Source organism: Pseudomonas helleri (genome assembly GCF_001043025.1).
Lineage (GTDB): Bacteria > Pseudomonadota > Gammaproteobacteria > Pseudomonadales > Pseudomonadaceae > Aquipseudomonas > Aquipseudomonas helleri.
Genome location: NZ_JYLD01000008.1, coordinates 115,343 through 171,085, shown reverse-complemented (window position 1 = coordinate 171,085; position 55,743 = coordinate 115,343). Strand labels below are relative to the sequence as shown.

General features: G+C 57.6%; 59 protein-coding genes, 1 tRNA gene and 2 pseudogenes (2 of these 62 only partly in view). 31 read left to right on the top strand and 31 right to left on the bottom strand.

Going from position 1 to position 55,743, the window contains the following annotated elements; all coding sequences use genetic code 11:
• Positions 1-455, top strand: partial view of an ABC-F family ATPase gene (locus TU84_RS14780; RefSeq protein ID WP_082148731.1) — the final stretch only. The gene continues 1,132 nt to the left of window position 1, outside the view; 455 of the gene's 1,587 nt are visible here — the last part of the coding sequence; its start codon lies off the left edge, out of view; the stop codon is at positions 453-455.
• Positions 456-513: 58 nt separating this feature from the next.
• On the opposite strand, the gene TU84_RS14775 is transcribed toward TU84_RS14780, so the two are convergent.
• Positions 514-1,491 carry a LysR substrate-binding domain-containing protein gene (locus TU84_RS14775; protein WP_048370119.1) on the bottom strand — a complete coding sequence of 326 codons (978 nt, stop codon included), beginning with the start codon at positions 1,489-1,491 and terminating at the stop codon, positions 514-516.
• Between the two features lie 168 nt (positions 1,492-1,659).
• Here TU84_RS14775 and TU84_RS14770 point away from each other — a divergent pair, with 168 nt between their 5' ends.
• The 7 genes from TU84_RS14770 (at position 1,660) to TU84_RS14745 (ending at position 8,395) form a co-directional block, all read left to right on the top strand.
• Positions 1,660-3,201, top strand: coding sequence for an HAL/PAL/TAL family ammonia-lyase (locus tag TU84_RS14770; RefSeq protein WP_048370117.1), 1,542 nt, complete (start codon positions 1,660-1,662; stop codon positions 3,199-3,201).
• A 355-nt stretch (positions 3,202-3,556) separates the two neighbouring features.
• A complete protein-coding gene (locus TU84_RS25600) occupies positions 3,557-3,742 on the top strand; it encodes a hypothetical protein (RefSeq protein ID WP_082148730.1) in 186 nt (61 codons plus the stop codon).
• Between the two features lie 19 nt (positions 3,743-3,761).
• The gene (locus TU84_RS14765) at positions 3,762-4,619 is read left to right on the top strand and encodes a transporter substrate-binding domain-containing protein (RefSeq protein WP_048370115.1); all 858 of its coding nucleotides are present in this window, start codon (positions 3,762-3,764) and stop codon (positions 4,617-4,619) included.
• A 65-nt stretch (positions 4,620-4,684) separates the two neighbouring features.
• Positions 4,685-5,401, top strand: coding sequence for an ABC transporter permease (locus TU84_RS14760; RefSeq protein ID WP_048370113.1), 717 nt, complete (start codon positions 4,685-4,687; stop codon positions 5,399-5,401).
• A gap of 21 nt (positions 5,402-5,422) precedes the next feature.
• Positions 5,423-6,160: an ABC transporter permease gene (locus tag TU84_RS14755; RefSeq protein WP_048370112.1), complete on the top strand. Its 738-nt coding sequence runs from the start codon at positions 5,423-5,425 to the stop codon at positions 6,158-6,160.
• Between the two features lie 18 nt (positions 6,161-6,178).
• Positions 6,179-6,970 carry an ABC transporter ATP-binding protein gene (locus TU84_RS14750; protein ID WP_048370109.1) on the top strand — a complete coding sequence of 264 codons (792 nt, stop codon included), beginning with the start codon at positions 6,179-6,181 and terminating at the stop codon, positions 6,968-6,970.
• A 240-nt stretch (positions 6,971-7,210) separates the two neighbouring features.
• Positions 7,211-8,395: an MFS transporter gene (locus TU84_RS14745; RefSeq protein ID WP_048370107.1), complete on the top strand. Its 1,185-nt coding sequence runs from the start codon at positions 7,211-7,213 to the stop codon at positions 8,393-8,395.
• Here the strand turns inward: TU84_RS14745 and TU84_RS14740 are convergent.
• Positions 8,392-9,423: an alpha/beta hydrolase family protein gene (locus TU84_RS14740; RefSeq protein WP_048370105.1), complete on the bottom strand. Its 1,032-nt coding sequence runs from the start codon at positions 9,421-9,423 to the stop codon at positions 8,392-8,394. The genes TU84_RS14745 and TU84_RS14740 overlap by 4 nt on opposite strands.
• A gap of 169 nt (positions 9,424-9,592) precedes the next feature.
• Complete coding sequence (locus TU84_RS14735; RefSeq protein WP_048370103.1) at positions 9,593-10,204, bottom strand: FMN-dependent NADH-azoreductase; 612 nt, start codon at positions 10,202-10,204, stop codon at positions 9,593-9,595.
• 125 nt (positions 10,205-10,329) lie between these two features.
• On the opposite strand from TU84_RS14735, the gene TU84_RS14730 reads away from it, so the two are divergent.
• Positions 10,330-11,238 (top strand): LysR substrate-binding domain-containing protein, encoded by a 909-nt coding sequence (locus TU84_RS14730; protein WP_048370102.1) that lies wholly within the window; start codon positions 10,330-10,332, stop codon positions 11,236-11,238.
• Between the two features lie 26 nt (positions 11,239-11,264).
• Positions 11,265-11,609, top strand: a complete 345-nt coding sequence (locus TU84_RS14725; RefSeq protein ID WP_048370390.1) for an MmcQ/YjbR family DNA-binding protein — start codon at positions 11,265-11,267, stop codon at positions 11,607-11,609.
• Positions 11,610-11,625: 16 nt separating this feature from the next.
• Here the strand turns inward: TU84_RS14725 and TU84_RS14720 are convergent, their stop codons facing one another.
• Complete coding sequence (locus TU84_RS14720) at positions 11,626-12,000, bottom strand: DUF1294 domain-containing protein (RefSeq protein WP_153329912.1); 375 nt, start codon at positions 11,998-12,000, stop codon at positions 11,626-11,628.
• Between the two features lie 59 nt (positions 12,001-12,059).
• Complete coding sequence (locus TU84_RS14715) at positions 12,060-12,887, bottom strand: undecaprenyl-diphosphate phosphatase (protein ID WP_048370100.1); 828 nt, start codon at positions 12,885-12,887, stop codon at positions 12,060-12,062.
• Between the two features lie 241 nt (positions 12,888-13,128).
• Between TU84_RS14715 and TU84_RS26825 the strand changes: the two are divergent.
• The 8 genes and pseudogenes from TU84_RS26825 to TU84_RS14685 form a co-directional block, all read left to right on the top strand.
• Positions 13,129-13,905, top strand: a pseudogene (locus tag TU84_RS26825) (cache domain-containing protein); the annotation flags it as partial.
• Positions 13,906-14,028: 123 nt separating this feature from the next.
• On the top strand, positions 14,029-14,763 hold the full coding sequence (locus TU84_RS26820; protein WP_371924480.1) for a methyl-accepting chemotaxis protein: 735 nt from the start codon (positions 14,029-14,031) through the stop codon (positions 14,761-14,763).
• Positions 14,764-14,805: 42 nt separating this feature from the next.
• Positions 14,806-14,973, top strand: coding sequence for a hypothetical protein (locus TU84_RS26075; protein ID WP_157403803.1), 168 nt, complete (start codon positions 14,806-14,808; stop codon positions 14,971-14,973).
• A gap of 41 nt (positions 14,974-15,014) precedes the next feature.
• On the top strand, positions 15,015-16,040 hold the full coding sequence (locus TU84_RS14705) for a LacI family DNA-binding transcriptional regulator (protein ID WP_048370096.1): 1,026 nt from the start codon (positions 15,015-15,017) through the stop codon (positions 16,038-16,040).
• Positions 16,041-16,123: 83 nt separating this feature from the next.
• Positions 16,124-16,906: a sugar phosphate isomerase/epimerase family protein gene (locus TU84_RS14700; RefSeq protein WP_048370095.1), complete on the top strand. Its 783-nt coding sequence runs from the start codon at positions 16,124-16,126 to the stop codon at positions 16,904-16,906.
• Positions 16,899-17,843, top strand: a complete 945-nt coding sequence (locus tag TU84_RS14695; protein WP_048370094.1) for a sugar kinase — start codon at positions 16,899-16,901, stop codon at positions 17,841-17,843. The genes TU84_RS14700 and TU84_RS14695 overlap by 8 nt, the downstream gene beginning before the upstream one ends.
• A 57-nt stretch (positions 17,844-17,900) precedes the next feature.
• A complete protein-coding gene (locus TU84_RS14690; protein ID WP_048370093.1) occupies positions 17,901-19,196 on the top strand; it encodes an MFS transporter in 1,296 nt (431 codons plus the stop codon).
• A gap of 5 nt (positions 19,197-19,201) precedes the next feature.
• Entirely contained in the window at positions 19,202-20,176 is a 975-nt protein-coding gene (locus tag TU84_RS14685; RefSeq protein ID WP_162207689.1) for a 2-hydroxyacid dehydrogenase, read from the top strand.
• 80 nt (positions 20,177-20,256) lie between these two features.
• On the opposite strand, the gene TU84_RS14680 is transcribed toward TU84_RS14685, so the two are convergent.
• From TU84_RS14680 to TU84_RS14665, 4 genes are all read right to left on the bottom strand, one after another.
• Positions 20,257-21,339: a polyamine ABC transporter substrate-binding protein gene (locus TU84_RS14680; RefSeq protein WP_048370091.1), complete on the bottom strand. Its 1,083-nt coding sequence runs from the start codon at positions 21,337-21,339 to the stop codon at positions 20,257-20,259.
• A gap of 63 nt (positions 21,340-21,402) precedes the next feature.
• Complete coding sequence (locus tag TU84_RS14675; RefSeq protein ID WP_048370089.1) at positions 21,403-21,744, bottom strand: cupin domain-containing protein; 342 nt, start codon at positions 21,742-21,744, stop codon at positions 21,403-21,405.
• A gap of 29 nt (positions 21,745-21,773) precedes the next feature.
• Positions 21,774-23,180 (bottom strand): NAD(P)/FAD-dependent oxidoreductase, encoded by a 1,407-nt coding sequence (locus TU84_RS14670; RefSeq protein WP_048370088.1) that lies wholly within the window; start codon positions 23,178-23,180, stop codon positions 21,774-21,776.
• Positions 23,181-23,229: 49 nt separating this feature from the next.
• Positions 23,230-24,048, bottom strand: coding sequence for a helix-turn-helix domain-containing protein (locus TU84_RS14665; protein ID WP_048370384.1), 819 nt, complete (start codon positions 24,046-24,048; stop codon positions 23,230-23,232).
• A 246-nt stretch (positions 24,049-24,294) separates the two neighbouring features.
• Here TU84_RS14665 and TU84_RS14660 point away from each other — a divergent pair, with 246 nt between their 5' ends.
• Positions 24,295-24,567 (top strand): DUF1652 domain-containing protein, encoded by a 273-nt coding sequence (locus tag TU84_RS14660; protein WP_048370086.1) that lies wholly within the window; start codon positions 24,295-24,297, stop codon positions 24,565-24,567.
• Between the two features lie 85 nt (positions 24,568-24,652).
• Here the strand turns inward: TU84_RS14660 and TU84_RS14655 are convergent, their stop codons facing one another.
• Positions 24,653-27,130: a UvrD-helicase domain-containing protein gene (locus tag TU84_RS14655; RefSeq protein WP_048370084.1), complete on the bottom strand. Its 2,478-nt coding sequence runs from the start codon at positions 27,128-27,130 to the stop codon at positions 24,653-24,655.
• Positions 27,131-27,398: 268 nt separating this feature from the next.
• Here TU84_RS14655 and TU84_RS14650 point away from each other — a divergent pair, with 268 nt between their 5' ends.
• Positions 27,399-28,094: a pirin family protein gene (locus tag TU84_RS14650; RefSeq protein WP_048370082.1), complete on the top strand. Its 696-nt coding sequence runs from the start codon at positions 27,399-27,401 to the stop codon at positions 28,092-28,094.
• Positions 28,095-28,180: 86 nt separating this feature from the next.
• Here the strand turns inward: TU84_RS14650 and punC are convergent, their stop codons facing one another.
• On the bottom strand, positions 28,181-29,365 hold the full coding sequence (gene punC, locus TU84_RS14645; protein WP_048370382.1) for a purine nucleoside transporter PunC: 1,185 nt from the start codon (positions 29,363-29,365) through the stop codon (positions 28,181-28,183).
• Between the two features lie 117 nt (positions 29,366-29,482).
• On the opposite strand from punC, the gene punR reads away from it, so the two are divergent.
• A complete protein-coding gene (gene punR, locus TU84_RS14640) occupies positions 29,483-30,433 on the top strand; it encodes a DNA-binding transcriptional activator PunR (RefSeq protein WP_048370080.1) in 951 nt (316 codons plus the stop codon).
• 132 nt (positions 30,434-30,565) lie between these two features.
• On the opposite strand, the gene TU84_RS14635 is transcribed toward punR, so the two are convergent.
• The 3 genes from TU84_RS14635 to TU84_RS14625 form a co-directional block, all read right to left on the bottom strand.
• A complete protein-coding gene (locus TU84_RS14635) occupies positions 30,566-31,102 on the bottom strand; it encodes a DUF4174 domain-containing protein (protein ID WP_048370078.1) in 537 nt (178 codons plus the stop codon).
• A gap of 169 nt (positions 31,103-31,271) precedes the next feature.
• Positions 31,272-31,859 (bottom strand): DedA family protein, encoded by a 588-nt coding sequence (locus TU84_RS14630; RefSeq protein WP_048370076.1) that lies wholly within the window; start codon positions 31,857-31,859, stop codon positions 31,272-31,274.
• Between the two features lie 61 nt (positions 31,860-31,920).
• On the bottom strand, positions 31,921-32,967 hold the full coding sequence (locus TU84_RS14625) for a DMT family transporter (protein WP_048370075.1): 1,047 nt from the start codon (positions 32,965-32,967) through the stop codon (positions 31,921-31,923).
• Between the two features lie 227 nt (positions 32,968-33,194).
• Between TU84_RS14625 and TU84_RS14620 the strand changes: the two genes are divergently transcribed.
• Positions 33,195-34,415, top strand: a complete 1,221-nt coding sequence (locus tag TU84_RS14620; RefSeq protein WP_157403802.1) for an EAL domain-containing protein — start codon at positions 33,195-33,197, stop codon at positions 34,413-34,415.
• A 73-nt stretch (positions 34,416-34,488) separates the two neighbouring features.
• On the opposite strand, the gene TU84_RS14615 is transcribed toward TU84_RS14620, so the two are convergent.
• From TU84_RS14615 to TU84_RS14605, 3 genes are read right to left on the bottom strand one after another with little or no spacing between them, the layout of a single operon-like run.
• Complete coding sequence (locus tag TU84_RS14615; protein WP_053225240.1) at positions 34,489-34,905, bottom strand: Ivy family c-type lysozyme inhibitor; 417 nt, start codon at positions 34,903-34,905, stop codon at positions 34,489-34,491.
• Between the two features lie 33 nt (positions 34,906-34,938).
• Positions 34,939-35,538 carry a disulfide bond formation protein B gene (locus TU84_RS14610; RefSeq protein WP_048370071.1) on the bottom strand — a complete coding sequence of 200 codons (600 nt, stop codon included), beginning with the start codon at positions 35,536-35,538 and terminating at the stop codon, positions 34,939-34,941.
• A 40-nt stretch (positions 35,539-35,578) separates the two neighbouring features.
• Positions 35,579-35,791: a hypothetical protein gene (locus TU84_RS14605; RefSeq protein WP_048370070.1), complete on the bottom strand. Its 213-nt coding sequence runs from the start codon at positions 35,789-35,791 to the stop codon at positions 35,579-35,581.
• A 554-nt stretch (positions 35,792-36,345) separates the two neighbouring features.
• Here TU84_RS14605 and TU84_RS14600 point away from each other — a divergent pair.
• Positions 36,346-36,432, top strand: a tRNA-Leu gene (locus tag TU84_RS14600).
• 234 nt (positions 36,433-36,666) lie between these two features.
• On the opposite strand, the gene TU84_RS14595 is transcribed toward TU84_RS14600, so the two are convergent.
• Together TU84_RS14595 and TU84_RS14590 are read right to left on the bottom strand one after the other, a co-directional pair.
• Complete coding sequence (locus TU84_RS14595; RefSeq protein ID WP_048370069.1) at positions 36,667-37,107, bottom strand: hypothetical protein; 441 nt, start codon at positions 37,105-37,107, stop codon at positions 36,667-36,669.
• Positions 37,104-37,646 carry a hypothetical protein gene (locus TU84_RS14590; protein ID WP_157403801.1) on the bottom strand — a complete coding sequence of 181 codons (543 nt, stop codon included), beginning with the start codon at positions 37,644-37,646 and terminating at the stop codon, positions 37,104-37,106. The genes TU84_RS14595 and TU84_RS14590 overlap by 4 nt, the downstream gene beginning before the upstream one ends.
• A gap of 261 nt (positions 37,647-37,907) precedes the next feature.
• Here TU84_RS14590 and TU84_RS26070 point away from each other — a divergent pair, with 261 nt between their 5' ends.
• The 3 genes from TU84_RS26070 to TU84_RS14580 all read left to right on the top strand — a co-directional run bounded on the left by TU84_RS26070 (position 37,908) and on the right by TU84_RS14580 (position 39,120).
• Positions 37,908-38,279 carry a hypothetical protein gene (locus TU84_RS26070; RefSeq protein ID WP_157403800.1) on the top strand — a complete coding sequence of 124 codons (372 nt, stop codon included), beginning with the start codon at positions 37,908-37,910 and terminating at the stop codon, positions 38,277-38,279.
• Between the two features lie 204 nt (positions 38,280-38,483).
• Positions 38,484-38,825, top strand: coding sequence for a type II toxin-antitoxin system RelE/ParE family toxin (locus TU84_RS14585; protein WP_174479330.1), 342 nt, complete (start codon positions 38,484-38,486; stop codon positions 38,823-38,825).
• Positions 38,826-38,835: 10 nt separating this feature from the next.
• Entirely contained in the window at positions 38,836-39,120 is a 285-nt protein-coding gene (locus tag TU84_RS14580; protein ID WP_048370064.1) for an XRE family transcriptional regulator, read from the top strand.
• 53 nt (positions 39,121-39,173) lie between these two features.
• Here the strand turns inward: TU84_RS14580 and TU84_RS14575 are convergent, their stop codons facing one another.
• Positions 39,174-39,356, bottom strand: coding sequence for a hypothetical protein (locus TU84_RS14575; RefSeq protein WP_048370062.1), 183 nt, complete (start codon positions 39,354-39,356; stop codon positions 39,174-39,176).
• Positions 39,357-39,444: 88 nt separating this feature from the next.
• Positions 39,445-39,855, bottom strand: a complete 411-nt coding sequence (locus TU84_RS14570) for an NUDIX hydrolase (protein WP_048370061.1) — start codon at positions 39,853-39,855, stop codon at positions 39,445-39,447.
• 291 nt (positions 39,856-40,146) lie between these two features.
• On the opposite strand from TU84_RS14570, the gene TU84_RS14565 reads away from it, so the two are divergent.
• Positions 40,147-41,475, top strand: coding sequence for an OprD family outer membrane porin (locus TU84_RS14565; RefSeq protein ID WP_082148729.1), 1,329 nt, complete (start codon positions 40,147-40,149; stop codon positions 41,473-41,475).
• A gap of 78 nt (positions 41,476-41,553) precedes the next feature.
• On the opposite strand, the gene dctM is transcribed toward TU84_RS14565, so the two are convergent.
• From dctM to TU84_RS14525, 8 genes are all read right to left on the bottom strand, one after another.
• Positions 41,554-42,834 carry a C4-dicarboxylate TRAP transporter large permease protein DctM gene (gene dctM, locus TU84_RS14560; protein ID WP_048370056.1) on the bottom strand — a complete coding sequence of 427 codons (1,281 nt, stop codon included), beginning with the start codon at positions 42,832-42,834 and terminating at the stop codon, positions 41,554-41,556.
• Complete coding sequence (locus tag TU84_RS14555; protein ID WP_048370054.1) at positions 42,831-43,469, bottom strand: TRAP transporter small permease; 639 nt, start codon at positions 43,467-43,469, stop codon at positions 42,831-42,833. The genes dctM and TU84_RS14555 overlap by 4 nt, the downstream gene beginning before the upstream one ends.
• A gap of 145 nt (positions 43,470-43,614) precedes the next feature.
• Positions 43,615-44,607, bottom strand: a complete 993-nt coding sequence (locus tag TU84_RS14550; RefSeq protein WP_048370053.1) for a TRAP transporter substrate-binding protein — start codon at positions 44,605-44,607, stop codon at positions 43,615-43,617.
• A 64-nt stretch (positions 44,608-44,671) separates the two neighbouring features.
• Positions 44,672-45,499 (bottom strand): HpcH/HpaI aldolase/citrate lyase family protein, encoded by an 828-nt coding sequence (locus tag TU84_RS14545; protein WP_048370379.1) that lies wholly within the window; start codon positions 45,497-45,499, stop codon positions 44,672-44,674.
• 35 nt (positions 45,500-45,534) lie between these two features.
• Positions 45,535-46,740, bottom strand: a complete 1,206-nt coding sequence (locus TU84_RS14540) for a CaiB/BaiF CoA transferase family protein (RefSeq protein WP_048370052.1) — start codon at positions 46,738-46,740, stop codon at positions 45,535-45,537.
• A complete protein-coding gene (locus TU84_RS14535) occupies positions 46,737-48,119 on the bottom strand; it encodes an MmgE/PrpD family protein (RefSeq protein WP_048370047.1) in 1,383 nt (460 codons plus the stop codon). The genes TU84_RS14540 and TU84_RS14535 overlap by 4 nt, the downstream gene beginning before the upstream one ends.
• Before the next feature lie 33 nt (positions 48,120-48,152).
• Positions 48,153-49,316, bottom strand: a complete 1,164-nt coding sequence (locus TU84_RS14530; RefSeq protein WP_048370045.1) for an acyl-CoA dehydrogenase family protein — start codon at positions 49,314-49,316, stop codon at positions 48,153-48,155.
• 39 nt (positions 49,317-49,355) lie between these two features.
• The gene (locus TU84_RS14525) at positions 49,356-50,183 is read right to left on the bottom strand and encodes an HTD2 family dehydratase (protein WP_048370043.1); all 828 of its coding nucleotides are present in this window, start codon (positions 50,181-50,183) and stop codon (positions 49,356-49,358) included.
• 142 nt (positions 50,184-50,325) lie between these two features.
• Between TU84_RS14525 and TU84_RS14520 the strand changes: the two genes are divergently transcribed.
• The 4 genes and pseudogenes from TU84_RS14520 (at position 50,326) to TU84_RS14505 (ending at position 54,644) form a co-directional block, all read left to right on the top strand.
• On the top strand, positions 50,326-51,234 hold the full coding sequence (locus TU84_RS14520) for a LysR family transcriptional regulator (protein ID WP_048370041.1): 909 nt from the start codon (positions 50,326-50,328) through the stop codon (positions 51,232-51,234).
• 84 nt (positions 51,235-51,318) lie between these two features.
• Positions 51,319-52,659 (top strand): annotated as a pseudogene (locus TU84_RS14515) (MFS transporter).
• A 193-nt stretch (positions 52,660-52,852) separates the two neighbouring features.
• Entirely contained in the window at positions 52,853-53,683 is an 831-nt protein-coding gene (locus TU84_RS14510) for an alpha/beta fold hydrolase (protein WP_082148728.1), read from the top strand.
• Between the two features lie 76 nt (positions 53,684-53,759).
• Positions 53,760-54,644: a GGDEF domain-containing protein gene (locus tag TU84_RS14505; protein ID WP_174479329.1), complete on the top strand. Its 885-nt coding sequence runs from the start codon at positions 53,760-53,762 to the stop codon at positions 54,642-54,644.
• On the opposite strand, the gene msrA is transcribed toward TU84_RS14505, so the two are convergent.
• Complete coding sequence (gene msrA / locus TU84_RS14500) at positions 54,641-55,105, bottom strand: peptide-methionine (S)-S-oxide reductase MsrA (RefSeq protein WP_048370037.1); 465 nt, start codon at positions 55,103-55,105, stop codon at positions 54,641-54,643. The genes TU84_RS14505 and msrA overlap by 4 nt on opposite strands.
• Positions 55,102-55,743, bottom strand: partial view of a homocysteine S-methyltransferase family protein gene (locus TU84_RS14495; protein WP_048370034.1) — the 3' portion only. It continues 279 nt past the right edge of the window; 642 of the gene's 921 nt are visible here — the last part of the coding sequence; its start codon lies off the right edge, out of view; the stop codon is at positions 55,102-55,104. Before TU84_RS14495 ends, msrA begins: the two co-directional genes overlap by 4 nt.

Below are 55,743 nucleotides of genomic sequence, written 5' to 3'. Positions count from 1 at the left end.
GGACTGAGTCCGCTGAGCTGGGCTACTACGCGCAAGACCACGCGCACGACTTTGAAGACGATGTGACCCTGTTCGACTGGATGGGCCAATGGACTCAAGGCGAGCAAATGATTCGCGGCACCCTGGGCCGCATGCTGTTCTCGAACGACGAGATCCTCAAGTCGGTCAAGGTGATCTCCGGTGGTGAGCAAGGCCGCATGCTGTTCGGCAAGCTGATCCTGCAAAAGCCGAACGTACTGGTGATGGACGAACCGACCAACCACTTGGACATGGAATCCATCGAAGCGTTGAACCTGGCGCTGGAAAACTACCCTGGCACGCTGATTTTCGTCAGCCATGACCGTGAATTCGTATCGTCGCTGGCCACTCGTATTATCGAGCTGAGCCCAAGCGGCGTGATCGACTTCAGCGGCACCTACGACGACTACCTGCGCAGCCAAGGCGTGGTGTTCTGATTCCAGACACCGGTAAAGCCCTGTAGGAGCGAGCTCGTCTCGCGATCTTTTGGCCTTTTTAAAGATCGCGAGGCAAGCTCGCTCCTACAGTTGCTTGTGCAGGCAGAGCTGTGATCAGGCGCTCAGTCATGTCTTCCTGCGCTTTTCCCCGACCTATCAACCAGCGCTGAAACGCCCGGCATTGTGCTTTCTGTAGCGTGTTAGGGTGCCAGCTCAGGTAATACGGCGATGGCAGCGCCATGGCGCGCGGCCACGGGATGATCAAGCGCCCCTCAGCAATGTCACGGGCAATCATCGAGTACTGCGCCAGTACGATGCCCTGATGATCAATAGCGGCCTGAATGGCCATGCTGGCCGAAGAAAAGCTTCGACGCACGGCAATCGTCTGCTCCACCACCCCGCCCTCCAGACCAAACCATTCAACCCACGACGGCGGCGAATCAAATTTCGGCCGTGAGTCAACGCGTATCAGTGGGTACTGAAGCAAGTCAGCGGCCTGCCCTACAGTGCCCGGTTGGCCTAAAAGCGCCGGCGAACACGCTGGCACCACACAATCGTGAAACAGTACAACGCTGCGCTCGGCGTATTGGACCGGCTCGCCATAGCCAATCCGAAAATCGGCATTTTCCTCCTCCGATGTATCCGCAAGCGTGCCATCCAGATAGATGTCGAGATCGTCATGCTCGTGCTGCCATTCGTAGATCAGCGGCCCCAGCCACTTGTTCATCAGTGAAGGCAGGCCACTGACATACAAGTTGTTGGGGTTTTTAGAGCGTTCGACTTCAGCCACAGCGGCTCTCAACTCTTCAAAGGCTGTCGAACATCTGGCATGGAAACGCTGGCCAATGGCATTCAAGCGCAAACGCTGGCCGTCCTTGACCGTCAGGCTCATGCCCAGCGCCTCATCCAGCAGTTTCATCTGCTGGCTCACCGCCCCCACCGAGAGGTTCAAGCGTTTTGCCGCCTGGGAAATACCACCACAGTGGCCGACGGTTTCGAATATTTGCAGGGCGCGCAAAGGCGGTAAGCGACTCATGGCAAGGTGCGGCCTCACAGGCATTTAAAGTTTAGAAATACTAATAAAACTGACAGAAATCGCCATATTTTCTTCACTCAAAAATCGCTTTAGCCTTCTCCCACGCTCAATCGAGCGACGGCTTGGCCGGTCCAGCCCCTTATTCATTTGGTTTCTCGGGAGTTCGCAATGAAAGCTCATCCTCAACAGATCACTCAGGTTGTTCTTGGCGATAGAGAGCCTTCCATCGAAGAGTTTGTGGCGGTCGCCCGTTATGCAGCCAAGGTCTCGTTTTCTGAGGCTTATCAGCAGCGCGTGAAAAAATCCCGTGGTCTGGTGGAGCGTTTTCTTGATGAGAATCGCTTGGTCTATGGCGTGACCACCGGGTTCGGCGACAACGTTCGCCATGTGATTTCTGCGAGCAATGCCAAGGAGCTTCAGGTCAATATCGTGCGCTCCCACGCGGTGGCCGTGGGCGAGCCGCTCAAGCGTGAGCAGGTGCGTGCGATACAGTTGATGGTGCTGATCAGCCTTGGCAAAGGGTATTCGGGGGTGCGCCTTGAGTTACTGGAACTGATTGCTGCCCTGCTCAATAACGACGTCGTACCGTTTGCACCCGGCGAAGGATCGGTGGGTTACCTGGCGGTCGAGGGGCACCTGGCTCTGGTCCTGCTGGGCGAAGGCAAAGCGCGGGTCAATGGCGGTGAATGGGTTGATGGCGCCACGGCGCTGAAACAGGTTGGCCTGCAACCGACCGATCTGCAGTGCAAAGAAGGCCTGGCCATGCTCAATGGCACCACCTCGGTGACCGCCATCGCCATTCTGGCTCTGTACAACGCCATGCAGACCGCTTCGTTGGCAGACGTCGCTGCAGCACTGTCCATGGAAGCGTTAAAAGGCACGATTCGGGCTTTCGATCCACGCTATCACTCGATCAAGGCACATAAAGAGCAGGCGCAAACTGCACGGGACATAAAGGCGATGCTGCATGACAGCCAACTGATCGCTGAAAACATCGACTACCGGCTACAGGACGCCTACAGCCTGCGCTCCATCCCCCAAGTACACGGCGCGTCGAAACGTTTTATCGAGCACGCGCGGGAAAATATCGAAAACGAAATTCACTCTTCAGGCGACAACCCGGTGATCTACCCGCTTGATGACGGCGACGGGATTGCCATCTCGGGCGCCAACTTTGATGGCACCTACATCGGCATGTCAGCCGACTCCTTGTGCGTGGCACTGGCCAACCTGGCGAAGATTGCCGAGCGCCGTATTGATCGCATGGTTAACTCGCACTTCAGTGAAATGCCCGCTTTTTTGGTGCGCAATCCGGGCCTGAACAGCGGCTACATGATCCTGCAATACACTGCGGCAGGCCTGTATGCGGAAATGAAGTCGCTGTCGTTCCCCTCCTCTGTCGATAGCTTCTCGACCTGCGCCAACCAAGAAGACCTGGTCAGCCTGGCCTATAACGCCGTGATCAAGGCCTACAAAGTGTCCGAAAAACTGGAATCTGTGCTGGCCATCGAGCTGCTGGTGGGCTGCCAGGCCCTGGACTTCCATGACGTGGGCAAAGCCTCCAGCGTGACCAAAGCGGTGTATGACCTGGTGCGCAGCCGTGTATCGGTGGCTGAACATGACCGCGCTTTCTATACCGACATTGCCAGCGTGACCGAGCAAGTGCGCAGCGGCGAAGTACTCGCCACCGTGCAGCAAAACCTCAAGTAAACAGGCCGCGTTCCAAGAGAGGGCTGCCCGATAAAGCGTGGCCCTCCCCACACAGACAGTCGTACCCGTTACCCCTCGCCGCGCACCACTTTAATCCACACTGTCACCGTTCGTACCACCGTGGTGCACTTTCAGACCCAAACACCCGCCTTACCACTGCTGGATAAAACCCCCGCAACCAATAAATACCCATAACCTTCTGTTTCTAAAGCATTTTTACTGAATTTAAAACGGATTGATCGATGAGAAATCAAGTTGGCCGATTGATTGCATATGCTTGTATGTACAAGCAAATACATGTTCGCACGTACCTCTACCCAGCGGGTTTGGTTTGATCGAGTCGAGTGACAGAAAAATGGACGTTCCAACGCTCAGCCACGGCAACAACATCCGTCAGTTGGCCCAGGACGTCGGCGTGGAAAATGCATTCGCCTTCACAGGCTTAGTACCGGTTTGCATCCGTTTGCAATCCCAGAAAAAACGGTGTGTACCGACCTTGGCGATTCGGCCTGAGCCGGATCAGTTCGCAACACTCAATTGATTAGACAGGAAGTACCAAGATGTCGAACAAATCAAGCTGGTTGGGTTCTGTAGCGCTCAGTGCAATGGTGTTGGCCTGTGCTCCGGCACTCCAGGCCAAAGAGTGGACATCGGTCAATATCGCCACAGAGGGCGCCTATGAACCCTGGAACCTGACACTGCCAGGTGGAAAAGTCAGCGGCTTCGAGCCAGAACTGATGGACGTGATCTGTCAGCGCATGAAGCTCAAGTGCAACATCGTCGTGCAGAACTGGGACGGCATGATCGCCAGCCTCAATGCAGGCAAATTCGACGTGCTGATGGACGCCATTGTCATCAACGACGAACGCCAGAAGGTCATGGCCTTCTCTACGCCTTACGCCCAGACCCCGGCCAGTTTTGTCGCCCTGCAAGCCGACTTGCTGCCAGGCAAAACCGGTACTGACGCGGCCATCACCCTGGGCACCGACCCCAAGGAAATCCGTGCTGGCGTTGAAGACCTGCGCAAGGCGCTCAAAGGCAAAACCATCGGCATCGCCTCCGGCACCATTTACACCTCATTCATTGATCAAAACTTCAAGGACGTGGCGACGATCCGTGAATACGGCAGCTCGTCCGAGGCCATTCTCGACCTGCAATCCGGTCGGATCGACGTTGCGTTTGATGACGTGACCTTCTTCAACTCGCTGATGGACAAGCCGGAGAACAAGTCACTGGTGTACACCGGCCCGGTGATCAAAGGCCCGATCTGGGGTGAAGGCGAAGCACTGGGCTTTCGCCAGAACGACGTGGAGCTCAAAGCCAAGTTCGACGCCGCCCTCAAGGAGGCCATGGCTGATGGCACGATCAAAACCCTGAGCGAGAAATGGTTCAAGCAGGACCTGACCCCCAAGCAATGATCTGAATGGCCCGGCAGCGTGAAGGGTGCCGGGCTGCTTAACCCTTTTTAGACGTGGGATCCTCTATGAACCTCTTGCAGCTACTCAGTTTTGGTGACTCAGGTTGGGGGATGGCGCTGCTCAAGGCCACCGGCATGACCCTGGTATTGACCCTCGCAGCGCTGCTGGTGGGGGCAGTATTTGGCAGCCTGGTGGCGGCGGCCAAACTCTCCCGCCGCCGCAGTTTGCGCGGGCTGGGAAATCTGTACTCGATACTGTTCAGGGGGATTCCCGAGTTGCTGGTGATCTACCTGTTCTACTTTGGTGGGGCCAGTGTGGTGACGGCGGTTGGCCATTGGTTCGGCGGCGAAGGCTATATCGACGTGCCGCCTTTTCTGGTCGGGGCGTTGGCGGTGGGGCTGATCTCTGGCTCTTATCAGGCGGAAGTCTACCGGGGCGCCTTTCTCGCCGTATCGCGTGGCGAACTGGAAGCCGGGCTGGCCATCGGCATGAGCCGTGCCATGCGCTTCAAACGGATTCTGGTGCCGCAGATTTTGCGCTACGCGCTGCCGGGTCTGGGCAATGTCTGGCAAATGAGCCTGAAAGATTCCGCGCTGATTTCAGTCATTGGTCTGGTGGAATTGATGCGCGCCAGTCAGGTCGCAGCCGGGTCCACCCGCCACTATTTCACCTTCTACATCATCGGGGGCGCGCTGTACCTCATACTCACCGGCCTCTCCGGTCGGCTGTTCCACATGGCTGAAGCCCGCGTGCGACGTACGCGGCAGCGCAGCCCAGTCTAGTTCGCGTCGGGAGCGACACCTATGATTGATTTTCCGTTCCTCGCAGACACCATGCTCAAGTTGCTGGCCGCCCTGCCCACGACTTTGTCGATCTTTTTTTGCTCGTTGGTGCTCGGCCTTGCCCTGTCGGTCGGCATCGTCAGCCTGCGGGTCAGCCGCTGGTGGTTTTTCAGCTACCCGGCGCGGTTCTACATCATGCTGTTTCGCGGCACACCGCTGCTGATTCAAATGTTCTTGATTTACTACGGGCTGGGCCAGTTCCCGGCCATCCGCGACTGCTTTGCCTGGGTCGTGCTGCGCTCACCTTATGGCTGCGCAGTGGTGTCGCTGGCCTTGTGCACCGCTGGCTACACCGCAGAAATAATCCGCGGTGGCCTGCTCAGCGTGCCCCAAGGTCAGATCGAAGCTGGCAAAGCCATTGGCATGTCGCCCTGGGAGTTGCTGTACCGGATCATTGCCCCGGTGACCCTGCGCCAGGCCCTGCCGGCCTACTCCACTGAAGCCATTTTGCTGGTCAAGTCCACCGCCCTCGCCAGCCTGGTGACGGTCTGGGATGTCACGGGCGTCGCCCAGCAGATCATCCAGCGCACCTACCGCACCATGGAGGTGTTCATTTGCGCGGCCCTGATTTATCTGGTGCTCAACTACCTGGTGGTGCGTGCGGTCGCCTGGCTTGAGTATCGCCTCTCGCCACACTTGCGCGAACGCCCAGCAGACGTCGTGAAAAAATCCAGCCCCACACTGCCTACCCATTCCTGATTTGATACGGAGCCTGCCATGAGCATTCAGTCCGCTTCAGCCTTGTCGGTCACTAATATCCAGAAGTCCTTCGGCAGCGCCCATGTCCTCAAGGGTATTGATCTGGACGCACACAAAGGCGACGTGATCTCGATCCTCGGCGCCAGCGGGTCCGGTAAAAGCACGTTCCTGCGCTGCATCAACCTGCTGGAAACCCCCGATCAAGGCATCATCCGCGTCAACGGTGAAGTGATCGAGATGAAACAGCATGTCGACGGCCGTCAAACGCCGAGCAACAACCGTCAGGTCGAGCGCATGCGCAGTAGCCTGGGCATGGTGTTTCAGAGCTTCAACCTGTGGTCGCACATGACGGTGCTGCAGAACGTGATTGAAGGCCCGATGCGCGTGCTCAAACGCCCACGCGCCGAATGCATCGAAGAGGCCGAGGCCCTGTTGCACAAGGTCGGCCTGTACGAGCGTAAGGACTACTACCCGGCGCACCTGTCCAGCGGGCAGCAACAACGGGTCGCAATCGCCCGCGCACTGGCGATGAACCCACAAGTAATGCTGTTTGACGAGCCCACCTCGGCACTCGACCCTGAACTGGTTGGCGAGGTGCTGCGGGTGATGCGCTCGCTGGCCGAAGAAGGCCGCACCATGCTGGTGGTCACCCACGAAATGGGCTTTGCCCGGCACGTGTCGAATCGCGTGGTGTTTATGCACGGCGGCCTGATCGACGCCCAGGGCACGCCGACGGAACTGTTCGAAGGCTTGCCCACCGAACGTTTTCGCCAATTCGTCTCAAGCCATAACGATAGAAGCGCCGAGTAAACCGGCCCCTGGGCCAGATACAACGCGGCGTAACTCTGCACAACCCCTTTCTGGTGCAACTCATAGTGACTACAGATTAGGGGTTGCCTTCAACAGGAAAATGGCAGGTCGCAAAGCGATCGGCGTTATGGCTCAAGACGTAAAAAGGGTGCCTCACTCGAACTATCGTTAGCCTGCTTTCATTTACCCGGCAGGCACGCCATCATAGCGGCGCCCAAACGCCAGCCGGAACCGCTGCTCATGTCTGCGCAACATCCTCCTCATCCGAGTTCTCTGTCGGTTACGCTGCAAATCCTGTCGATTGTTTTTTACACGTTTATCGCCTTTATCTGCATTGGCTTGCCCATCGCGGTCTTGCCGGGCTATGTGCATGATCAATTGGGCTTCAGCGCCGTGGTTGCTGGTCTGACCATTGCTTCGCAATACCTCGCCACCCTGCTGACGCGTCCTTCGGCCGGGCGCATCGTCGACAAACGCGGGACCAAGCCTGCGGTGGTGTACGGCCTGATCGGCATCGCCATCAGCGGTGTACTCACGTACGTCGCTGTCATGCTGCAAAGCTCCCCGCTGCTGAGCCTTGGCATTTTGATCGTCGGGCGCATTTTTCTGGGCATTGCCCAAGGGCTTATCGGTGTCGGCACGATTAGTTGGGGCATCGCGCAAGTCGGCTCGGAACACACCGCACGCACCATCGGCTGGAACGGTATCGCCTCTTATGGGGCGATTGCCTTGGGTGCCCCGCTGGGTGTTCTGATGATCGACACACTCGGGTTTTCCAGCCTGGGCATTGCGCTGCTGGGGTTGGCCTTGCTGGCACTGCTGACCATCCGTAACAAAACTTCGATGCCGGTGATCGCCGGGGTGCGCCTGTCCTTTTGGTCGGTGCTGGGGCTGATCGCGCCCTATGGCCTCAGCCTGATGCTGGCGTCTATTGGTTATGGCACCCTGACGACCTTTATCACGCTGTTCTATATCGACCAGGGCTGGACGGGCGCGGCCTACTGCCTGTCAGTGTTTGGCGTGTGTTTTATCTTGGCCCGGCTGATATTCACCAACAGCATTAACCGCTTGGGTGGCTACACCGTCGCAATGACCTGTATGGCCATGGAAACCCTGGGGCTGGTGCTGTTGTGGCTCGCGCCGTCTACCGGCTATGCCTTGATCGGTGCCGGGTTGGCAGGGTTTGGCCTGTCACTGGTGTACCCGGCGCTGGGCGTTGAGGCGGTCAAGCAAGTCCCCAGTTCGAGCCGGGGTGCAGGCCTGGGCGCTTATGCGGTGTTTTTTGACCTGGCGCTGGCAATGGCCGGGCCACTAATGGGCGCCATCGCCTTGAACCTTGGGTATCCCTGGATTTTCTTCAGCGCAGCACTGATGTGCATTGCGGGCCTGCTGCTTACCCTAGGGCTCTCGCGCCGGGCCCGTTAGTGGTCTGCAGTACGTAACAGTGTGTGGGCGTTGTTATTCAGCGCCTTACTGAAAAAGCGCCCTGATTCGTAAATCAAATCGCGATGGATGTCCTCACGATCAACCCCGTCGGCATCGGTGCAGGCCCAGGCCATGGTTGCGCGCTGTTCATCCGAGCAAGGCGCCAGAAACACAAAATGTCCGGCGCCGGGGATCAGATTGAACTCCGGGGCAACCGGTAATTTACGCGCCAGGGCTTCGGCATTTTTGTCCGGGAACACGGTTTGATCACCCTCACCGCTGTACAGCAAAACCGGCACATGCACTTGGGCCAGGGTGTCGCGGCCAAACATCAGGCTCAGCGGCGCCATTAACAGCAACGCACGCACACGCGGGTCCGCGACGGGCAACAAATCATCCCGATCAGCGATCAGTTCACCTTGGGTCGTGCAGGCATCGTGGTCATCGGGCCGCTCTTGGCAATAACGCCGCAGTCGGTTCAAGTCAGGCTCGGCTCCGGCCAGAATCAGCGCCGTTTCACCACCTGCCGAATAGCCGATCACCCCGACCTGATCCGCATCGACGTAAGCAGACAGGCTGTTTTCATCAAGCACAGCGCTGATCGCCGCCGATATTTGCATCGGCCGCCCGTAAAGGTTGCTCAGGGTGCCGGTACGGCTGTGGTCTTTGAAGTTGTCACCCGGATGCAGCACCGCCACGACAACAAAGCCTTTGCGTGCCAGTGCGGTAATCAAGTCGTGCAGTGCCAGCGGCGTGCCGACATTGCCATGGGACAGCACCAGCAGCGGGTAATGGCCGATGGCAATTTTGGCATCTTCGCTGGCATCGAGGTCATAGACGCCGATGCGGCTGTGCACTTCGTCATCGGTAGACGGATAGAACGCAATGGCGTTCATCGGCTGGCCGTCCACCGGGTCCAGAAAGCTAAGGCGATGAAAGCCCACGCTCCATTGGTTCAGTGGCTCGGCGTGCACCAGCACAGGGCAACTAGCCATTATGAGAAACACGACAGCGCATAGACGCATCATGGCGGCTTACCTTTAATAGCGCTCAGCTTGCAGCAGGCAATGAAAAAAGACGGTTACCCACTTCTTTGCATAACCCAAGCCATTAAAGCCAGATGCAAAAAACTCCGTACTCTGGCCAATGACGGTATCCAGAATACAGAGTTTTATTATGCGGGCACTACAGGGCAGCTTACGCGGCGCTGAACAGACCCTGACTAATGTGCTGATGAGCATCGCTCAGGGCTTTGCTGCGCACTTCATCGCCATAACCCAGGCCCTGCGCACGAACAAACTCAACATCAGTGATGCCGAGAAAACCCAGCAGCACTTTCAAATACTCTTCGTGCGCCACGCCTGTCGCCTGGCCCGAATGAATGCCGCCAGAGGTCGAGACCACGATCACTTTCTTGCCGCCGCACAGGCCAACCGGGCCAGTTTCGGTGTAACGGAAGGTCTGACCGGCCACCGCAATGCGGTCGATCCAGGCCTTGAGTTGGGTTGGAATGGTGAAGTTGTACATCGGCGCGCCGATCACAACTGCATCCGCGGCCAGGAACTGCGACAGGGTATCTGCGCTCAATTGCGCTTCGTATTTTTGCGCCGCATCACGCAGTTCAGCCGGGGTGCCAGCCGCCACCAGGGTGGCCGCCGAGAAGTGCTCAATGCCTTCGCTGGCGAGGTCGCGGTAGCTCACTTCAACACTCGGCTCAGCCGCTTGCCAAGCCTTGACTACTTCACCGCTCAGCTGACGCGAAGCCGAGTTGTCGCCCAAGATGCTCGAATCGATATGCAAAAGTTTCATGCGGATCTCCAAATTAAGACCGCCTCAGGCGATCAAGTGAGGGTGATGCTACCGATGAAAGCAATCGACGATAAGTCAGCGAGCATGCGATAGTTCGTCCCACCTGTAGGACAGTGAGAAAAGCAATGCAGGACCTTAATGATCTGTACTACTTCGCCAAAGTGGTCGAAGCCGGTGGTTTTGCGGCGGCGGGCCGTGTGCTGGGCATCCCCAAGTCACGCCTGTCGCGGCGTGTGGCCGAACTTGAAGAGCGCCTGGGTGCGCGTCTGTTGCAGCGCACCACGCGCCAGCTAAAGCTCACCGCCGTTGGCGAGCGCTACTTGAGCCATTGCCAGGCCATGCTGCTGCAAGCCGAAATGGCCGACGAGGCCGTGGCCAGTATGTCCAGCGAACCCCGAGGGCGCCTGCGGGTGTCGTGCCCGGTGGGCCTGGCTCACCAGTTTATGCCCGATGTCGTCAGCTCTTTTCTGCGCGCCTACCCCCATGTGCAACTGGAGGTCAGCCTGCTCAACCGCCGCGTAGACTTGATCACCGAAGGCATTGACGTGGCCATGCGCGTCCGCGAACTGGGCGATGAAGACCCGCTGCTGGTGACGCGGCGTTTGCGCAAGGCGGTGACCGTTATGGTCGCCAGCCCGGCCTTCGCTGAGCAGTGGGCAATCAAGACCCCGGACGATCTCAAAAATGCCCCGGCGCTGGGGGCGCTTGAGGCCGATCGCATGGTGCATTTGCGCATGCTCGATGAGCACGGCAAAGCTTCAGACATGGTGCTGGAAGCACGCTTGGGCATTGATGACTTTAACGTGCGTAAAGCCTGCACCCTGCAAGGTCTGGGCTTCACCGTGCTGCCCTTGATGTATTGCGAGCACGAGCTTGAAACCGGTGAGCTGGTGCAACTACTCCCTCAATGGTCACTGCCCGGCGGCTGGCTGCAAGCCGTGTACCCGCACCGACGCGGCGTCATGCCAGCGGTGCGGGCCTGGATCGAACATTTGGCTGATACCTTCGAACGCTGCGGAGAAAAAACCCTATGACGCGCACGTCCAACACCCAAAAAATCATGTCCAAGGAACAGGTAGCCGAGTTCTGTCGCAGCCTGCCGGGGGTCAAGGAGGATGTGAAATGGGGCGGGGTTGAAGTGTTCTATGTCGATCAGAGCAAAATGTTTGCCCTGTTCAACCTCAACAGCAACGGGTTGTCGTTCAAGGTCGAGAAAGAACTGTTTCTGGGCTATATCGATCGCCCGGGGATACGCCCTTCGCCGTATCTGGCGCGGGCCCACTGGATCAACATGCAGGCACCCTACCCGATGGGCGCCGAAGAACTGCAAGACTTGCTACGCCGTTCCCACCAGTTGGTGGTCGGTAAACTGCCGAAAAAGCGTCAGATCGGCTTATTGATCTGACGCTCATGGCAGCCGCCTACAGGTTCAGAAAGGTGATTTTCAAAAACAGCACATCAATCCAGATCGCTTGATGCACGGCCACGATCAACCAGAACCAGACCTGAAAAGACACCTTGCGGGTCTTGTGGCGAAACACTTGCTGAGCCACCAGCGCACCCGGCCAACCGCCCAGCAATTCAACTCCGTGCAGGAGCTTTTCCGGGGTGCGCCAGCGGCCATGCCGGGCTTGCTGCTTGTCATAGCCATAAAGGATGAAAGCCACGACACTGGCCACGCCATAAACAAGCAGAGGCACCCGCGTGATGCCGGTGAGCAACAGGCTCAGCGAGCCCCCCAGCGGCATCGCGCACAGCAGCAGTAACGCCAGCAGCTTGAGCTTCACGCCACGCATGGGCCCAGTTGGCTGCTCAGGCACCCCAGGCGAGCCGCGACGGTCGTTGGCTGAGGTCTTCAACCTGCCGCCGACCAGTCAATCCAGCCGAACTTCCAGGTCGCCAGAATCAGCATGCCAAAGGCAATGCGGTACCAGGCGAACGCGGCATAGCTGTGGTTGGAAATGAACTTGAGCAACGCACGGACCGCGATCATGGCGAAGATGAACGCCGTCACAAAACCGATGGCGAAGACTGGCAAGTCGTCGGGCTGGAACAGTTCACGGTACTTGTAACCCGAGTACACCGCCGCGCCGACCATGGTAGGCATCGCCAGGAAGAACGAAAACTCGGTGGCCGCTTTACGCGACAGGCCAAACAACAGGCCGCCGATGATGGTCGAGCCCGAACGCGAAGTCCCCGGAATCATCGCCAGGCATTGTGCAAAACCGATCTTGACCGCGTCTTTCCAGGTCATGTCGTCAACGGTTTCAGCGCGAATGACGTGGGTACGGCGCTCAGCCCAAAGCATGATCACACCGCCAATAACCAGGGCAGAGGCCACTGTAATCGGGTTGAACAGATACTCGTGGATCATGTCAGCGAAGATCACCCCCAACACCACCGCCGGCAGGACCGCGATGATCAGGTTGACGGTAAAGCGGCGCGCGCTGGGTTGCGTCGGCAAACCCACGACAACGTCGAGGATCTTGCGGCGAAACTCCCAGACAACCGCCAAAATGGCGCCCAGCTGGATAATGATGTTGAACGCCATGGCGCGTTCGCCGCCGAAGTTCAGCAAGTCCGCCACAATAATCTGGTGGCCAGTACTTGAGACCGGCAAGAATTCCGTAAGGCCCTCAACGACACCGAGTATCAACGCCTGTGCGGCAGTCCAAAGATCCATCATTCCCCCATTAAAGCCCGGCGTCATGCCGCGCTGATTAGCCAAAAAATAAGTGTGTGCAACCGGTGCCGACCCGTGGTTGCGGGTGTTGCATGTTCACTGACGTGATGTGAAATAACTGTCAGAAAACAATAAAGATTCAGCTTTCTGAATTTCGGCCGAGATCCTATCAGACACGTTCCACTTTCGCTGCTCTGAGTGCGAGCGTTGACAACAAGAACAACAAAGGAGTGACCGCTGTATGAATACCCTGCGCACGTTGTCCATCAGCCAGCGTCTGTGGCTGATCTTGATCGTGGCAATGACCATGCTGCTGGCGTTGGGTTTGCTGATGCTAAAGCAGATACATGACGATTTGAATGAAGGCAAAGCGCAGAAAACCCGGCACGTCGTGCAAGCCGCCAGTGGCGTTCTGGACTACTACCATGGCCTCGAAACTGCCGGATCGTTAAGCCGGGATGCTGCGCAACAACAAGCGCTGCAGGTCATCAGCAAGATGCGCTATGACCAGGGCGATTACTTCTGGATCAATGACCTGCGCCCTTATATGGTCATGCACCCGACCAACCCCAAACTCGACGGCAAAGACCTGTCTGCCATCAAGGACCCGGACGGTGTTGCGATCTTCAATGAAATGGTCGCACTGGCCAAGACCCAGGGTTCAGGCAACCTGGCCTACCGCTGGCCAAAACCTGGCGCTGACGAGCCGGTGGCAAAAACCTCTTATGTGCAAGTGTTCGAGCCATGGGGCTGGGTGATTGGCTCCGGGGTGTACATCGACGACATACAGGCCGAGTTTCAAGCGCAAGTCTGGAAAGCCAGTGCGGCCGGACTGACGATTGCGCTGTTCATGGTCGTGCTGGTCAGGCTGATCGCCCGCAGCATCGCCCGCCCGTTAAAAGAGGCGGTGCAGGCCATGAGCAATATCGCCAGCGGCGAAAGTGACCTGACCCGCAGTCTCGACACCCACGGGCGCGATGAAGTCACCGAGCTTGCCCGGCACTTCAACACCTTCACCACCAAACTGCGCACGGTCATTCGCCACTTGCAGTCCACCGCCACGGCGCTTGAACAGTCTTCGACGCAGATCGGCAACGACGCGACGCAAGCCCAGCAACGTTGCCAGCAGCAAGCCTCGCAGATGGATCAAGTGGCCACAGCGATCAACGAAGTCACCTACGCCGTGCAAGAGGTAGCCAAAAACGCCGAACACGCCGCCGGCGAAATGCGCGGTGCGCAGACCCAGGCCGAGCTGGGCCAGCAGAACATCGACAGCAGCCTGAAGCAGATCGACCAACTGTCGATCACCATTGATCAGGCGGTCGAGGTGATCCGCACACTGGCCACGCAAAGCAGCGGCATCGGCAGCGTGCTTGAAGTGATTCGCTCGATTGCCGAACAGACCAACTTGCTGGCCCTGAACGCGGCCATTGAAGCGGCGCGTGCCGGTGAACAGGGTCGCGGCTTTGCCGTGGTCGCCGATGAGGTGCGCTTGCTGGCCCAGCGCACGCAAAAATCCACGGCTGAAATCCAGACTATGATTGAAGCGTTGCAGCAACACTCCGACGCAGCCGTGAATGTCATTGCCAGCAGCAGCCAGGCGTCGCAAGCGACCATCGAACAGGCCACCCAGGCCGGCAACAGCCTGACCACCATCGGCCAGGCACTCAGCAACCTGAACGAGCTCAATGCATCCATCGCCAGCGCCACGTTGCAGCAGGCCCACGTTGTGGAAGACATCAACCAGAACGTCACTCAGGCCGCCGGCCTATCGCAAAACACCGCCAAGGCTGCCGAACAATCGAGTGCCGACAGCGCTCACCTCAAGGAACTGAGCGTGCAGCTCAACGGATTATTGGGCCAGTTCAAGGTGTAACCCCTGCAAAACCTGTAGTCGCTGACGAAGCATGAGGCTGCGATGGGTTGCGAAGCGACCCTAATTGGCGATCCTGCGGCTCGCTTCGCAGCCTCGTGCCTCGTCAGCGACTACAAGGTCATTGAGCGGTTTTTTGAAATCGAGTACACGCAAAACTTGACGACACCGGGTGATTTGAGTTTCCCTGAAACCGGTTTCATCGCCCTCTGATCGAAACCGCCTGCGATAACACCAATAAAAGGTTTCAGGCCGTGAACAGTTTTTCTGCAGCCCAGCGCACCCGCGTGACCATGCTTGATGTTGCCCGGCGCGCCGGCGTCTCCAAGGCCAGTGTGTCGCGCTTTATCGGTGAAGACCGGGCTCTGTTGTCCGCAGCCATCGCTGAACGTATCGAACACGCTATCAACGAGCTGGGCTATCGCCCCAATCAAATGGCCCGTGGCCTTAAACGCGGTCGTACCCGGCTGATCGGCATGCTGGTGGCCGATATTCGCAACCCCTATTCGATTGCGGTGATGCATGGCGTTGAAACCGCCTGCCGCCAGCACGGCTACAACCTGATGGTGTGCAACACCGACCGTAACGATGAGCAAGAGCATCAGCACCTCGCGGCGTTACGTTCTTACAACATCGAAGGCCTGATTCTGAACACCCTTGGCCATCATCCTGACGCGCTGCAAGCGCTGCACCAAGAGATGCCCATCGTCCTGATCGACCGAAAAGTCGAGCAACTGCACAGCGACATGGTCGGCCTCGACAACGCCGGTGCCGTGCGCATGGCCCTTGAGCACCTGCAAGAGCAGGGTTATCGCGATCTGCTGCTGGTCAGCGAGCCGATTGACGGCACCAGCTCACGCAGCGAGCGTATCGAGAGCTTCAATCAGCACTTGACCCAGCACCCGTCGCTCAGCGGCACAGCGGTGCAAACCGGCCCGCAACTCAACTCCGATATCCAGGCATTTCTGCAAGCGGCTGGCCCCGGCCCCAAGGCCATCTTTTGTTCCAACGGCGTGGCCGCCCTGGCGTGCACCCAGGTTTTGCGCGAGTTGAACTGCCGCCTGTTCGAAGACGTTGGCCTGATCGCCCTGGATGACCTGGACTGGTTTGCGCTGGTGGGCAGCGGCATCACTGCCCTCGCCCAACCGACGCAACAGATCGGCGCCAGCGCGTTCGACTGCCTGCTCAGACGCCTCAAGGGTGACACCGGTCCCGCGCACAACCTGGACTTCGCCGCCCGCCTGATCGTTCGCGGCTCAACTCAACACGCTACCCCCTGACGCTTGAGGGGCTGACAACCGTTATCCGGTCGTCAGCCCTTAACGCTGTACAAAAATGAAACCGGTTTCAGAGAGCACTAACAATGAACACATTTCCCGTTTCCATCAGCCTGTCGAGCTACGGCGCCGACCTTGTCCGCGAACGCGGCCAAGCCAGCTTCATCGAACTGCTGGCCAAAGCCGGCGCCACACGTATCGAGCTGCGCGAAGAGTTGCTCACCGGCGAAGACCCGACCAGCTTTAGCCTGGCTGTTCACCAGCACGATCTGGAATGCCTGTATTCATCGCCGATGGAACTGTGGGACGCCGGTCAGTCACGCCCCAATCCGCAACTGCTGCCAACCCTGCAACGGGCCCAGGCCTTCGGCGCCAAGTGGCTGAAAGTCTCGCTGGGGTACTTCACCGAGCATTGCGACATGCGCCAGCTGGCCGCCTGCCTTGAGCAGCAATCCGTACGCTTGCTGGTGGAAAACGACCAAACCTCCCAAGGCGGGCGCATCGAGCCCATGCAGCGCTTTTTCGACAGCGTCGAGCAACTGCAAGCGCCTGTCAGCATGACCTTCGACATTGGTAACTGGCAGTGGCAAGACCAGTCGGCCAGCACCGCTGCGCGCCTGCTGGGTCGCCACGTGACCTATGTGCATTGCAAAGGCGTGGCGAGACGCCCGGATGGCAAGTTGATTGCCACCCCGCCGACGGCCACCGACCTGCAATCCTGGCAACAGCTCATGGGCCACATGCCCCACGGCCTGCCCCGCGCCGTCGAATACCCGCTGCAAGGCAACGACTTGACCTGGCTGACCCGCCAACACGTGCAGGTACTGTCCAGACTCAGTCACACCCAACAGGAGCTGAGCTATGTCTAACGTCGATGTGTTGTCATTTGGCGAAACCATGGCCATGTGGGTGGCCGAGCAAACCGGCGACCTGGCCCAGGTAGAGACGTTTCACAAGCGTATCGCCGGGGCGGACAGCAACGTGGCCATTGGCCTGGCCCGCTTGGGGTTCAATGTGAACTGGTTAAGCCGCGTAGGGGCTGACTCCCTCGGGCGCTTTGTGCTCAACACCCTGCAAGGCGAAGGGCTGGACTGCCAGCATGTGGCGATCGACCCGCAGCACCCCACCGGTTTTCAGCTTAAATCGCGCGTCGATGACGGTAGCGACCCGCACGTGGAGTACTTTCGCCGGGGCTCCGCCGCCAGCCACCTGAACCGCTCAGTGATCAGCGACGCGTTGCTCAGCGCACGACACTTGCATGCCACCGGCATCCCGCCTGCGCTTTCCGCCAGTTGCAATGAGTTGTCTTTTGAACTGATGCGGGCGATGCGCGCCGCAGGCAAAAGCGTGTCATTCGACCCGAACCTGCGCCCGTCGTTATGGGCCAGCGAACAGCAGATGATTCGCGACATCAACGCCCTCGCTGCCCACGCGCACTGGGTGCTGCCAGGACTTGCAGAGGGCCGCCTGCTCACCGGCTACGACGCCCCTGCGGACATTGCCGCGTTTTATCTAGAGCAAGGCGCCGAGGCGGTGATCATCAAACTCGGCGCTAAAGGCGCGTTCTTGCGCACTGCCACCGCCGAGCACTTTGTGCCCGCCGTGCCTGTCGCCAACGTGATCGACACCGTGGGCGCGGGCGATGGCTTTGCCGTGGGGGTGATCAGCGCCCTGCTGGAAAACCTCAGCCTTGCCCAAGCGGTGCAACGCGGCAACTGGATCGGCAGTCGCGCCGTGCAAAGCCGTGGCGACATGGAGGGCCTGCCGACCCGCGCTGAACTCAACCAGTTCTCAACCGCCGCCTGATTTATTGCTCGACCCGTTACCTGCTGCGACAAAAACAACAAGCTCAGGAGCATCACCATGCACTCACTGAAACTCGCCACCCGCCGGTGGTGGTACATCATGCCGATCGTCTTCATCACCTACAGCCTGGCCTACCTGGACCGCGCCAACTATGGCTTTGCCGCCGCTTCGGGCATGGCCGCCGACCTCAACATCACCCCCGGCCTGTCGTCGTTGCTGGGAGCGCTGTTCTTTCTGGGGTACTTCTTTTTCCAGGTCCCCGGAGCGGTCTACGCGCAACGCAACAGCGTTAAAAAGCTGATTTTTGTCAGCCTGATTCTCTGGGGCGGGCTCGCCACCTTGACCGGCGTGGTGTCCAACGCCTACAGCCTGATCGCCATCCGCTTCATGCTCGGCGTGGTTGAAGCCGCGGTAATGCCCGCCATGCTGGTGTATTTGTGTCACTGGTTTACCCGTGCCGAACGCTCGCGCGCCAACACCTTCCTGATCTTGGGCAACCCGGTGACCATGCTCTGGATGTCGGTGGTGTCGGGCTATCTGGTGGAGCATTACAGCTGGCGCTGGATGTTTATTGTTGAAGGCTTGCCTGCCGTGCTCTGGGCGTTTATCTGGTGGCGCCTGGCGGATGACCGCCCAAGCGATGCCAAATGGCTCAGCCAGCAAGAGAAGCAAGACTTGCAAAGCGCGCTGGATGCCGAGCAAGTGGGCATGACCCCGGTGAAAAACTACGCAGCGGCCTTCCGCTCGCCAAAAGTCATCCTGCTGGCCTTGCAGTTCTTTTGCTGGAGCATCGGCGTGTACGGCTTTGTGCTGTGGCTGCCGTCGATCCTTAAACAGGGCGCGCACATGGACATGATCGAAGCCGGCTGGCTCTCGGCCCTGCCCTATCTGGCAGCCGTGATCGGCATGCTCGCGGTGTCGTGGGGCTCCGACAAACTGCAAAAGCGCAAACGTTTTGTCTGGCCACCGTTGCTGATTGCCTCTATCGCTTTCTACGGTTCCTACGCATTGGGCGCCGAGCACTTCTGGTGGTCTTACACATTGCTGGTGATTGCCGGGGCCTGCATGTACGCGCCGTATGGCCCCTTCTTCGCCATCATCCCGGAAATCCTCCCGGCTAACGTGGCAGGCGGCGCCATGGCATTGATCAACAGCATGGGCGCCCTGGGCTCATTTGGCGGCTCTTATCTGGTGGGTTACCTGAACAGCGAAACCGGTTCGCCGGGCGCGTCCTACCTGCTGATGAGCGGCGCTCTGCTGATTTCGGTGCTGTTGACCCTGATGCTCACCCCAACACACAAAGATCCGGTTGCCCCTAAACGCCGCGCCCCGCAGCGCCTGGCCCACTCTTGATTTGAATGTCGGTGAACCCCTTGAAAAAGCACGTCGTGTTGTACAAAGAACTGTCCGAACCGCTGATGCAGCGACTGCAAGCCGAAACAGACGTCACGCTGATCAAGCGCCTCGACGCCCAAGGGCTGGAGCAACTGCGCGCCGCCCTGCCCCACGCCCACGGTTTGCTCGGCGCCAGCCTTAAACTCGACGCGCAATTGCTCGACCTGGCCCCCAAGCTTGAAGCCGTGGCCAGCGTATCGGTGGGCGTTGATAACTACGATATTGACTACCTGACCCGGCGCAACATCGTGCTCACCAATACCCCGGATGTCTTGACCGAGACGACGGCGGACACCGGTTTTGCGTTGATATTGGCTAGCGCCCGGCGCGTGGTGGAACTGGCAATTAAGGTGCGCAATGGCCAGTGGCAGAAAAACATCGGGCCCGAATCTTTTGGCACCGACGTGCATGGCAAAACCCTGGGCATTATCGGCATGGGCCGCATTGGTGAAGCCCTGGCCCAGCGCGGTCACTTTGGTTTCGGGATGCCGGTGATCTACCACAGCAATTCGCCAAAGCCTGCGGTTGAGGCGCGATTCAATGCGCGCTACCGCAGCCTTAACGATCTGCTGCAAGAAGCCGACTTTGTGTGCCTGACCTTACCGCTGACGGCGCAAACCGAAGGTTTGATCGGTGCTGAACAGTTCGCCCTGATGCGCCCCGAGAGCATCTTTATCAATATCTCGCGGGGCAAAGTGGTGGATGAAGCGGCGCTGATTGAGGCCTTGCAACAGGGCCAGATCCGCGCCGCCGGGCTGGATGTGTTTGTACGCGAGCCGCTGGAAGTGGACTCGCCGTTGCTGCAACTGGACAACGTGGTGGCCACACCGCATATCGGCTCGGCCACCGTCGAAACCCGCGAAGCGATGGCACGCTGTGCCGTCGATAACCTGCTGGCCGCCCTGGCTGGCGAACGCCCGGCCAATCGGGTGAATTGAGCTAAAACTGTAGGAGCGAGCTCGCCTCGCGATCTTTTGATTTTTTGAAAAGATCGCGAGACAAGCTCGCTCCTACAGAGTTACTCGCCCGCCTTGATTTTGGTCCACACGCGGGTGCGGACCCGGTCAATTTTCAGCGGCATGGCTTCGAGTGCGAACAACTTGCCCATCATTTCTGGCGTCGGGTAAACCTTGGTGTCGGCCTTGATCTCAGGGCTGACCAACGCGTCCGCCTGCTGGTTGCCGTTGGCGTAATGTACGTAGTTGCTAATGCCCGCCATCACATCCGGGCGCAGCAAGTAGTTCATAAAGCTGTACGCGGCTTTTTCGTCTGGCGCATCGGCGGGCATGGCAACCATGTCAAACCAGATCGCCGCCCCTTCCTTGGGAATCGAGTAACCAATCTCGATGCCGTTTTTCGCTTCTTTGGCCCGGGTCTCCGCCTGCAAAATGTCCCCCGAAAAGCCTACCGCAACGCAAATATTGCCGTTAGCTAGGTCGCTGGTGTATTTCGAGGAATGGAAGTAACTGATGTAAGGCCGGACTTTCATCAGCAAATCTTCGGCTTTTTTGTAGTCATCCGGGTTTTTGCTGTGGGGCGGCAAGCCCAGATAATTGAGGGCAGCCGGGAGGATTTCCGGGCCGTTGTCGAGAATCGCAACGCCGCACTTGCTGAGCTTGGCCATGTTCTCGGGCTTGAAGATCAAGTCCCAGGAATCGACCGGCGCGTTATCACCCAAAACCGCTTTGACCTTGGCCACGTTGTAGCCAATCCCGGTGCTGCCCCACAAGTAAGGGAAGCCATGCTCATTGCCCGGGTCGTTGACTTCCAGCGCCTTGAGCAGCACCGGGTTGAGGTTTTTCCAGTTGGGCAATTGGCTCTTGTCGAGCTTCTTCAACGCCCCGCCTTCAATCTGCCGGGCCATGAAGTGGTTGGACGGGAACACCACGTCATACCCGGAGTTACCGGTCATCAACTTGCCGTCCAGCGTCTCGTTGCTGTCGAACAGGTCATAGGTAAATCCGATGCCGGTGTCGCGTTGAAAATTCTTCATCGTGTCGGGCGCAATGTAATCCGACCAGTTGTAGACCTTCACCGTCTCGGCGGCCTGACACAAGGTACCAACCAGCATTAGGGGCAACAGGGTAGTCATACGCTTCATGATTCGATTCCTAGCATGTTTTGGGCAGCTTTTTTATAGGCAGGTATCGGCAGTGTTAAGCGATCAAAAGATCAATACATACGTCTTGCGCACGGTTTCCTGGATGTCCCAGATACCGGTGCTGTTGGCAGGCAACATCAGTGCATCGCCCGCTTCTATAGTCAGAGGTTCACCGCCATCGGGGGTGAAGGTGCAGCGGCCTTGAATAAAGTGACAAAACTCCTGCTGGACGATTTGCCGACGCCAGCGCCCCGGCGTGCACTCCCAGATTCCGGTTTCGACGCCATCGGTGCGTTCAACACAGGTAACCGAGGTGACCGACACTGGCGTTCCCAGCGGCACAGCCACCGGGAAGGACTCTTGCAGCACAGCATGGGCGGTGTTTTTAAAGTGCGTGATGCTCATGAAAAACTTCCTGATCAAGACAACAAGGGTTACTGCATGAAACCTTCCATAAAATCCGCCATACGGCTGGCAAATTGCCTACGCCACGGCGGGCTATTGAGATTCGCCAGGGTTTTGTCTTCGTACACAAAGCTGCGAATGATCGCGTTGTAACCCAACCAGCGGCACGGTTCGGGCTCCCAGGCCTTGAGCGCTTTCAAGCCGCCTTCGGTTAACACCCAAGGCTGTTTAACCTCTGCCGTGTCCCGTTGCAGAATCAGGTCGGCCAAGGTTCGGCCGCCCAAATGACTGGCGCCCACGCCTTCACCGCCGTAGCCCCCGGCCAGCGCAACACCCTGTTGGCGGTCACAGAGCATGTGCGGCTGGAAGCGCCGTGACATGCCCAGATTTCCGCCCCACGCATGGCTGATCTCGACGTTTTTTAATTGCGGGAACAGTTCACCGAACAGGTAGCGGCGCAGCTCGATTTCGCTGGCAGTCAGGTCGAAGTTTTCGCGCAGGCGCCCGCCAAACTGGTAGCCCCCGCGCGCGCCGAACACCAGGCGGTTATCCGCCGTGCGCTGGCCGTAGGTCACCTGGCGACTGCTCTCGCTAAAAGCTTGCCCCTGCGACAGGCCGATGCTGTCCCATAGCCCCTCGGACAACGGCTCGGTGGCGACAATCAAGCTCTGCACCGGCAACTGATAACGCCCCAGAGGCGCCAGGGTGTTGGCATAGCCTTCCACCGCCGGCACCACCCAGCGGCTGCGAACCTGGGCCTTGGCCGTGCGGGCTTTGCCGGGCTGCCAATCAGTCACCGGGCTTTGCTCAAAAATTTGCACGCCCATGCGCTCGACAGCGCGGGCCAGCCCGCGCACCAACTTGGCCGGGTGAATGGTTGCCACGTGCGGGGTGAAGATACCGCCGTAAGGTTTGGCGACACGGATCTGCTGCGCCAGCTCATTAGGGCTTAGCCAGCGGTAGTCGGCGTCATTCAAGCCTTGGGCATGCAGCTTGCCCAAGTATCGGCGCATGCTGGCTTCTTGCTCCGGATAACGCGCCGCACAGTACAAGGCGCCGCCTTTGCGGTAGTCGCAGTCGATGCCCTCGCGATCAATCACGCTTTTGACTTCGTCCGGGATGCCGTGCAGCAGGTCGAATGAGGCGCGTCGTTGTTCGGTCGAGAGCCCGGCAAGCAAGCGGTCTTCGCCCAGCAGGTTACCCATCAGCCAGCCGCCATTGCGGCCCGACGCACCAAAACCTGCGGTCTGCGCCTCGACAATGGCGACGCTCAACTCGGGGGCATGGCGTTTGAGGTAGTACGCGGTCCACAACCCGGTGTAGCCAGCGCCAATGATCAGCACGTCGACCTCCAGGTCGTGCTCAAGCGAGGGCCGAGGCGTCAGGGTTTCCTCAAGCTGGTCCATCCATAAACTGATCGCGCGCCATGCTGGCATTACCGACTCCACCTTGGGTTCAAGAATGGGTCGATCCTAGCGTCAGTGCTCAGCCAGCGTCTTGCGTGCGTGCCCGCAAAGAAATTTGCCTGGCGTAGGCCTTGGGCGACTGACCGGTGTGTTGACGAAAACAGGTGTAAAAGGCCGATATCGAATTAAACCCTGCCGAAAACGCCACCTCATCCACCTTGATGGGTGCAACCGCCGCATCCATCGCCGCCAACACATGCCGCAACCGCGCCTGATTCACATAGCGATAAAAGCTTTGGCCCAGCACCTTGTTCAGCAAATACGACATCTGGTTGCGCGTGTAGCCGCAGGCCTTGGCCACCTGTTGCAGGTCCAGTTCTGGGTCGAGATAGGGCTGCTGACGTTCGAAGTAGGTTTGCAGGTCTTGCGCCATAAAGCTCAATTGCCGGGCTGAGAGCCCGAGGCGACTGACCGCCGGGCGCAACGGCGGTTGTTGTGCGGTGTCATGGGCAGCCTCATGCACCAGCGATGCGTATTCATTGACGCGCCAGATCAGGCCGTCGCGCACGGTAATGGCTTCACTGGCGCGAAATGACACCAGCCCCTGACTGCCGCGCAAGGTCATGCGGTATTGAATGAACGCGGTATTACCGTCCAGACGAATCCGGTCGCTGTGTTCCAGCGCCTCATCCGCCGCTCTGGGCATGGACTTTTGCACGTACTCGCGCAAATCAGCGAGGACCATGACGCGGTTCTGGAAGAAGTCGTGATAGCGCACGTCAGGATGATAAAGCGCCATCACGCCGTCCAGGTCGCGGTACTTCCAGCACAGGTGGTAGCGCATGACCGTTTCGCCAGTCGCCTGGGTCTGTTCAGGGCCGTCGTCGGGGAGTGACATAGAACGCTCAAATGGCAAAAAACACAGAATGCCGAGTTTACCCACACGCTTCAATAACAGTTGGACGGAGCCAAATTTGCCGCAGCGCATGACACACATCAAAACTGGCGCCATAAAACCGACGAAATGCAAAAAAAGGCTTATCGCCATCACTGATGAGTGCTAGGTTAAACACGAAAGACTCGCAAACACTCAAGGAGAGGTTAGCGCCTCACCATCACGTCAGAGCAAAAGGAATCGCTCTTCATGAAACCCGTCAGTTCCATTGATAAGTTCAGCTTCCCCAACGCCTGCCAACTCATGCGCTGGCACTTTCACCCCATTGGCTTCGAGGCGACCATGGACGCGCCCAAGAGCATGGTTGCCCGGTTGTTTGACCGCGCCACCGGGGAAACCATGATTGCCATTGCCGGCATCCCCTGCGCCACCAGCATGAGCACCGGGGAAGTGGCACGCATCATCCAGGCCGTGGAGGACGAACTCGAAAGCTTCATCCCCCCTTTGGCGTGGCAGGCGTAAAAACGCCCTCTGTAGGAGCGAGCTTGCCTCGCGATCTTTTAAAGATCAAAAGATCGCGAGACAAGCTCGCTCCTACACGTTCACGTTAACCAGCAGTCACCTTTGAACCGCGTAGGTCCTCAAAAAACGCCTTGCCCTTGGGGATCCGGTCAGAGGCCTTGGGCATGTTTGGCCCTTGGGCGTCCTGGCTTTCCAGATACCAATAGCAATGCGTCACGGCCCGGGTGATACCGACATAAGCCAGTCGCAGGATTTCGTCCTTCTGCGCCGCATCGTAAGGGTCCGGCTCGCCGTCTTTGCCAAGGCCCGCCATGCGGTAGACCTGATTTTTGTACGGTGACGAGGTCAGATGCTGGCAATCGCCCAGCAGGAAAACAGCGTCAGCCTGCAGGCCCTTGGAGCTGTGATAGGTCAGTTGTTTAAGCCTGCGATCTTCTGGCGCCAACCTCGAATCCACATTAACTACAGACTGTATATCCTTTTCAATCAGCAACTTATCGCTGCTTTTTCGATACAACATTAAGATCCGATCGCCCGCGTTGTAATGCTCGGTCAATCGGGCGGCCAAATCCTGATCGTCCCGATTGAGGACATTCACCGGCACGGGCTGCTTGGGCTCGCCGCTGGCCTTGGCGCGCTTACCGGCAATCGACGGCGCCGCGCGCACGATGTGCTCAGCCGCGTCGATGATGTGTTGATGGCTGCGGAAGTTATCGCTGAGCATCACGCGCGTGGTGGCAGGCGACGGGAATTCTTTGTTGAACTCCATAAAGTACTTGGGCGAACTGCCGCGCCAGCCATAGATCGACTGCCAGTCATCGCCTACACACAGCAGCGAGGAACGCTGAGCGCCCCGCCCGACGTGCATTGCAGGGCCACGGCTACGGATTTCACGCAAGCTGGCGCGCAGCCACGAGACGATCTGCGGTGATACGTCCTGGAACTCATCGATCATCAAATGCGACAACGGCCGCAGTTGCTCGTGGCTCAGCAGCTTGAAGTTCTGCGGCGTGTTCTCACCAAACAACGAGAACATGCGGTTGTAGGTCATCACCGGCGGCGTTTGCGCCAACAGGTGGTCTTCCAGCGCCCGCCAGTAAAGGCTCAAGGCCTCAAAGAAGAAACGGTCCGGGTCATCCTTGGCAAAGCGCATCTCGCCCACCGCCGCTGCCACGTCGAGCCCCAGGTTCTCGATAAAACTGGCGGCCGCAACAAAACAGTCGAGCAACGGTGCTGAAGTCAGTTCGCCCTTGAGCTTGTAATCAAAACCAGGCCCGGCACTGGCATCCCCTGCCAGCGAAGCAATGACTCGCTTGGCATCTGCATAACTTTCCAACCAAATCAGCGGCTTACTGCAAAAAGCTCGAAACAGTGTGCGCTTGACTGCCCATTCTGCGCGAACCGTCAGTTTGGCCCCGGGGCGAGAGATTTGCGGGTTTTCACGCGGATCAAAGCCCAGCACGACCCAGGCATCCAATTGCGGGATATACCCGTGGCAATGGAACTGCGAGCCGTTGATCTCCAGAGTTTCCCGGTTCGGCTCGATCCCTTTGATCGGCCAGGCCCCGGCGGCAAACCATAAGTCTTCAAGGGTGTCGCACAGCTCTTCATCGCGCTTGGCTGCCAGTTCGGTGACCGCCATACGTTTTTGCACATCCGGGTGATCACGCTCCAGCTCCTTGAGCTGCAAGGCATGCCGACACAACGGCGCCAGTGTTTCGCGAAAACGCGCATCGCAGGTGTACAGCCCGTGGTAACAGGCATTGAGCTGCTGACGCTGAGCGTCGTTGATGCGTAGATCAAACGGGTTGCTGTCGGCGTCGTCTTCACTCAGCAGGCTGCGCGAGTTCAGGGTTTCGAAGGCCTGCAACTGACCATAGCCGGGCAAGCTGCGCACCATCGGCAAGATCCGTGAGTGGAAGGTCCGCACCACATCGCGGGCCTCTTTAAGGCTCAGGGTGCGGCCCCACAAGGCGAAAATCTCTTGCAGCTTGCTGATGAAGTCTTTGCGCGACTCGCGGGTGAAGGTCACCACGGTCATGGAGTCAAGTTCAAAGCCCAGGTAGTGGGTCAGTAACAGGATGCGCAGCACCAGCGACGTCGACTTGCCCGCCCCGGCGCCAGCAACCACGGAGGTCGACGGGGTGTCACTGAAGATCATCTTCCACTGCGCCGCGCTGGGCTGTGCGTGCGCGGGCAACAACGCTGCAACATCGGCCTTGATCTGCTTTCTCAGCTCAGGGCTCAAGGGCAGGCGCCAATCGTCGAACAGATTGTCATCAATCCCCGGCGCACGCAGTACCTGCGGGCGCGTGTCGCTGATAAACAGCACTTGCCGCCCTTCTTCCAGCCCTTCGGTATGCCCTTCCTTGAAGCCGTAATCGAAGCCTGAAGTGTGCCCGCTGCGAAATCCGTCAGCCTGGCCTTGTAACCACGACGCCGCATGTTGGGCACGCAAACGGCTTAATCCGTTACCAAACAGGCGAGCAGCCAGGCGTTTTAGCCAGGGTAGCTGGGCTTGGGGGACAAGTTGCTCGGGCACTTCGGGGGGCTGTTGCGTCACGCTGACTCCATGGGGTGAGGCTGTCTGGGCACAAAGGCTATGGTCGCCGCATTACGCGCAGATTTCTAGCTAATTGCTTGAGCATCAGCTGCTTAGGGGTTGTTGTGCAGGTAAACCCCACCAGGTAAACAACCTGAAACATCAAATTAACTGATAGCTTTTAAGCATTTTTTGCGCTTTTTATCGATATGTTCATGCAGGAGAATCAGTTCCATCATCAATCGGGTAACCGTTTAACCATTCCGGCGACCTGAACAGGAGAAGAATCGTGCTTGAACTCAGACCCTTCAACACCCTGGGCGGCGTACACCACGGTTGGCTGGATGCCCATCACCATTTTTCGTTCGCCAGTTATCACGACCCAAAACGGATGAACTGGGGCAACCTGCGCGTCTGGAACGACGACATCATCGCCCCCGGCACCGGCTTCCCGCAGCACCCGCACCGCGACATGGAGATCATCACCTACGTGCGTGAAGGTGCAATCAGCCATGAAGACAACCTGGGCAACAAAGGCCGCACCGAGGCCGGGGACGTGCAGGTGATGAGCGCTGGCACCGGGATTGCCCACAGCGAGTACAACCTGGAGTCGACGCCGACCAAGATCTTCCAGATCTGGATCATTCCAGACCAAGCCGGCCAGGCACCGTCATGGGGCGCCAAACCGTTCCCGAAGGGTCAGCAAGAAGGCTTTGTAACCTTGGCCAGCGGCAAAGCGGGCGACCACGAAAGCCTGAGCATCCGCGCTGACGCCCGCGTGGTAGCCGCCAACCTCAAGGCCGGGGAAAGCGCCGAATACCGCCTGGACAGTGGCCGCCGTGCTTACTTGGTGCCGGCGACCGGCGTGATTGAAGTCAATGGCCTGCGCGCACACGCCCGAGATGGCGTGGCCATCGTCGACGAAAGCGTATTGCGGGTGACAGCGATAGAAGACAGCGAAATCGTGCTGGTGGATGTCGCCTGATATCACCGACTCACATTTGCTTCGCGATCTTATCGAAAATCAAAAGATCGCGAGGCAAGCTCGCTCCTACAAGGCGATAGAGGGGGTCAGGACGTTGCGAGCGCCTCGGTATTGGCCTTGCGCCGCTGGATGACATACCCCAACACCGCCAGCGGTGCCGTCGCCAGCATCACTTCGACGGTGATTTGCAGTGGCTGACTGATGTAGGTCGACACCAGCAAGCTGCTCAGAAAACACAAGCCAAGCTGTAAGGTGTTTTGCAGCCCGGCCGCTTTGCCCGAGTTCCCGGCAAAGGGCATCAGCGCATTGGCCACTACAATCGGATAGCTCGCGCCGTTAACCAGCGCCATCAGGCAAAACGGTATCAGCAAGGTCGCCAGCGTTGGCTCGGTTTGCGTCGCCACCCAATACAACCCCACCATACTCGCGCAGTACGCCACCAGTAGCCACGGCAACAGGGTGCGGCCTTTGATGCGCTGCAAGGCACTGCGGCAGCCATAACCACCGGCCATAAATGCCAGCGTCGGCAAGGCGTAGCTCAAGCCGATATCACTCGGGCTGTAACCCATGTCCCCCAGAATGAACGGCGACGCGGTCAGCCATGCGAAGAAACTCGCCGAGCACGCCGCAAACATCATCACGTTGCCGCTAAAACTCGCCGAGCACAGTAACTTCCAGTAGCTGACCTGAGTTGCTTGCGGGGTACGGACCACGCTGCGGGCTTTTTCTTGGAGTAGCAGCGTCGGCACGATCAGCAGCAACGCCAACCCCAGCAACACCGCAAAAATCGCCTGCCAGCCTAAATGGTTGAGCACCACGGCACCCAACAGCGGGGCCAATGCAGGTGACAAGCCCATCAGCGGCATGATCCCGGCAAACACCCGGTTGGCTTTGTCAGACGGATAGCGATCGATCACCAGCGCTTGCCAGGTGACCGCTGCCGCGCAAATACCGATGGCCTGAATAAACCGCAGGCTCAGCAACAGCGCGGCATTGTCGACAAACAACATCCCCACGCAGCCCAGGGCAAACATGGACAGGCCCGCCAAAAGCACCGGCTTGCGCCCCAGGCGGTCAGACAGCGGCCCCCAGAGCAATTGCCCAAAGGCGAAACCGGCCAGAAAGATACTCAGGCTCGCGCCTACAGCCCCGGCAGACAGGCCCAATTCGCTGCGCAATGTGCCGAATGCTGGCAGGTACATATCCATCGCCAGATAGCCGAGCATGCTCAGCCCGGCGAGATAACAGGTAAAACCAAAAGAATTCTTCATGTGCACCCAAAACTTGCCATCAAACAATTTGTTGACTGACGCGCATTATCCGGCTGAGGATTGCCTTGTGAAGCGAGAATTATTGCCTGATGGCATCAAATATTTCGAAGGCAAGCTATGTGGTCTGAATACTCTCTGGATGTCATTGACGCAGTCGCCCGCCACGGGAGCTTCAGTGGCGCCGCACAAGAGCTGCATCGGGTGCCCTCCGCCGTCAGTTACACCGTGCGCCAGCTGGAGCAATGGCTCGCTGTGCCGTTGTTTGTCCGTCGTCATCGGGATGTAGAGCTGACACCCGCCGGGCGCGTGTTCGTCAAAGAAGCCCGCGATGTGATGAAAAAAATGCTCGGCACGCGGCGTCTTTGCCAGCAGGTGGCCAATGGCTGGAGCGGCCAGTTGCGGGTCGGCGTGGACGCCATCGTCAAACAACCCCGCTGCCAGCAGATGCTGCTGGATTTCTACCGACACTTTCCCGACGTGGAATTGCTCGTGCATTACGAGGTGTACAACGGCGTGTGGGATGCCCTGGTCGACGGGCGCACGGACATCGTCATCGGCGCGACCCGGGCAATCCCCGTCACGGCCAGCTTTGCCTTCCGTGATATGGGTTCGCTGCACTGGCTGTGTGTGGCCAGCCCGGCACATCCTTTGACGTCACTTCAGGGCCCGTTGAATGACGAGCAACTGCGCCCCTACCCGTCATTGTGTATGGATGACACCTCGCGCAGCCTGCCCAAGCGCGATACCTGGACACTGGATAACCAGCGGCGAATGATGGTGCCCGACTGGGCCACGGGCCTGGCGTGCCTGTGTGACGGATTGTGCGTTGGCATGGTGCCTGCACACTTGGCGCAGCCCTTGATTGCGCACGGTCGCCTGGTCGCCCTGCCGTTGCAACGGCCCTTCCCCTCCAGCCCTTCGTGCATCGCCTGGAACCAGACACATCAGTCTCCCGCGATGAGCTGGCTGCTGGAGTATTTGGGCGATACGCCGACCTTGAACCTTGAATGGCTCAACGAACAGGACGTGGGGGAGCAGGATTTTGAGGCGCAAACAGAGAGGTCATGAAGGTTAGCGTTTTGACGACATGGTTTTCACACCACTTTCACATCGTCAGGGCTAATTTGAACCTACTCCTTTAGTGAATCCCGTTCAGCCCGCTCCCCCCAGCGGGCTTTTTTTTGCGCGCGAATAACGCTTTTAATCTTCCAGTGCCTTAACGGGTTTGGCAGGTTTTACGGGCTTTGCAGGCTTGGTGCCTTTACCCGGTTTTTCTGGAGGGACAGCCTCTGGCGGCGCCTGGATTTCTTTCTCGCTGGCCGGCAAAGCATCGATGGTGGCGAACAATTTAGGCAGGTCGGCATCGCCCTCGCCTTCAAATTTTCTCTCTCCGTCCTTGCCGATCAGGAACACCTTGGCATCCTTAATAATCATCCCTGGCTTGAGACTGCGTATCAGGGACATCGTGGACTGCGTTTCTAGGTCTTTGCCATCCCGTTTGCCGGCAATACCGACAACCTCATACAGCACCAGACTGCGGTCCTTGAAGCCCTGCTGAATCGCCGGATCCTCCAGTTCCTTCTTGAGTGCGGCCAGTGTCGGGTCAGCCGGTGTACGGGCAACAATGATTAACGGGCGGGACTTGCCGCGATCCTGTTCAAGTGGGCTGGGAACCTCAATGGCCTGGACCGTGCTGGTGGCCAGCACACTGGCGAGGATCAATAAACGGATAAACATCCAGATCTCCTTTTCTTATCGGACCGGGTCCGCGAATGTACCGCCAAGGGCCTGAAACCCTCAGCGCTGAGCCTGTTGTAGGAAGCATAGGCGCAACCGGGCTTTTGGACTTTGCCTTTCACGTTTAGTTATTGCAACCACGCCTAAATATCTTGAAATACCTGAGTCATCAGTTGGTTTTAGCCGCAGAGCGACGCTTGGCCCGGTAATGGCGAATCAGGCCAATACCCACCATCACTCCGATGACACACAGCGCAATCGGCAAACGGTATGGCTTAAGGTCGCCAAAAACGCCTTGCAGAAACTCCCCGGCCCAATACCCCGCATTGACGAACAGCGTTGCCCACACCACTGCGCCCAACAGGTTGATAAAGGTGAATTTCAACGGCGACACCTTGCTCGCACCGATTACCATCGGCCCGACCAGGCGCATGCCGTAGAGAAAACGCACGGAAAAAATCGACACCGTCGGGTACTGGTTGATTAGCTGCGATACCCGATCGATGGCGGCTTTCTGCTTGTGCAGTCGGGGCAGCAATCGCTCGCCAAAATAGCGCCCGACCCAGAACAACAACTGATCGCCGAGCATCCCGGCCACGCTGGCATAACCGATCACCGGCAACAGTTTGAGCACATGTTGGTGCGCTGCCATCCCTCCCAAAATCAGGATGGTCTCACCTTCAAGCAGGCAACCAATAAAGATGGCCAGATAGCCATAAGTGGCCAGCAAGTGGTTTAGATCGATGTGTTCAAACATGTGCGCTCTGGCGCTCCATTCCAATAAAAAATGTTACTGCTTCCTGCAAGAGGCGCTTTGTTCAGTGCGTGTGCCGGTGATGAATATCCGGAAAATGCGGGTGACTGTGCTGAATCGGTGCATGTTGATGCGTATGACTGTGCGCGATGCCCGCAGGTTCATCCCCATCATGTTCATGCTGATGGTGCTCGTCATGGGTGTGCCGGTGCGTATGCTCCAGCGGTTGATGCTGATGCAGGTGAGCATGGGATTCGGTCAGGTGCAGCCACACCCCGAACAGCATAAAAGCCGCAGCCAGCCAAAACAGCAGCGAAACCGACTCGCCCAACACCAGAATCGAAATGGCCGCGCCCAAAAAAGGCGCCGTCGAAAAATAAGCCCCGGTGCGTGCCGCACCCAGGCCACGCAGTGCCAGCACAAACAGCACCAGACTCACGCCATAGCCTAAAAAACCAATCAGCAGGGTTGGCGTCAACACCTGCACCGGCACCCATTGCGCGCCCAATGTGAACGCGACCGTGCAATTCACCAAACCTGCGAACAAGCCTTTGGAACCGGCGATATACAACGAATCAGAAGCCGATACTTTGCGCGTGAGGTTGTTGTCTACCGCCCAGCATAAACAAGCGAACGCCACCGCAATGGGCCCCAGCCACGACGGCGAAACATCCGGGGTGTGCTCGGCTGGCCAGGACAACACAAGGCCACCGGCGATAATCGCCAACATGCCCAGAACAATTCGGCGGTCAGCATTTTCCTTGAACACTACCCACGCCAACAGTGCAGTCAGCACCGGTTCGAGGTTGAGCATCAGCGACGCGGTGGCGCCACTGGTGCGGGTCAAGCCAAACATCAGGGCAACCGGCCCCAACACCCCGCCGAACAGAATCGCCCCGACCAGCCACAGCCATTCGCCAGCAGGCAGACCCGAAGATTTCCAGCCACGATCGCGTAGACAACGCACCAGCACCAGGCCCACTCCGCTGCCTAAATACAACAAACCGGCCAACAGCACAGGCGGCACCTCAGCCCCTAACACCTTGGCCAGCGGCGTGCTGGCGCCGAACAGTGCGGCCGCAGCCAATGCATAAATCACGCTGGTATTCATGATGCCAACCCGTTCAGGACCTGAGTGCATCCTAGCCTAACCATGCTGCCCTGAACGACAGCTAACACTGGTTATGACTTATGGCGGGATCACTCACAAAACCCAAGGTTGCTCCCGCTTTACAACATGACTACAGAGCCGGGTGCGCGCTCACAAAAACAGGAATTGTCTGAATGACGCCCGAGCCTTGTCTATTTACATTAAAAATAGACAAGGAGAGTTTGGTCATGAATACCCTGAACGTTGTAATTTTTTGTGCAAGCCCTGTAAAAACCAAAGCCCTGACTGGTTTACTGAAGGCGATCGGCATTATTAATATTCATGCACCCGAGAACGATAGTGAACCGACTTCATTCACGCCTCCGTTTGTCGAACTGGATGTCGTTATCTGCGATTCATTTAATTCACTCAAAGAACTCAGCTACTTGAGGGATCTGTGCGAATACTTTTCATTTTTTTCAGTCATCGAATCAGAAAAACTTGAAAAACCAATGAAGTGGGGCGCAAGCAACCTGGTGACACACTATAAAAAACATCATTTGGGGCGCTACGAAGACGACATCAGCAAAGTCAAAATACACAGCCTGCTGAAAAAAGCGCTTACTTTAAAAGACATCGCTAAAAACAACGTATTCAAATCAGGTGTCGAGCAAGAAACACTGAAACAGATACTTCATAAGAACATGGACTTTCAGCCCCCTTTTCAGGACGTACAGGCCGACCGTGTAACCGCCTACTTCCAGCCTCAATACTGCGCATTGACGAAAACGATTACCGGCATCGAAGTTATCGCGCACTGGAGCCACCCGGCTTATGACAGGCTAAGTACCAACCATTTCAAGCACGACACTCCTGAACACATCGTTCACTGGGCATTGTTCTCCTGCGCGTTGTCCAATGCCATTCAACTGCACCGCCACACCCTGAATATCGACCCGACTATTCTTTATACGTACATCATTGATGCTTCCTTGTTGAAATCCAGGCATTTCGCCAGCAACGTATTGGAAGCATTGAAAATATTCGACATTCCACTGCACACCATAGCGCTCGAAATTTCAGGCAAAGTTGACACGCCCATGAGTCTCGAATACATCGACAACATCACAACACTCATGAACTGCCAAGTTGGATTATCACTGGGAAATTTCGGCGCCAGTGACTCACCTTTCGATATACTCGCCGACATGCCCTTCACACAAATAAAGCTCAACACCAACTTCGCTTTAACAAACAGCTCCATCAAAAAAAATCAAATCATCAGCTCTATTGTCACCATGGCGAAATCACTCCATTTAAAAGTCATCGCCAACGAAGTTGAAACAGAGAAACAGTTTGCGCAGCTTCAACATTTAGGCGTTGATGCAGCACAGGGAAATTTCTTCCATCCTCCTATGACAGGCGAGCAACTGCTCACCCTTTTACTGGACAACACTACAACCTACTAAAAACCGGGCCTGTTCCTGCTTCATTGAGCGCGCAATGAAACAGAACCAGGCCCGGCTTTGCATGGCAAACCGCTTAGTCTTCTGGGTTATTCTCGGCCAGGGTTTTATTCAAATACTCCTTGATGGCCGCCTCAGGCGCACCCAGGAGCTGTGTATTGAACGACTGACCATCAGTCGATCGCGTGGCCAACAAGCCCCAGGCGTGTTTCTTGTCGGGGCTGAAAATAACAATCAGCTGATTATCCGCACAGTCATGGGGCTTACACATCTGGCCCAGGGTGTATTTCTGCCCATCGATGACCACTTCTTGCAGCGGCGTCGAAGTGCCTTGGCCGGTGCGGACCCATTCAGGGAATGCCAGCATGTCCTGATAGGCCTGTTTGTACGGGCTCTTGCCCGTCACATCAAACAAGTATTGTGGCGTCTGTGCATTGGCAACACCTGACAGTAAAGAGGCCCCCACAAAAGCCAACGTAATAGCTGTTTTCACTGATTTACTCCTTTTCGACACACTCAACACTGTTCAATCCAGTAATTGATAACTAAAGGTGTGACATTGATTGAACTTGCACTGAACCCCAACCGAGACAAAATTGACCACCCCGATTGCAATCACATAAAAACTGAGCGCCCACGCAATAGTCTTCAGGCCCGGATAAAGCCCAATGCTTTTATCGGCGACCTGCTTATTGGCGCCCCAGATGATCAGTTGCAAAGCGATCGCGGTAATCAGACAGAGCGCAATAATCACTGACCAGACCGGCATATGCAGGCCAAACACCGCACTGCCCACATAGGCATGCCCTGGGCGCGGGTAGATATCCAGCAAGGTTTGCCGAACCGAGATAATCAGCAGCAACACCGAAAACGCCAGGCAAATGCCGGTATTGAACCAGGAGTACCCATGCCGCAATTGCTGCATGATCCCGAAACAAACACCCAGCATGGCCGCGCGCTGCAACAGGCACAGCGGGCAAGGCAACTCACCGTCGACATATTGCAGGGTCATGGCAGTGGTCAATATCCCCGCAAGCACCGCCATCATCCCCAGCAAATAGACATAGAGCAGCGGCGACGCGTACTCACCCCACCCTGCCGCTACTTTATTAGAAAAACTACTCATGGCATCCCGCGCTCCATCGCTGGTTTTCGAGAAAACTTGATCACGTACGTGTACTGGCCGGGAACTCATTACCCGCGTTATTCACCTGAATCCAGGGCATTCTGTAACCGTATTCCGGGCTATATATTTCCCAGAGAAATACCTTGATGGCCAAAACAAAAAACACAAACAGCAGTATCAGCGCCCACTTCCTGCGACCAAACCACCCCACAACCAGCGCCAATGCAAGCACGGCAAAAACGACAAACATCATGGCGGCATCAACTCCCTTTGATTAACCCTGTACTGCATTAGCGCTTCGTGAAGATGCAACTCGCTTTAAATGGCAAAACTGAAGAACGCCAAGGAAATCAGGGTAGACCAGCACTTTTTAAAAGCAAGATGCCTTAGTGCTCACGCTCTACCCTTCACCGAACCTGGAGAACCATCCGCTTCAAGGTTAGTCCTCGATGCCGCTGGTATTCGCCGTCAGGCCATATTTTTTGTGAGGGGATGCTGGCTGTGCCTGGCCCATAAACCTCGACTGCCAATGCGCTTTTAAACAAACCCGCAGCAATCGCTAGCCCGAGCAGCCGCTCTGTCTTACACACAATCGCGATAAATCCGACCAAACCTTTCCGCTAGTTCCCTAGCTCTCTGATTTTTCGACGATTTTAATCGAGGGGATTTCAAAAAAACTTCCTTAAAAAGCACTAACCAACTTGCCTCAACGTCGCAGGGTCTATATATTCGTCCACCTGTCACGCAGGCTACTGAGTACTTTGCACGTCAAAGCACCTCCTGCATGACCCGCTTTACAGCGCTACCGCCCGAATGGCGAAATTGGTAGACGCATGGGACTTAAAATCCCCCGTTCGAAAGGACGTGCCGGTTCGATTCCGGCTTCGGGCACCAAACAAATCAAGGGCTTGCACGCTTTCGGCGTGCAGGCCCTTTGTTTTTTGTTCCGCAAAAAGATGGGATGTTCCGAATTCTTGATTGGCGCCCCTCCGGTGTCTTGCCAGCGCAACGGCCCGTGTTGGAGTGGCTGTCTGACCGCCCCGACTGCCCCTAGCGAAACTTCACGCAGCGATGGCTTCGTTAGCCTCGTTCATGCACTGTTCAGGGCGTTAGTTTTGGTCGTTCACCCTAAAAACCAGGTGGAATATAACCGGGAACGTAAGGAATATTCTGGCACTTGCCATGCAGTATTTTCCCGTCCTGAATTTTAAACAGGACTATTTTCTTGGCCTGATTGACCGTCGCTTCCAGTTTGCAGTCCGAGCCATGACCCACTTGTTCATAATATTCCGTATGAGTCATGCCATTAGCTCCATGGGTCATGGATGTACCGGCCGCTTCGGTAGTCGTCCACTGAGAGGTTTTGTACCACGTCATCACCACGAGTTTCCCTCCAGCAGAATCTTGCGTTGCTTTCATCGTATCGGGCCTGCCGAATAAATTCAGTGCCTCTTGGGCATCGCGACCTTCCCAGCGATTCTGAGCAATCAACGAACAGCCGCTGGCCACCATTAAAGCGGGCACTAGCATTATCAACAAAACCGTTTTAAGCCATTTATAAACTTTCATTTCATCTCACCAGGACCGTGCGGCTTATCGTTACCCAACATCTGCTCCAACTCTTGCATCGGCGTTTTCGGCGGCGCTTGCAATTCCGCGATAGTTCCCAGCAGCTTTTTATGAGTAAACTTCCCCAACGACAACATGCCATTGAAGACTCGATCCCGCGGATTACACACAAATCCAAACGTGTATAACAGTGCATTATCGTCCAGCGTGAGCCACTCATTGGACACTTCCAGATCCCGACGTACGTTGCTGGCTCGATCAGTAGATGTGCCTTTAACAAAACGAGCCCTGTGTTTGGCGCATTGAACTTCAACTGTATAGACGTCCACCAGCGGTTTTGATGGATCAGCGAAGATCTGGCTAACCTCGACAAACTGTGTACCGCCCTTTTTAACGGGGGGTGTCATGGAAGTGAGGTCGGCGACAAACACAATGTTGTTTTTCCCCGCGCCGACACTGTAAACAAGCCACCAGTCGCCAACAGGGTCTTTACTGTCGGCCAGTGCCGAATTAAACCCCGCCAATAACGACGCCAACACTATTAGCACACCACCCAACCTGAATATCCCTGACATACACTTACCGAACCTTCCAGAATAATGAGCAGACGTTAAATATTTTTGCTTTTAATCAAAGCACGAAATATTTCTAACATTACCAATACAAGAAAAACGATAACATCAAAACACTCTTCTTCAATTAGCACACCTGTACTAATCCACCCCTGTGGTTAGAGAGTGATTCGCCATTATCGTCAGACTGACCAATACTCTGTGCACTCGGTCAATGAAGGGCGGCACATGGACATCACCATTCATCGAAAGAAGGGGTTTCTAAACAATGCTTTTGGCCGGAGCGCGCCACTTGCCGTCTTTTTTGAGAGCGCGTGTATAGGTCGATTGGCAACTGGCGAGACCTTGTCCTTGAGCCTTCCAGACGTTAATGGAACATTACAGGTCGGTCTTCTCGACACCAGGAATTCGCCCTACATCGGAAGTGCGCATCAATCGCTCGTATCGATCAGTAATCCGCTTGCAATTTCACCCAGCCCCGCCGTTCAGGCGTTTTCAGTGAGGACCCGGGTATGGGTTACTTTTGATGTGATTGATTTGGCGTATTGGGGCCCACTTCGACGCTGGATATTTGCGCTCGAGCGCCGTGCTGAAAGATGAATCAAATCATGGCTGACGAAACATGAGTGGTGCAGGAGCTGCCGAACGCTGCGATCTGCTGATCTTAAACGTTAAAAGATCGCAGCCTACGTACCTTGTCAGCGACTACTGCGATCCAAAACACCGAAGCGTTCAAGCTTTCACCATCAGTCCGGATGTTTAGCAGACAGTTGCACAATGTACCTTTTTAGGTACACTCCAGTTATGACTGAACTCCCTGACGTTCTCAATGTTCGCTTTTTCCGCACCGATGCTGGTAATGAGCCTGTGCGCGAATGGCTGACTGACCTGCCAAGGGAGCATCGGCGTACTGTAGGTGTCGACATCAAGACCGTTCAACTGGGCTGGCCTATAGGCATGCCAGTGGTGCGCAAGCTGGATGCTGGACTTTGGGAGGTCAGAATTGATTTGGGCGATACCATTGCCCGTGTTTTATTTACGGTCGCAGGTTGCGACATGATTCTGCTCCACGGCTTCATCAAAAAAAGCCAAAAAACACCCGCGTCTGACATGGCAACCGCTAAACAGCGCAAAGCAAGACTATGAGGCACTCAACATGAACAAGCATATAGGCTCTGATTTTGATGATTTTCTCTCCGAGCAAGGCCTCGCAGAAGAAGTGTCGGCAGCAGCGCTTAAGCGTGTGATCGCCTGGCAGATTGCTGAGGCGATGAAGGCACAGCACGTTACCAAGAAAGCACTAGCGGATCGCATGCAGACCAGCCGCACCGCCGTGGACCGGGCACTTGACCAGAATGACCCGGGCATGACACTGGCGACCCTGGCCAGTGCCGCGCGGGCACTGGGTCAGCGTGTAGAGATTCGCCTCGTTCCTGAATGATGCATACCGCACTGCCCTTCGCCTGTTAGCGTCAGGCTCCGAGCACTCCCCCTTCAAGACCTCGACTGTTCACACGCCTCTCTCAGACGCTGCATCGCATCCGGGGCCATGGGGGCGGTCATCATTGATCGGTAGGTCATGCACGCTTGGGTGTCGTTAAGTTCGGGCTGTTTTGGCTGATTCGCCGAGCATCCGACCAGGATGGTCAGTGCTGCCAGGCCTATGATTTTTTTCATTCTCTCCCTCCGTTTCGACGTTGGCTGTAAAACTGTCAGCAGACGAAGTTACTTGGACTCGATGGCACGCCGATAGTTGAGTGTAAATTTACGTATCGGCGAGGGTCTGCCTGAGAAAACTCAAAGCATCTTTGAAGATCTGATGCCAGTTGTCTGACGGTTCACTCATCAACGGGTGCCAAAAAAACCGGAATTCATGCCCTCCGTCATCGTCAGCAAAATGTGCCCACGTCTCGGGGAGTTCCTGGTCAACATGACATTCATGAAACGCCCAAGTGTGCCCCGTTAGCGTCGATCGCCACTCGCCCAGAGCGTGTTTTGCAGTGGCGGTAATCCCCGCTTCTTCGAACAATTCTCGTACAGCTGCCACGTCGGTCGGCTCTCCCGGTTCGACGCTGCCTTTGACCAGTTGTAAGCCTGCCAAAGGGTGCTCAAACGCAAGGATTTCCAGCGTTTGAGCACGTCGTAAGACCACCGGGCACGCTTTGTCTGCTGTCATGCAATGACTCCTTTATTGTTGAATTTCAGGGGCGTGTCGGGCGCGCAGTTTATGGCGAATTCCAACCTCGCGCGCGACCTCCAGATGGCAGTCACAGCACTCGCCAAAAACCTCAAAAACACCTGCAAAACCCCTGTATCCACGGGCTTTCTTAAATTTAATTTCATCTGCCAAACCCCGCTTTTGACTCCGAACTGTCACATAGGAATCGCCTAATTATGTGAAGCGTTTGACGCTTTAATTTCAGAATAATGACGGAGACCGGGATCAATGAAGAAGTTAGTAAGCCCTATGGTGGGGGTCGCCATGGCGAGCTTTATGCTGTCAGCACACGCCGACTTTATCGATGACAGTCACGCCGATCTAACCCTGCTTAACCGTTACCTCAATCAACAGGGTCGCGATGTAGTTAACAGCAACGCGAAGGCCCACAGCATTCGCGATTGGGGACAGGGCTTTGAATTCAACTTCAAGTCTGGCTACACCGAAGGTCCGGTTGGTTTTGGTCTGGACTTGCAGGGGTTTTATGGTCTGAAGCTGGACTCCGGTGGTGACCTCAATGACAAGTCTCATCAGGGTCGTTATCCGGGCAGTATGTTCCCGCTGGATGATGGCAAATCTGCCGATCAGTTCGGCGTTCTGAGCCCTACCTTCAAAATGCGCTTCGCTAAAGATGAGTTGCGTGTGGGTACGCTGTACGGCAACAACCCGGTCCTGGCCAACACTGACGGGCGCCTGTATCAGCAGACCAACACCGGTGTGCAACTGGTGTCCAAGGACCTGACGGATTTCACCTTCACTGCGGGTGACATTCTCAAGACCAAGATCCGTAACGAAACCGGCGATCAGGGCATGATCACCGCTGGCGGTACCAAAGAAAGCGATCGCTTCCTGTTTGGTGGCGCCGACTACACCGGCTTGCCGGGCACCACCGTAAGCCTGTGGTATTCCAACCTTGAGGATTACTACCAGCAGTTCTTCCTCGGCGCCAAGCGCCATGACGCGGTGGCTGTAGGTGCCTTTGACACCGACATCCGTCTGTACCGCAGCCTGGGTGTGGGCGGCAACGCCGATGGCGACAAAGACTATGCCGCTGCCGGCCTGTATGACAATGGCGCCTCCAAAGGCCGTATCAACCAGTCCACCGTCAGCCTGCTCGAAAGCTACACCCTGGATGGTCACACCGTGGGTCTGGGCATCCAGAAAAACAGCGGCGACAGCGACTTCCCGTACCTGGACTCCGGCTTGAACAGCGGCGACAACCGTCAAGGTCCAGGCTCGGGCGCCGACACTCCGGCCCTCACCAACATGCAACTGAACAAGTTCCAGCATGCGGGCGAACGCACCTGGCTGGCGCAGTACAAATATGACTTCAGCAAGCTGGGCGTCAACGGCCTGACCTTCGCCACGTCGTATGCCCACGGTGATGACATCCGCACCGCGCAAGGCACTACCAGCGAGTGGGAACGCAACGTCACCCTCGCCTACCAGATCCCGACCGGTACCTTCAAAGGGCTGGGTGTGACCTGGCGAAATGCTCACGCCAGCCCGGACATTACTGGCGCGACCGTGCAAGACGAAAACCGTCTGTATGTCAGCTACGTGGTTCCACTCTGGTAGTCGACACACCCCTTCAGCGGCCACAAAAAAGGGCCTGCACGCTTATCGCGTGCAGGCCCTTTAGCTTTACCGCAGCTTTTACATCCCGAGCCAGTTCGGCAGTGCCAGCGACACAAACGGCACGTACGTCACCAGTATCAAGAACGCCAGCATCACCAGCAGCCACGGCGACACCGCACGCACCACTCGGGTCAGTGGCATGCCCGTAACTGCCGAGGTCACAAACAGGTTGAGCCCGGTTGGCGGTGTGATCAATCCGATCTCCATGTTCACCACCATGATGATGCCCAGGTGGATCGGGTCGATGCCCAGTTGCATGGCAATCGGGAACAGGATCGGCGCCAAGATCAGGATGATCGCGGACGGCTCCATAAAGGTGCCCGCCACCAGCAACACGACGTTGACCACCAACAAGAACTCAATCGGTGTAAAGCCCTGCTCAACCACCCAGGCGGTGATCGATTGCGGGATCTGCTCGGTGGTCAGCACGTGCGCAAACAGCATGGCGTTGGCGATGATAAACATCAGCACCACGCTGAGTTTGCCCGCCTCGACAATCACCTTCGGGCATTCGCGAAAGGTCATGTCCTTGTAGATAAAGATCGCCACAAACGCCGCATACACCGCTGCTACAGCCGCGGCTTCGGTCGGGGTGAACATGCCGGAATAAATACCGCCCAGAATGATCACGATCAGCATCAAGCCCCAGCCCGCTTTGCGGCCTGCGGTGACGATTTCCTTGAACGACGCTCGCGGCAGCGCGGGCATGTTTTTAACCCGTGCAAGGATGTAGATGGTGATCATCAAGACCACACCCAGCAACAGCCCCGGAATCACACCCGCCATAAACAGCTTGCCCACCGAGGTCTCGGTCGCGGTGGCGTAGACCACCATGACAATTGACGGCGGAATCAGAATGCCCAACGTACCGGCGTTACACACGATACCGGCGGCAAACTCCTGTTTGTAACCGGAGCGCACCATCCCGGCAATCACGATAGAACCCACAGCGGCCACGGTTGCCGGTGAAGACCCGCTGAGCGCCGCAAACAACATGCAGGCCATGATCGCCGCAATCGCCAGGCCACCCTTGATATGCCCCACGCAGGCGTTGGCGAAGTCGATCAAGCGACGGGCCACACCGCCGCTGGTCATGAAGGCGCCAGACAGCAAGAAGAACGGAATGGCCAGCAGCGTGTAGTGCTCACTGGTTTCGAACAGCTTAATCGCCAGGGAACGAACCGAGTCGTTACTGAAGAACAGGATGGTCATGGCCCCGGACAAGCCCAGGGAAATCGCCACCGGAATGCCGATAAACATCAGCACGAACAGAGCGACAAATAGAAAGCTGATAGTCATTTGGCGTTCTCCGAGGTGTCGTTTTCAGCCAGTTTCACGGCCTCATCCACTTCACTGTGCAAGCCCAGCCCTTGCTGCTTGCCCTGCACGACGCGAATGAACACCTGCAGAAAGCGCAGGAACATCAAAGCAAAGCCGATTGGCACGATCATTACGATCTGCCATTGGCGAATCCCGAAACGGTCGAGGTCTTCAGCGCTGGTGCCGACGGCGTACAGGGTGGCAACCCACTGTTCGCTGGAGTAAGCCATGAGTGCGCAATAGCCAAGGCAGATCACCAAAGCAAGCAACGCCACGCGCCGCTGGTTCTCAGGGCTGAACTGGCGCACCAGCAAGTCGATACCAATGTGCGCGCCAATGCGCACGCCCCAGGCCAGCCCGACAAAGATCAGCCAACCGAACATGGCCTTGGTCAGCGCCACGCTCCAGGTCATCTCCTGGGCGATATACAAAATGCCGTCGCCGATGCTGAGCATGGCGTCGTTGGCGAAGGGCAGAGAATCGCCCAAAGAATAAAAAACACCGTAAAGGTTGTTGAAGACCACGTAGGAGAACGTCACCAGGGTCATGCCTGCAAGCAGGAATGCCACCAGTACTTCTTCCACACGATTCCAGACACGAAAAAATGCCTGCATGGGTAATCTCCCCTTGAAAGAGCGGTCGCAAAGCGACTACTAAAACCAATGAAGCCAAGGCGCGACAGACCTTGCAGGCTGTCGCTTTCGCCATTGACGCTGCCGCCGGCAAGCGCTTGTGCGATTACCGGCGGCACTTCAGGTCTTAACTGCTTTGGTTGGATTGCTCCGCGGCCTTGATCAGGTCGACACCGATGTCTTTTTCGAATTTTTTCCAGACCGGGCGCATGGCTTCACGCCACTCTTCGCGCTGTTCAGGTGTGAGGGTGATGACTTCGCTGGTGCCAGAATCGACGATGGTTTTTCTGGAGGCCTGGTTCAGTTCCTCGGCCTGTTTGTTCACCTCGACCGTGACCTCAGTCATGATCTGATCCAGTGACGTGCGCACATCTTCAGGCAAGCTGTTCCAGAACTTGGTGTTGGTGATCACCATGTAGTCGATGGCGCCATGGTCAGACTCAGTGAAGTACTTCTGCACCTCGTTGACCTTCTGGCTCTCATAGTTCGACCAGGTGTTCTCGGTACCGTTGACCACCCCGGTTTGCAGCCCTTGATACACCTCGGCAAAACTCATCTTGCGTGGTGCCGCACGCAACGCCTTGAACTGCTCATCCAGCACCGCCGATGCCTGCACCCGGAATTTCAGGCCGCGTGCATCCTTGGGCTCGTACAGCGCCTTGTTGGCCGACAATTGCTTCATGCCGTTATGCCAATAACCAAGGCCGGTAATGCCCTTGCTTTCCATGGACTTGAGCAGCCCCTGGCCTTCAGGGCTCTGCTGGAAGCGGTCGAGTGCATTGATGTCGTTGAACAGAAATGGCAGGTCGAAGATCTGGATCGGCTTGGAGTAATGCTCAAACTTGGCCAGCGATGGCGCCAGCAACTGCACGTCGCCGAGCAACAGCGCTTCCATCTCCTTACCGTCACCAAACAACGACGAGTTCGGGTATACCTCGACCTTGACCTGGCCTGGCAGACGCTCTTCAGCCAGCTTTTTGAACATCAGGGCGCCCTGCCCCTTGGGCGTGTGTTCGGCAACCACGTGGGCGAATTTGATACTGATGGGATCTGCCGCACTTACCAGACCGGCATACAGTGGCAGGGCGCAGGCCAAAGCCTTGAGGGTGTGTTTAAACATGGGGCATGTACCTCTTGTTGTTATTGTTTGGTCGTGCTTAGTTTTTCGTGGTGATGCTTTTGACTCAGGCAGGCGTCACGCCGGCCCGATGTAATACTTGGCGGGCATGCCCGATGACGGGCGCATCAACCATCTGCCCATCGACCACATAGACCCCGCCGCCAGCCGCCACCGCATCCAGCACCCGGCGCGCCCAGTCCAGCTCTTCAGGGCCGGGCATAAAGGCCGCGTGAATCAGTGCCACCTGGCTGGGGTGGATGCACAGCAAGCCGCCAAAGCCCATGTCCCGGGCATCGGCAGCCATGCAAGTCATGCCTTCAGTGTTTTTGATGTCGGGGAAAACGCTGTCCAGGGGCGGCGACAAATGCGCCAGGGTGCTGTGCAAGACGATGGCGTAGCGCGCCTGATCGAGCATGCGCTGGGCGCCAGTAGTGCCACTCATCAAGCCCAGGTCGAGGCCCAGATCCAGCGCCCCAAAACTCAAGCGCTCGACCCCGTTGGAACGGGCAATGGCCGGTAACTCAAGCAGGCCTTTGGCGCTCTCGATGATGGGCCACACCGGTTTGGCGCACGCTGCCACCCGCTCCACCTGCTCGGCGCTTTCTGCCTTGGGCAGCAGCACGGCGATCACGCCGGAGTAGCGAGCACACAAGGCCAGATCAGCGGCCTGCTGCTCATGCGCTGGCGCATTGATACGTACCAGAATGCGCGCCTGTGGGTTGGCCTCCAGATACGCCTGCAGATTGCTGCGCGCTTCAACCTTGAGGTGTTCCGCCACGGCGTCCTCAAGGTCAACGATGACCGCATCGGCGCCACTGCCCAGCGCTTTGTCGATGCGCTCTGGCCGGGTGGCCGGCACAAACAGTGCCGAGCGGATAGTACTTCTGTCCATGAACTGCTCCATGCAGGAGGTGTGAGGCGCCAGCCTCACACCGCTCCTTGTTCGTGTAGGCGCTGAATGTCATGCGCCTTGTAACCCAACTCCGCCAGCACGCTGTCGGTGTGTTCGCCCAAACCCGGCACCGGATCCATACGCGGCTCAAATGCCGTGTTACGACCCGGCGGCAGCAGCGCCGCCAACTTGCCGGACGGGCTGTCCACTTCACGCCAGCGATCACGCGCCTGCAGTTGTGGATGCGCCCAGACCCCGGCCATGTCGTTGACATGGGCGTTGGCAATCAACGCCGAGTCCAGCCGTGCAAATACCTGTTCAGCCGTCATGTGGGCAAACGTCTCAACGATGAGGGCCCGCAACTCGGCACGGTTCTCTGAACGACGCGCATTGGCATTAAAGCGCGAGTCGCGCGCAAGGTCAGGTCTCAGCAACACCTTGTCGCAAAACTGCTGCCATTCACGCTCGTTCTGCAAGCCGAGCATCACCGTACCGCCATCCCCTGTGGGGAACGGTCCGTAGGGGTAAATCGTCGCGTGGGCGGCGCCCGCTCTGGGCGGTGGTGGCGCGCCTTCGTAGGCGTAATACAGCGGGTAACCCATCCACTCCACCAGGCTTTCCAGCATCGACACATCGACACGGCTGCCCTCGCCGGTCTTGTCGCGCAGCAACAATGCCGAGAGCACGCCGGTGTAGGCATACATGCCTGCGGCAATATCGGCAATCGAACAGCCGGCCTTGGCCATCTCGTTTTCACCCGGCCCGCCGGTCACCGACAAAAATCCGCCCTCGCTCTGGATCAGCAGGTCGTAGGCTTTTTTTTGCTCGTAAGGCCCGCCTTCGCCGTAACCGGAAATATCGCAGACGATCAACCTCGGGAAGCGCTCATGCAGGTCAGCAAACGACAGCCCCATGCGTTGCGCGGCGCCTGGTGCAAGGTTCTGCACCAGCACATCAGCAGTGCTCAGCAGCTTGTCGAGCACCTGCCCGGCCTCGTCCTGCTTGACGTTAAGGGTCAGGCTCTCTTTGGAGCGATTGGTCCAGACAAAGTGTGAGGCCAGGCCATTGACGCGCTCGTCATAGTCGCGGGCAAAGTCACCGGAGCCAGGGCGTTCAACCTTGATCACCCGTGCGCCCAGATCGGCCAACTGCCGGGTACAGAACGGCGCAGCGATGGCATGCTCCAGGCTGACCACGGTAATGCCGTCCAGCGGGCGGGGTTTGGTGGTGTTGTCGTTCATGCTGCGCTCCCGGCAAAAGTTGTGGTTCGCGTCAACGCGCTCAAGTCATCGAGTTCGCGCAGGTTCCAGACCAGCCCGATCAGGCCAGTCGCCTGCTCGTCAGTGCGTGCCCCGGAGAACGCCAGCAGGCGGCGAAATTTGTCTTCCAGTTCAGCGCGGCTCAGGGTATTGCCCGGATCGCCCTTGGGCTCGTCGATGCGCCCGTGCAAGGTCTGACCGGCCAGCGTGGTGACCTCGACCCGGCCCAGCCAGCGTTGCGGATACGCCCCGTCGACTTCCTCGTCCAGCACCATGCGCACCTTGTCGCGCACATCGCTCACCCGCGAATCGGTCAGCGCGTATTGATGAAACTCCGGCAATCCGGCCTTGCCATACACAGCGATCAAACCCAGCACCGTGCCCATGGAAAACTTGGCCTGATGCACGGTCTGCGGCACCTGCACGCGGCCCAGTACATCGATGGCGCCCTGATGCACGCGCGTGGTGACCCCTGCGATGTCCTCAGCGCCTAGTTGCTCGCGCTGCATCAGCGCCAGCAGTGCATCGGCGGCCGGATGCGTGTGTCGGCACGAGGCGTGAAACTTGAACGAGGTTTCTACCAGCGCCCAGCGTGTGCCCAAACCGTCTGACAACTTGCCTGGCTGCGCATCGCTGGACATACCGGCCGCCATGCCCTGCTCGCCTTCCAGAATGTTCTGTGCGCCGCTCAGCCCTTCAGCCGTCAGGTAGGCTGCCAGCAGGCCATCGGCAGCGGCTTTGGCAGTGTGCAATTGTTTGGAGTCTGCGGCGTCACGCAAGAACTCCCACAAGCCTGCCGACTGGGTACCGGCCGTGCCGAGTACGTGGGTGAATTGTTCCTGGGTAAAGTCCATCAACTTGCCAACACCCACCGCCGCCGCTAGCGTGCCTACCGTGGCGGTGGTGTGGAAGATGCGGTAGTGCGAGCGCCCGAGGAATTCACCGATACGAATGCCCGCTTCATACCCGGCCACCGCCGCAACGATCAATTCGCGCCCGGTTTTACCCAGTGCCTGAGCCGCCGCCAGCACTGCCGGGAACACCACGGTCGCCGGGTGCAGCACCGAACTGTTGTGCAGGTCATCCTGCTCAACCAGGTGCGAGCTGGCGCCATTGACCAATGCGGCGAAATACGCAGAACTGGTTTTGCCGTTGACCAAAATACCGGACGGGCCGCTGGCCGGGCCCATCATCGCGGCATAGCGCTCGAACAGCGGAATCGGGTGCATGCCCTGGCTGGCCAGTGCTGAGCCCAGCCAGTCGAGAAACAACTCTTCAGTGCGATCAATGACCGCTTCAGGCAATTGCGTGTAATGCAAATTGGCCAAAAATTCTGTAAGCGCTTGCGTGTGCTGACTCATGCAGCGTTCCCCATGAAAGACGAAAGACCGTGGTCAGAAAGAACGCGGCAGTTCAAGCAAATGCTCAGCCACGTAAGACAAGATCAGGTTGGTGGAAATAGGCGCCACCTGGTACAGGCGGGTCTCGCGAAACTTGCGCTCAACGTCGTATTCGTTGGCAAAACCGAAGCCGCCATGGGTTTGCATGCACGCGTTGGCCGCCTCCCAACTGGCCTTGGCCGCGAGGTACTTGGCCATGTTCGCCGCCGCCCCCGCGTTGCGCCCGTTGTCGTACTCGTCACAGGCACGCCAGCGCATCAGGTCGGCGGCTTCCAGCTCGATATGGGCTTCGGCAATCGGGAACTGCACGCCCTGGTTCTGGCCAATCGGACGGCCAAACACCACGCGATCACGGGCGTACTGCGCAGACTTTTCGTTGAACCAGCGGCCATCACCGATGCACTCGGCGGCGATCAGCGTACGTTCGGCATTAAGGCCGTCGAGAATGTAGCGAAAGCCCTTGCCCTCTTCGCCAATCAGGCTGCTGGCCGGGATTTCCAGGTTGTCGAAAAACAGCTCGTTGGTTTCGTGATTGACCATGTTGGCAATCGGCTGCACGGTCAGGCCGTTGCCGATGGCTTCGCGCAAGTCGACAAGGAAAATCGACATGCCATCGGCCTTTCTCTCGACCTCAGCCAGCGGCGTGGTGCGCGCCAGCAAGATCATCAGGTCCGAGTGCTGAATCCGCGAGATCCAGACCTTCTGCCCGTTGATCACATATTTATCGCCACGGCGCACGGCGGTGGTCTTGATCTTGGTGGTGTCGGTGCCGGTGGTGGGCTCAGTCACGCCCATGGACTGCAAGCGCAACTCGCCGCTGGCCAGCTTGGGCAGGTAATGACTTTTTTGCTCTTCGCTACCATGGCGCAGCAAGGTAAACATGTTGTACATCTGGCCATGCACGGTGCCGGAGTTGCCGCCACAGTGGTTCACTTCTTCGAGAATGATCGACGCTTCGGCCAGGCCCAAACCCGAGCCGCCGTAGGCTTCGGGGATCATTGCCGACAACCAGCCCGCCTCGGTCATGGCGGCCACAAACGCTTCAGGAAAGCCCTTTTCTTCGTCGATCTTGCGCCAGTACTCGGCCGGGAACTCGGCGCACAAGGCGCGCACGCCCTCGCGAATGGCGTTGTAATCGTCGTTCAGATACGGATTCATCTCAGGTCCTTGTTGTATTTATTGTGCTGAATGCCACGGTCAGTCGAAGGTCACTTCGCCTTGCTGGGCGATGCCCTGTGCATTGCCTGCCCACACTTGCGCCTTGCCCTGAGCGCTGACACGCCCGCCCACGACAAAGGGCTGCGGGGCAATCAATGGGCGCAGGCCGCGATACGTAAAACCGCGTAAACGCGCATCCGGATTGGCGCGGCAAAATGCCCGCAGTGCCAGCGTGGCGATTAACGGCCCGTGCACCACCAACCCCGGATAGCCCTCAGTTTGCGTCGCGTAAGGCCAGTCATAGTGAATGCGGTGACCATTGAAGGTGACGGCGGAATAGCGGAACAGCAGGGTTGGATCAGGGTCGACCGACTCCTGCCAAGTGCCAGCAGGCAACGGCTCGCCGCTGCTCAATTTAGGCGGCGTCGGTTCGCGGTAGACGATGTCCTGCTCTTCACGGATCGCCAGTTGGCCGTCTTGCAGGTAGTCATGCTGGACCGTGACAAACAGCAGCGAACCGGTCTTGCCGTGTTTTTCCTGCACGTTGGTGATGGTGGAAATCCGCGTTGCGTCAGCACCCACTTTCAGTGGTGCGTAAAACTCAAAACGCCCACCCGCCCACATGCGGTTGCGGTTGTGCGCCGGGGGCAGAAAACCACCCCGGGCCGGATGCCCGTCGCCGCCCAGGCCGCTCGCCTCAACGGCCGGCTGGAAGAAGCACCATTGCCACAGCGCAGGTAAGGGCTCGCCAGCGTGTGGCACACGCTCGCCCAACGTCGCGGCGATGCGGGTGACCAGGTTGAGACTGATGTGATCGTGGATCTCTTCAGTACGACCGATCCAGGTGGACAGTTCGTTATCGCTCATCGGTAATATCCCGTGGCTTGTTGTTTTAGCCAAGATTGCTAAAAGCCCGGTGATCTGTGAATCTGCGTTTTCGTAAGGGGGCGTTCGGATTTGCTTAACGCCAATGTTGTAGGTCAGCACTCACACCCAGCGGAAATCTGCCATGCACTTCGATTTAGTCGACCTGCGCCTGTTCATTCAAATCGCCGAATCCCCCAGCATGACCCAAGGCGCGCGCAAGGCGTTCATGTCCCCTGCGGCGGCCAGTGCGCGCATCAAAAGCCTGGAAGAAAGCCTGGCCAGCCGCCTGCTGTACCGTGACAGCCGGGGTGTAGAACTGACACCCGCAGGCAAGCTGTTTTTGCACCATGCGCGGGTGATCATGCGCCAGGTGGACTACATGAAAAACGAGTTCACCGAGTACGGAGCCGAAGCCAGCGGGCATATCAAGATCTTCGCCAACACCACGGCCGCGACCGAATTCTTGCCGGAAATCCTTGCCGGGTTTCTCGCTGAACGACCGGGCGTTACCGTCGACCTTCAGGAGCGACTCAGTCGTGACATCGTGCGCGGCGTAATGGACGGCTCCACCGACCTGGGCATCATCGCCGGGCCGATCAAGGCAGATGGCTTGCAGGTCATCCATTTCAGCACCGACCAGTTGATTCTGGTCACCCCGCTCGACCATCCACTGGCAGCACGCAAAAAGGTCAAATTGACCGAGACCCTGGCCTATCCCCACATCGGCTTGCATGAAGGCACCACGCTGCTGCGCTTTTTGAATGAACAAGTCGCTCTGAGCGGCCAGACGTTGAATATGCGCATCAAGGTCTACAGCTTCGAGGCCATGTGCCGCATGGTTGAAGCCGGAGTCGGCCTGGCGATCCTGCCGGAATCCTCGGCCCGGCGTCATCAGCACACCATGGGCTTGCACATCGTCGAACTCGATGAACCTTGGCGCGTACGTGAGCGCAGCATTCTGGTCCGCGACCTGGAAGCGTTGCCCGCAGTGATCCGCGCCTTGATCACTATTTTTTTGACACAAACTGACAAGGCCCAGCGTCGTTCCTGAATACGTCGAGGGCACTTTTGAAGCGTTCCCCCCTCAGGGCTGCCCCGATAATCGATCGATCACGGATCCATTATCGAGGCTCATATGACCAGCACCACAACCGGGCACGTCAGCCCTAAAACGCTGAGAAAAGTGATTGTCGCGGCCTCGATCGGCAACTTTGTCGAGTGGTTTGATTTCGCGGTGTATGGCTTTCTCGCAACCACCATCGCCCAGCAGTTCTTTCCCAGTGAAGACGCCAGTGCGGCGCTGCTCAAAACCTTTGCCGTGTTCGCGGTTGCCTTTGCCTTTCGCCCCCTGGGCGGGGTAATTTTCGGCATGCTCGGCGACCGCATCGGCCGCAAGCGAACCCTGGCCATGACCATTTTACTGATGGCCGCGGCGACCACCCTGATCGGCGTGCTGCCCACCTATGCGGCTATCGGGGTAATGGCGCCGATTCTGTTGACGCTGATCCGTTGCGCCCAGGGCTTTTCAGCGGGCGGCGAATACGCAGGCGCGTGCGCTTATTTGATGGAGCACGCGCCGGACCATAAGCGGGCCTGGTACGGCAGCTTTGTGCCGGTGTCGACGTTCTCCGCCTTCGCCGCAGCGGCCGTTGCGGCTTATGCCCTTGAGGCTTCGTTGTCGGCAGAAGCCATGAGCAGTTGGGGCTGGCGCGTGCCGTTTCTGATTGCCGCGCCACTGGGGCTGGTCGGCCTGTACATGCGCAATAAGCTGGATGAAACCCCGGCGTTCCAGGCGGTCACCGAAGAACACGACGTCGCCCATTCGCCACTCAAAGAAACCTTGCGCAACCATGGGGCTGCCATCTGCTGTCTGGGCGCCTTTGTATCGCTGACGGCGTTATCGTTCTATATGTTCACCACCTACTTCGCCACCTACCTGCAAGTGGCTGGCGGCTTGAGCCGTGCCATGGCCTTGCTGGTGTCGTTGATTGCCCTGATCTTCGCCGCCGCCATCTGCCCGCTGGCCGGGCTGTATTCCGACCGGGTGGGGCGTCGAGCCACGGTCATGACCGCCTGAGCGCTGCTGATCGTTGCCGTGTACCCGTCGTTCCTGATGGCCAGCTCCGGCGGGTTCGCGGCGTCTGTCATCGGCGTCATGCTGCTGGCGATTGGCGCGGTGCTGTGTGGCGTGGTGACCGCCGCCCTGCTCTCGGAAACCTTCCCGACCCGCACCCGCTACACCGCCTCGGCCATCACCTACAACATGGCCTACACCTTGTTTGGCGGTACCGCACCGCTGGTAGCCACCTGGCTCATCAGCACCACCGGCAGTAATCTGTCGCCAGCGTTTTACCTGATGGCCGTTGCGGTACTCGCCCTGGCAGGCGGCTTGGCACTGCCAGAAACATCGCGCATATCCCTTCATGACGTGCCAGGCCCGGAGAAAAAACACGCCTTGTGCACCGCCGCTTTATAGAGAGAGCCCTCACGCAGCCTGCAAGTAAAGTTGCAGGCTGCGATCTGTTGATTTCGCGGGCATCCCAGCCAAGGATGCCGTTTTGCCATCACCCTCGTTATACTGACGCGTTACTGACGCCATATTGTCGACACAAACCTTGGACTGTGTTGTGGCCTCTGATCACCGCCCCCTTAACAGAGGTGTTGCAGAAGTGGGTATCATCCAGCGCAACAACGTTAAGCAATTGCCCCACGCGAACCCCGATGCACCGGTCATCATTTACGCCCATGGATTTGGCTGTAATCAGGACATGTGGCATCTCCTGACGCCGGAGTTTGCCACCACCCACCGGCAAATATTATTCGACTATGTGGGCAGCGGCAGCTCGGATGCGCGAGCATTTGATGCGCTCAGGTACAGCTCGCTGGCCGGTTATGCGCAGGACCTGATCGAGGTGTGCGACGCTTTGGGCCTGTCCAAAGACGTGATCTTCGTCGGGCACTCCGTCAGTTGCAGCATCGGCATCCTGGCGTCGATCCAACGCCCTGACCTTTTCTCACAAATGGTCCTGGTGGGGCCTTCGCCCTGTTTCTTGAACGACCCACCCGCGTATAGTGGCGGCTTCGAGCGAGCAGACCTCGAAGGGTTGCTGGCCCTCATGGATCAAAACTACATCGGTTGGGCAGAGTACTTTGCCCCCGTCGTGGCAGGTTCACAGGCAGATTCGCCGATCACGGCTCAGTTGGCAGGCAGTTTCTGCTCAACAGACCCGGTCATGGCGCGGCAATTCGCCCAGGCCACTTTCTTCTCCGACATTCGCCAAGCGCTGGGCCGTTGCACAACACCCAGCCTCATTCTGCAACATCGCCGCGATACGCTGGTGCCCCTGTCCGTCGGGGAGTACCTGAACAAACATCTGAAACACAGCGTCCTGCAAGTTCTGGACGTCACCGGGCATTGCGCCCACATGAGTCACCCAGATCAGGTGGCTTCGGCTATACGTCACTATCTGTCAGGGAGCGACAGTTGTGTTTTACCTTGAGCGGCTGCCCTGCCCGGTAGTAGTCACAAACTGTAATGGTCACGTACTGCATACCAATCGGGACTTCAGGCAACTGGTGGCGCCTGAAAACTGCGATTATCTGGACAGTTACTTCCCACCCGCTTCGCGTATTTTTCTGCACAGCTATGCCTGGCCGATGCTGCTTAAAAATGGTGAATTCAGCGAGCTGTACCTGCAATTGCTGACCACCAATGGGCAACTGCTACCGGTGATGACGAACGCGCGGATCAGTCAGACCGAGAGCGAAAAGGTGGTGATCTGGGTGTTTTTCGTCGCCAAAGAGCGACAACGCTTTGAAGCCGAGTTGCTCAAGGCACGCCAACATGCCCAAGAGACCGCCTTGCAACTGACTGAAGTCAACGCTGAACTGCAGTATGCCAATGCTCAATTGAGCGAGTATGCGCAAGAAGCCCGAATCAAAGCAGACAAGTTCGCCCACCTGAGCCTGACAGACCCACTGACCAACTTGGGCAACAGGCGTGCCCTGACGCGCAATGTCAAACAGTGGATGCTCACCGCAAACAGTCAATCGGTCAGCAGTTTGTTGCTGATAGACATCGACTTTTTCAAGCAGATCAACGACCGGTTTGGCCATGCCGAGGGCGACAATGTGTTGCGCAACGTGGCCCAACAACTGTTAGACAGTGCTCGCGCGCAGGACAGTGTCATTCGCCATGGCGGCGAAGAGTTTGCCCTGTGGCTGCCCAACTCGGACCTTGAAGGCGCAACACGCGCGGCCAAGCGGGTACACCAGCATATTTCCCGGGTCCAGGTGGCCGGTGAGAGCATCACCGTCAGCATCGGTGTTTCAAGCATGGCGCTGAACGGACACGAAGCCGGAATACTGCTTGAGCATCTACTGGCGCAGGCCGATATAGCGGTCTATGAAGCCAAAGCACACGGGCGTAACCGCACAATCTGTTTTGCTGAAATGGATTAAATGGAACAGCTGCCGCCATGTTTTTCGAGGTATTGCTGATGCTCCTCATCGGCCAGCACAAACTCAACTAACGGCACGATTACCGTCGCGACAGGCCGGCTCAACGTTCCCGACGCCTCCAGCGCTTGCTTTGCAACAGATGCGACCTTCGCCTGCTCTTCACTCCCAAAAAACAGCGCTGAGCGGTATTTGATGCCGACATCTGCACCTTGACGGTCCACAGAAGCGGGATCGTGCACGGTCCAGAAGTGAGCAATCAGTTGATCGTAGGTAATCACCTGGGCATCGAAGTCGACCTGTACCACCTCGATCAACGCAGACTCATCCTCGGCAAAGCGGGCAAAACCCACCCGGCTGTCGAGCACTCCCAGCAATGCCCGGAACGACGCCTCTGCGCCCCAAAAACAACCGGCACCAAAGGTCGCCTGTTCAGCCAGTGCCTCTTCATTAAAATCAGTCATGCGCCACCCTTCTCTTTTTCCGGCAATAAACTCGAATGCAACTGCGCGATGTGCTCAGGACCTATGCCGCAGCATCCACCCACAATGCTGGCACCGGCCGCCACCCAGGTTCTGGACCAACTCAGGTAAGCCTCAGGACCAAGGTCACCTCTAATCTCAAGCAACGTGCTATTGGCTTTGGCTTCGCTGCTGACAGGGGGGAAGGCATTGGCGTAAACCCCCAGCTCCAGAGTTTGACCCAGTTGTTCAAGTACCTCCCGCGCTTGCGCCAGCGCAGCGCCCATGACTTCCGGCTGGCTGCAGTTGAACAGCACCGCCTTTGCGCCCAATTCAACCGCCGCCCGTATGGCGTCGGCGACCGCTTCAGTCGAGCGTAAGCGTGGTGGCTCACCGACCTCGTCCAGCAAGGTAAACGACAGCCAAAGCGGTTTTAGATTTTTGTCCAGGGCCTCCACTACCGCGCGGACTTCAGCGATGGAGCTTTGGGTTTCCGCCAGCCAGACATCGACATGAGCCTCAAGCCCCGCGATCAACTGCCGATGAATCGCCACCGATCGCTGATGGTCAAACAAGTCCGGTCGATAAGAGCCCAAGGCTGGCGGCAACGAGCCGGCCACCGTGACCGGCTCGTTGCTGGC

What these genes read in the sequence shown, in the direction of transcription:
- TU84_RS14660 (WP_048370086.1), top strand. Translation starts at nt 24,295, where the DNA reads ATGAAACCCGTCAGTTCCATTGATAAGTTCAGCTTCCCCAACGCCTGC.
- TU84_RS14525 (WP_048370043.1), bottom strand. Translation starts at nt 50,183, where the DNA reads ATGAGCGATAACGAACTGTCCACCTGGATCGGTCGTACTGAAGAGATC.
- TU84_RS14565 (WP_082148729.1), top strand. Translation starts at nt 40,147, where the DNA reads ATGGTGGGGGTCGCCATGGCGAGCTTTATGCTGTCAGCACACGCCGAC.
- TU84_RS14605 (WP_048370070.1), bottom strand. Translation starts at nt 35,791, where the DNA reads ATGATGTTTGTCGTTTTTGCCGTGCTTGCATTGGCGCTGGTTGTGGGG.
- TU84_RS14720 (WP_153329912.1), bottom strand. Translation starts at nt 12,000, where the DNA reads ATGCGTGGCGTGAAGCTCAAGCTGCTGGCGTTACTGCTGCTGTGCGCG.
- msrA (WP_048370037.1), bottom strand. Translation starts at nt 55,105, where the DNA reads ATGACTGATTTTAATGAAGAGGCACTGGCTGAACAGGCGACCTTTGGT.
- TU84_RS14700 (WP_048370095.1), top strand. Translation starts at nt 16,124, where the DNA reads ATGAACACATTTCCCGTTTCCATCAGCCTGTCGAGCTACGGCGCCGAC.
- TU84_RS14695 (WP_048370094.1), top strand. Translation starts at nt 16,899, where the DNA reads ATGTCTAACGTCGATGTGTTGTCATTTGGCGAAACCATGGCCATGTGG.
- TU84_RS14685 (WP_162207689.1), top strand. Translation starts at nt 19,202, where the DNA reads ATGTCGGTGAACCCCTTGAAAAAGCACGTCGTGTTGTACAAAGAACTG.
- TU84_RS26075 (WP_157403803.1), top strand. Translation starts at nt 14,806, where the DNA reads ATGGGTTGCGAAGCGACCCTAATTGGCGATCCTGCGGCTCGCTTCGCA.
- TU84_RS14675 (WP_048370089.1), bottom strand. Translation starts at nt 21,744, where the DNA reads ATGAGCATCACGCACTTTAAAAACACCGCCCATGCTGTGCTGCAAGAG.
- TU84_RS14745 (WP_048370107.1), top strand. Translation starts at nt 7,211, where the DNA reads ATGTCTGCGCAACATCCTCCTCATCCGAGTTCTCTGTCGGTTACGCTG.
- TU84_RS14715 (WP_048370100.1), bottom strand. Translation starts at nt 12,887, where the DNA reads ATGGATCTTTGGACTGCCGCACAGGCGTTGATACTCGGTGTCGTTGAG.
- TU84_RS14635 (WP_048370078.1), bottom strand. Translation starts at nt 31,102, where the DNA reads ATGTTTATCCGTTTATTGATCCTCGCCAGTGTGCTGGCCACCAGCACG.
- TU84_RS14725 (WP_048370390.1), top strand. Translation starts at nt 11,265, where the DNA reads ATGTCCAAGGAACAGGTAGCCGAGTTCTGTCGCAGCCTGCCGGGGGTC.
- TU84_RS14760 (WP_048370113.1), top strand. Translation starts at nt 4,685, where the DNA reads ATGAACCTCTTGCAGCTACTCAGTTTTGGTGACTCAGGTTGGGGGATG.
- dctM (WP_048370056.1), bottom strand. Translation starts at nt 42,834, where the DNA reads ATGACTATCAGCTTTCTATTTGTCGCTCTGTTCGTGCTGATGTTTATC.
- TU84_RS14585 (WP_174479330.1), top strand. Translation starts at nt 38,484, where the DNA reads ATGACTGAACTCCCTGACGTTCTCAATGTTCGCTTTTTCCGCACCGAT.
- TU84_RS14550 (WP_048370053.1), bottom strand. Translation starts at nt 44,607, where the DNA reads ATGTTTAAACACACCCTCAAGGCTTTGGCCTGCGCCCTGCCACTGTAT.
- TU84_RS26070 (WP_157403800.1), top strand. Translation starts at nt 37,908, where the DNA reads ATGGACATCACCATTCATCGAAAGAAGGGGTTTCTAAACAATGCTTTT.
- punR (WP_048370080.1), top strand. Translation starts at nt 29,483, where the DNA reads ATGTGGTCTGAATACTCTCTGGATGTCATTGACGCAGTCGCCCGCCAC.
- TU84_RS14765 (WP_048370115.1), top strand. Translation starts at nt 3,762, where the DNA reads ATGTCGAACAAATCAAGCTGGTTGGGTTCTGTAGCGCTCAGTGCAATG.
- TU84_RS14620 (WP_157403802.1), top strand. Translation starts at nt 33,195, where the DNA reads ATGAATACCCTGAACGTTGTAATTTTTTGTGCAAGCCCTGTAAAAACC.
- TU84_RS14540 (WP_048370052.1), bottom strand. Translation starts at nt 46,740, where the DNA reads ATGAACGACAACACCACCAAACCCCGCCCGCTGGACGGCATTACCGTG.
- TU84_RS14775 (WP_048370119.1), bottom strand. Translation starts at nt 1,491, where the DNA reads ATGAGTCGCTTACCGCCTTTGCGCGCCCTGCAAATATTCGAAACCGTC.
- TU84_RS14520 (WP_048370041.1), top strand. Translation starts at nt 50,326, where the DNA reads ATGCACTTCGATTTAGTCGACCTGCGCCTGTTCATTCAAATCGCCGAA.
- TU84_RS14665 (WP_048370384.1), bottom strand. Translation starts at nt 24,048, where the DNA reads ATGTCACTCCCCGACGACGGCCCTGAACAGACCCAGGCGACTGGCGAA.
- TU84_RS25600 (WP_082148730.1), top strand. Translation starts at nt 3,557, where the DNA reads ATGGACGTTCCAACGCTCAGCCACGGCAACAACATCCGTCAGTTGGCC.
- TU84_RS14735 (WP_048370103.1), bottom strand. Translation starts at nt 10,204, where the DNA reads ATGAAACTTTTGCATATCGATTCGAGCATCTTGGGCGACAACTCGGCT.
- TU84_RS14750 (WP_048370109.1), top strand. Translation starts at nt 6,179, where the DNA reads ATGAGCATTCAGTCCGCTTCAGCCTTGTCGGTCACTAATATCCAGAAG.
- TU84_RS14730 (WP_048370102.1), top strand. Translation starts at nt 10,330, where the DNA reads ATGCAGGACCTTAATGATCTGTACTACTTCGCCAAAGTGGTCGAAGCC.
- TU84_RS14580 (WP_048370064.1), top strand. Translation starts at nt 38,836, where the DNA reads ATGAACAAGCATATAGGCTCTGATTTTGATGATTTTCTCTCCGAGCAA.
- TU84_RS14740 (WP_048370105.1), bottom strand. Translation starts at nt 9,423, where the DNA reads ATGATGCGTCTATGCGCTGTCGTGTTTCTCATAATGGCTAGTTGCCCT.
- TU84_RS14630 (WP_048370076.1), bottom strand. Translation starts at nt 31,859, where the DNA reads ATGTTTGAACACATCGATCTAAACCACTTGCTGGCCACTTATGGCTAT.
- TU84_RS14690 (WP_048370093.1), top strand. Translation starts at nt 17,901, where the DNA reads ATGCACTCACTGAAACTCGCCACCCGCCGGTGGTGGTACATCATGCCG.
- TU84_RS26820 (WP_371924480.1), top strand. Translation starts at nt 14,029, where the DNA reads ATGGATCAAGTGGCCACAGCGATCAACGAAGTCACCTACGCCGTGCAA.
- TU84_RS14555 (WP_048370054.1), bottom strand. Translation starts at nt 43,469, where the DNA reads ATGCAGGCATTTTTTCGTGTCTGGAATCGTGTGGAAGAAGTACTGGTG.
- punC (WP_048370382.1), bottom strand. Translation starts at nt 29,365, where the DNA reads ATGAAGAATTCTTTTGGTTTTACCTGTTATCTCGCCGGGCTGAGCATG.
- TU84_RS14535 (WP_048370047.1), bottom strand. Translation starts at nt 48,119, where the DNA reads ATGAGTCAGCACACGCAAGCGCTTACAGAATTTTTGGCCAATTTGCAT.
- TU84_RS14545 (WP_048370379.1), bottom strand. Translation starts at nt 45,499, where the DNA reads ATGGACAGAAGTACTATCCGCTCGGCACTGTTTGTGCCGGCCACCCGG.
- TU84_RS14625 (WP_048370075.1), bottom strand. Translation starts at nt 32,967, where the DNA reads ATGAATACCAGCGTGATTTATGCATTGGCTGCGGCCGCACTGTTCGGC.
- TU84_RS14610 (WP_048370071.1), bottom strand. Translation starts at nt 35,538, where the DNA reads ATGAGTAGTTTTTCTAATAAAGTAGCGGCAGGGTGGGGTGAGTACGCG.
- TU84_RS14575 (WP_048370062.1), bottom strand. Translation starts at nt 39,356, where the DNA reads ATGAAAAAAATCATAGGCCTGGCAGCACTGACCATCCTGGTCGGATGC.
- TU84_RS14595 (WP_048370069.1), bottom strand. Translation starts at nt 37,107, where the DNA reads ATGAAAGTTTATAAATGGCTTAAAACGGTTTTGTTGATAATGCTAGTG.
- TU84_RS14670 (WP_048370088.1), bottom strand. Translation starts at nt 23,180, where the DNA reads ATGCCAGCATGGCGCGCGATCAGTTTATGGATGGACCAGCTTGAGGAA.
- TU84_RS14770 (WP_048370117.1), top strand. Translation starts at nt 1,660, where the DNA reads ATGAAAGCTCATCCTCAACAGATCACTCAGGTTGTTCTTGGCGATAGA.
- TU84_RS14755 (WP_048370112.1), top strand. Translation starts at nt 5,423, where the DNA reads ATGATTGATTTTCCGTTCCTCGCAGACACCATGCTCAAGTTGCTGGCC.
- TU84_RS14570 (WP_048370061.1), bottom strand. Translation starts at nt 39,855, where the DNA reads ATGACAGCAGACAAAGCGTGCCCGGTGGTCTTACGACGTGCTCAAACG.
- TU84_RS14530 (WP_048370045.1), bottom strand. Translation starts at nt 49,316, where the DNA reads ATGAATCCGTATCTGAACGACGATTACAACGCCATTCGCGAGGGCGTG.
- TU84_RS14680 (WP_048370091.1), bottom strand. Translation starts at nt 21,339, where the DNA reads ATGAAGCGTATGACTACCCTGTTGCCCCTAATGCTGGTTGGTACCTTG.